52 protein-coding genes (2 of these 52 cut by a window edge) are annotated in these 55,151 nt (G+C 66.9%); 19 read left to right on the top strand and 33 right to left on the bottom strand.

Annotation, left to right across the window (positions count from 1 at the left end; genetic code table 11):
* On the top strand, positions 1 to 535 hold the 3' portion of the coding sequence (locus AC5P6X_RS13770; protein ID WP_049449746.1) for a methylglyoxal synthase. 332 nt of this gene lie to the left of the window's left edge; 535 of the gene's 867 nt are visible here — the last part of the coding sequence; the start codon falls outside the window, past its left edge; its stop codon occupies positions 533 to 535.
* A gap of 495 nt (positions 536 to 1,030) precedes the next feature.
* Here AC5P6X_RS13770 and AC5P6X_RS13775 read toward each other — a convergent pair whose 3' ends face one another.
* Genes AC5P6X_RS13775 through ttcA form a run of 3 tightly spaced genes read right to left on the bottom strand, consistent with a single transcriptional unit; the run spans position 1,031 to position 3,732 of the window.
* Entirely contained in the window at positions 1,031 to 1,810 is a 780-nt protein-coding gene (locus AC5P6X_RS13775) for a M48 family metallopeptidase (protein ID WP_049449745.1), read from the bottom strand.
* A gap of 59 nt (positions 1,811 to 1,869) precedes the next feature.
* Complete coding sequence (locus AC5P6X_RS13780; protein ID WP_005411825.1) at positions 1,870 to 2,775, bottom strand: recombination-associated protein RdgC; 906 nt, start codon at positions 2,773 to 2,775, stop codon at positions 1,870 to 1,872.
* 36 nt (positions 2,776 to 2,811) lie between these two features.
* Positions 2,812 to 3,732 (bottom strand): tRNA 2-thiocytidine(32) synthetase TtcA, encoded by a 921-nt coding sequence (gene ttcA / locus AC5P6X_RS13785; RefSeq protein WP_180843176.1) that lies wholly within the window; start codon positions 3,730 to 3,732, stop codon positions 2,812 to 2,814.
* A 90-nt stretch (positions 3,733 to 3,822) separates the two neighbouring features.
* Between ttcA and AC5P6X_RS13790 the strand changes: the two genes are divergently transcribed.
* Positions 3,823 to 4,026: a YdcH family protein gene (locus tag AC5P6X_RS13790; protein ID WP_005407501.1), complete on the top strand. Its 204-nt coding sequence runs from the start codon at positions 3,823 to 3,825 to the stop codon at positions 4,024 to 4,026.
* Positions 4,027 to 4,114: 88 nt separating this feature from the next.
* Here AC5P6X_RS13790 and plsB read toward each other — a convergent pair whose 3' ends face one another.
* The 4 genes from plsB to AC5P6X_RS13810 all read right to left on the bottom strand — a co-directional run bounded on the left by plsB (position 4,115) and on the right by AC5P6X_RS13810 (position 9,774).
* Positions 4,115 to 6,751 (bottom strand): glycerol-3-phosphate 1-O-acyltransferase PlsB, encoded by a 2,637-nt coding sequence (gene plsB / locus AC5P6X_RS13795; RefSeq protein ID WP_005407500.1) that lies wholly within the window; start codon positions 6,749 to 6,751, stop codon positions 4,115 to 4,117.
* A complete protein-coding gene (locus AC5P6X_RS13800; RefSeq protein ID WP_005407499.1) occupies positions 6,751 to 7,704 on the bottom strand; it encodes a hypothetical protein in 954 nt (317 codons plus the stop codon). The genes plsB and AC5P6X_RS13800 overlap by 1 nt, the downstream gene beginning before the upstream one ends.
* A 424-nt stretch (positions 7,705 to 8,128) precedes the next feature.
* Positions 8,129 to 8,854, bottom strand: a complete 726-nt coding sequence (gene pyrF / locus AC5P6X_RS13805; RefSeq protein ID WP_049449742.1) for an orotidine-5'-phosphate decarboxylase — start codon at positions 8,852 to 8,854, stop codon at positions 8,129 to 8,131.
* Positions 8,851 to 9,774, bottom strand: a complete 924-nt coding sequence (locus AC5P6X_RS13810; protein ID WP_021202272.1) for a 5'-nucleotidase, lipoprotein e(P4) family — start codon at positions 9,772 to 9,774, stop codon at positions 8,851 to 8,853. The genes pyrF and AC5P6X_RS13810 overlap by 4 nt, the downstream gene beginning before the upstream one ends.
* Positions 9,775 to 9,875: 101 nt before the next feature.
* Here AC5P6X_RS13810 and AC5P6X_RS13815 point away from each other — a divergent pair, with 101 nt between their 5' ends.
* Positions 9,876 to 10,529: a YceH family protein gene (locus tag AC5P6X_RS13815; protein ID WP_005411818.1), complete on the top strand. Its 654-nt coding sequence runs from the start codon at positions 9,876 to 9,878 to the stop codon at positions 10,527 to 10,529.
* 78 nt (positions 10,530 to 10,607) lie between these two features.
* Here AC5P6X_RS13815 and AC5P6X_RS13820 read toward each other — a convergent pair whose 3' ends face one another.
* Both AC5P6X_RS13820 and AC5P6X_RS13825 read right to left on the bottom strand, forming a co-directional pair.
* Complete coding sequence (locus tag AC5P6X_RS13820) at positions 10,608 to 11,132, bottom strand: GNAT family N-acetyltransferase (RefSeq protein WP_033834574.1); 525 nt, start codon at positions 11,130 to 11,132, stop codon at positions 10,608 to 10,610.
* Between the two features lie 260 nt (positions 11,133 to 11,392).
* Positions 11,393 to 13,369 (bottom strand): UvrD-helicase domain-containing protein, encoded by a 1,977-nt coding sequence (locus AC5P6X_RS13825; RefSeq protein ID WP_012478687.1) that lies wholly within the window; start codon positions 13,367 to 13,369, stop codon positions 11,393 to 11,395.
* 99 nt (positions 13,370 to 13,468) lie between these two features.
* Between AC5P6X_RS13825 and AC5P6X_RS13830 the strand changes: the two genes are divergently transcribed.
* The 3 genes from AC5P6X_RS13830 to AC5P6X_RS13840 are packed head-to-tail and all read left to right on the top strand — an operon-like array spanning position 13,469 to position 15,598.
* Positions 13,469 to 14,197, top strand: a complete 729-nt coding sequence (locus tag AC5P6X_RS13830) for an SEL1-like repeat protein (protein WP_005411816.1) — start codon at positions 13,469 to 13,471, stop codon at positions 14,195 to 14,197.
* A gap of 39 nt (positions 14,198 to 14,236) precedes the next feature.
* The gene (locus AC5P6X_RS13835) at positions 14,237 to 14,968 is read left to right on the top strand and encodes an SEL1-like repeat protein (RefSeq protein ID WP_088437007.1); all 732 of its coding nucleotides are present in this window, start codon (positions 14,237 to 14,239) and stop codon (positions 14,966 to 14,968) included.
* Between the two features lie 9 nt (positions 14,969 to 14,977).
* Positions 14,978 to 15,598, top strand: a complete 621-nt coding sequence (locus tag AC5P6X_RS13840; protein ID WP_005407490.1) for a thymidine kinase — start codon at positions 14,978 to 14,980, stop codon at positions 15,596 to 15,598.
* A gap of 546 nt (positions 15,599 to 16,144) precedes the next feature.
* On the opposite strand, the gene AC5P6X_RS13845 is transcribed toward AC5P6X_RS13840, so the two are convergent.
* From AC5P6X_RS13845 to AC5P6X_RS13860, 4 genes are all read right to left on the bottom strand, one after another.
* Complete coding sequence (locus AC5P6X_RS13845; protein ID WP_012478684.1) at positions 16,145 to 17,749, bottom strand: OpgD/OpgG family glucan biosynthesis protein; 1,605 nt, start codon at positions 17,747 to 17,749, stop codon at positions 16,145 to 16,147.
* Positions 17,750 to 17,855: 106 nt separating this feature from the next.
* The gene (mutM, locus tag AC5P6X_RS13850; protein ID WP_005407488.1) at positions 17,856 to 18,668 is read right to left on the bottom strand and encodes a bifunctional DNA-formamidopyrimidine glycosylase/DNA-(apurinic or apyrimidinic site) lyase; all 813 of its coding nucleotides are present in this window, start codon (positions 18,666 to 18,668) and stop codon (positions 17,856 to 17,858) included.
* A 19-nt stretch (positions 18,669 to 18,687) separates the two neighbouring features.
* Positions 18,688 to 19,020 (bottom strand): EF-hand domain-containing protein, encoded by a 333-nt coding sequence (locus tag AC5P6X_RS13855; protein WP_005407487.1) that lies wholly within the window; start codon positions 19,018 to 19,020, stop codon positions 18,688 to 18,690.
* Positions 19,017 to 20,219 carry a DesA family fatty acid desaturase gene (locus tag AC5P6X_RS13860; protein ID WP_049449737.1) on the bottom strand — a complete coding sequence of 401 codons (1,203 nt, stop codon included), beginning with the start codon at positions 20,217 to 20,219 and terminating at the stop codon, positions 19,017 to 19,019. Before AC5P6X_RS13860 ends, AC5P6X_RS13855 begins: the two co-directional genes overlap by 4 nt.
* A 151-nt stretch (positions 20,220 to 20,370) precedes the next feature.
* Here AC5P6X_RS13860 and AC5P6X_RS13865 point away from each other — a divergent pair, with 151 nt between their 5' ends.
* Positions 20,371 to 21,192, top strand: a complete 822-nt coding sequence (locus AC5P6X_RS13865; protein WP_033833536.1) for an ABC transporter ATP-binding protein — start codon at positions 20,371 to 20,373, stop codon at positions 21,190 to 21,192.
* Between the two features lie 166 nt (positions 21,193 to 21,358).
* Here AC5P6X_RS13865 and AC5P6X_RS13870 read toward each other — a convergent pair whose 3' ends face one another.
* Both AC5P6X_RS13870 and AC5P6X_RS13875 read right to left on the bottom strand, forming a co-directional pair.
* Positions 21,359 to 22,561: a DUF4785 domain-containing protein gene (locus AC5P6X_RS13870; protein WP_329755817.1), complete on the bottom strand. Its 1,203-nt coding sequence runs from the start codon at positions 22,559 to 22,561 to the stop codon at positions 21,359 to 21,361.
* 11 nt (positions 22,562 to 22,572) lie between these two features.
* The gene (locus AC5P6X_RS13875; RefSeq protein ID WP_005407483.1) at positions 22,573 to 23,451 is read right to left on the bottom strand and encodes a lipase family protein; all 879 of its coding nucleotides are present in this window, start codon (positions 23,449 to 23,451) and stop codon (positions 22,573 to 22,575) included.
* A gap of 262 nt (positions 23,452 to 23,713) precedes the next feature.
* Between AC5P6X_RS13875 and AC5P6X_RS13880 the strand changes: the two genes are divergently transcribed.
* Positions 23,714 to 24,553 (top strand): acid phosphatase, encoded by an 840-nt coding sequence (locus AC5P6X_RS13880; RefSeq protein ID WP_285310132.1) that lies wholly within the window; start codon positions 23,714 to 23,716, stop codon positions 24,551 to 24,553.
* Positions 24,554 to 24,665: 112 nt separating this feature from the next.
* Here the strand turns inward: AC5P6X_RS13880 and AC5P6X_RS13885 are convergent, their stop codons facing one another.
* Positions 24,666 to 26,936: a TonB-dependent receptor gene (locus AC5P6X_RS13885; protein WP_043035292.1), complete on the bottom strand. Its 2,271-nt coding sequence runs from the start codon at positions 26,934 to 26,936 to the stop codon at positions 24,666 to 24,668.
* A 158-nt stretch (positions 26,937 to 27,094) separates the two neighbouring features.
* On the opposite strand from AC5P6X_RS13885, the gene AC5P6X_RS13890 reads away from it, so the two are divergent.
* Positions 27,095 to 28,111 carry a TIGR00266 family protein gene (locus tag AC5P6X_RS13890; protein WP_329755816.1) on the top strand — a complete coding sequence of 339 codons (1,017 nt, stop codon included), beginning with the start codon at positions 27,095 to 27,097 and terminating at the stop codon, positions 28,109 to 28,111.
* A 184-nt stretch (positions 28,112 to 28,295) separates the two neighbouring features.
* Positions 28,296 to 29,282: a patatin-like phospholipase family protein gene (locus AC5P6X_RS13895; RefSeq protein ID WP_329755815.1), complete on the top strand. Its 987-nt coding sequence runs from the start codon at positions 28,296 to 28,298 to the stop codon at positions 29,280 to 29,282.
* 39 nt (positions 29,283 to 29,321) lie between these two features.
* On the opposite strand, the gene AC5P6X_RS13900 is transcribed toward AC5P6X_RS13895, so the two are convergent.
* Entirely contained in the window at positions 29,322 to 29,807 is a 486-nt protein-coding gene (locus tag AC5P6X_RS13900) for an Lrp/AsnC family transcriptional regulator (protein ID WP_005411782.1), read from the bottom strand.
* 125 nt (positions 29,808 to 29,932) lie between these two features.
* On the opposite strand from AC5P6X_RS13900, the gene phhA reads away from it, so the two are divergent.
* A complete protein-coding gene (phhA, locus tag AC5P6X_RS13905; RefSeq protein WP_049450085.1) occupies positions 29,933 to 30,826 on the top strand; it encodes a phenylalanine 4-monooxygenase in 894 nt (297 codons plus the stop codon).
* 110 nt (positions 30,827 to 30,936) lie between these two features.
* Here phhA and AC5P6X_RS13910 read toward each other — a convergent pair whose 3' ends face one another.
* Positions 30,937 to 31,992: a LacI family DNA-binding transcriptional regulator gene (locus AC5P6X_RS13910; protein WP_049450083.1), complete on the bottom strand. Its 1,056-nt coding sequence runs from the start codon at positions 31,990 to 31,992 to the stop codon at positions 30,937 to 30,939.
* A gap of 238 nt (positions 31,993 to 32,230) precedes the next feature.
* On the opposite strand from AC5P6X_RS13910, the gene AC5P6X_RS13915 reads away from it, so the two are divergent.
* From AC5P6X_RS13915 to AC5P6X_RS13930, 4 genes are all read left to right on the top strand, one after another.
* Entirely contained in the window at positions 32,231 to 32,821 is a 591-nt protein-coding gene (locus AC5P6X_RS13915; RefSeq protein WP_005411799.1) for a cysteine dioxygenase family protein, read from the top strand.
* Between the two features lie 113 nt (positions 32,822 to 32,934).
* Positions 32,935 to 33,573: a bifunctional 4-hydroxy-2-oxoglutarate aldolase/2-dehydro-3-deoxy-phosphogluconate aldolase gene (gene eda, locus AC5P6X_RS13920; protein WP_049450082.1), complete on the top strand. Its 639-nt coding sequence runs from the start codon at positions 32,935 to 32,937 to the stop codon at positions 33,571 to 33,573.
* 96 nt (positions 33,574 to 33,669) lie between these two features.
* On the top strand, positions 33,670 to 34,698 hold the full coding sequence (adhP, locus tag AC5P6X_RS13925) for an alcohol dehydrogenase AdhP (protein ID WP_043035289.1): 1,029 nt from the start codon (positions 33,670 to 33,672) through the stop codon (positions 34,696 to 34,698).
* Between the two features lie 167 nt (positions 34,699 to 34,865).
* Complete coding sequence (locus AC5P6X_RS13930; protein WP_005411776.1) at positions 34,866 to 35,258, top strand: hypothetical protein; 393 nt, start codon at positions 34,866 to 34,868, stop codon at positions 35,256 to 35,258.
* 71 nt (positions 35,259 to 35,329) lie between these two features.
* Here the strand turns inward: AC5P6X_RS13930 and ligD are convergent, their stop codons facing one another.
* From ligD to AC5P6X_RS13945, 3 genes are all read right to left on the bottom strand, one after another.
* Positions 35,330 to 37,816 (bottom strand): DNA ligase D, encoded by a 2,487-nt coding sequence (gene ligD / locus AC5P6X_RS13935; protein WP_322533717.1) that lies wholly within the window; start codon positions 37,814 to 37,816, stop codon positions 35,330 to 35,332.
* A 3-nt stretch (positions 37,817 to 37,819) separates the two neighbouring features.
* Entirely contained in the window at positions 37,820 to 38,740 is a 921-nt protein-coding gene (gene ku / locus AC5P6X_RS13940) for a non-homologous end joining protein Ku (RefSeq protein WP_005411774.1), read from the bottom strand.
* A 164-nt stretch (positions 38,741 to 38,904) separates the two neighbouring features.
* Entirely contained in the window at positions 38,905 to 39,303 is a 399-nt protein-coding gene (locus tag AC5P6X_RS13945) for a hypothetical protein (protein WP_012478657.1), read from the bottom strand.
* A gap of 147 nt (positions 39,304 to 39,450) precedes the next feature.
* Between AC5P6X_RS13945 and AC5P6X_RS13950 the strand changes: the two genes are divergently transcribed.
* Complete coding sequence (locus AC5P6X_RS13950) at positions 39,451 to 39,789, top strand: hypothetical protein (RefSeq protein ID WP_043035286.1); 339 nt, start codon at positions 39,451 to 39,453, stop codon at positions 39,787 to 39,789.
* Between the two features lie 79 nt (positions 39,790 to 39,868).
* Here the strand turns inward: AC5P6X_RS13950 and AC5P6X_RS13955 are convergent, their stop codons facing one another.
* Positions 39,869 to 41,962 carry a TonB-dependent receptor family protein gene (locus tag AC5P6X_RS13955; RefSeq protein WP_049450079.1) on the bottom strand — a complete coding sequence of 698 codons (2,094 nt, stop codon included), beginning with the start codon at positions 41,960 to 41,962 and terminating at the stop codon, positions 39,869 to 39,871.
* A 171-nt stretch (positions 41,963 to 42,133) separates the two neighbouring features.
* Here AC5P6X_RS13955 and AC5P6X_RS13960 point away from each other — a divergent pair, with 171 nt between their 5' ends.
* From AC5P6X_RS13960 to AC5P6X_RS13970, 3 genes are all read left to right on the top strand, one after another.
* Positions 42,134 to 43,336, top strand: a complete 1,203-nt coding sequence (locus AC5P6X_RS13960; protein WP_049450078.1) for an amino acid aminotransferase — start codon at positions 42,134 to 42,136, stop codon at positions 43,334 to 43,336.
* Between the two features lie 233 nt (positions 43,337 to 43,569).
* Positions 43,570 to 44,586 (top strand): class 1 fructose-bisphosphatase, encoded by a 1,017-nt coding sequence (locus tag AC5P6X_RS13965; RefSeq protein ID WP_012478654.1) that lies wholly within the window; start codon positions 43,570 to 43,572, stop codon positions 44,584 to 44,586.
* A 108-nt stretch (positions 44,587 to 44,694) separates the two neighbouring features.
* The gene (locus tag AC5P6X_RS13970) at positions 44,695 to 45,405 is read left to right on the top strand and encodes a 2OG-Fe(II) oxygenase (RefSeq protein ID WP_049450077.1); all 711 of its coding nucleotides are present in this window, start codon (positions 44,695 to 44,697) and stop codon (positions 45,403 to 45,405) included.
* Positions 45,406 to 45,984: 579 nt separating this feature from the next.
* Here the strand turns inward: AC5P6X_RS13970 and AC5P6X_RS13975 are convergent.
* The 11 genes from AC5P6X_RS13975 to AC5P6X_RS14025 form a co-directional block, all read right to left on the bottom strand.
* The gene (locus AC5P6X_RS13975; protein WP_088435812.1) at positions 45,985 to 47,076 is read right to left on the bottom strand and encodes a PA0069 family radical SAM protein; all 1,092 of its coding nucleotides are present in this window, start codon (positions 47,074 to 47,076) and stop codon (positions 45,985 to 45,987) included.
* 101 nt (positions 47,077 to 47,177) lie between these two features.
* Complete coding sequence (locus AC5P6X_RS13980; RefSeq protein WP_329755814.1) at positions 47,178 to 47,921, bottom strand: pyridoxine 5'-phosphate synthase; 744 nt, start codon at positions 47,919 to 47,921, stop codon at positions 47,178 to 47,180.
* Positions 47,922 to 47,930: 9 nt separating this feature from the next.
* Positions 47,931 to 48,200, bottom strand: a complete 270-nt coding sequence (locus tag AC5P6X_RS13985) for a hypothetical protein (RefSeq protein WP_005411742.1) — start codon at positions 48,198 to 48,200, stop codon at positions 47,931 to 47,933.
* Positions 48,201 to 48,240: 40 nt separating this feature from the next.
* Positions 48,241 to 49,701, bottom strand: coding sequence for a cardiolipin synthase (gene cls / locus AC5P6X_RS13990; protein WP_329755813.1), 1,461 nt, complete (start codon positions 49,699 to 49,701; stop codon positions 48,241 to 48,243).
* Positions 49,702 to 49,803: 102 nt separating this feature from the next.
* Entirely contained in the window at positions 49,804 to 50,217 is a 414-nt protein-coding gene (locus tag AC5P6X_RS13995; protein WP_005411740.1) for an ExbD/TolR family protein, read from the bottom strand.
* Between the two features lie 3 nt (positions 50,218 to 50,220).
* Complete coding sequence (locus tag AC5P6X_RS14000) at positions 50,221 to 50,646, bottom strand: ExbD/TolR family protein (protein WP_005411739.1); 426 nt, start codon at positions 50,644 to 50,646, stop codon at positions 50,221 to 50,223.
* 62 nt (positions 50,647 to 50,708) lie between these two features.
* Positions 50,709 to 51,470 (bottom strand): TonB-system energizer ExbB, encoded by a 762-nt coding sequence (gene exbB / locus AC5P6X_RS14005; protein ID WP_005411738.1) that lies wholly within the window; start codon positions 51,468 to 51,470, stop codon positions 50,709 to 50,711.
* A 94-nt stretch (positions 51,471 to 51,564) separates the two neighbouring features.
* Complete coding sequence (locus AC5P6X_RS14010; RefSeq protein ID WP_005411737.1) at positions 51,565 to 52,233, bottom strand: energy transducer TonB; 669 nt, start codon at positions 52,231 to 52,233, stop codon at positions 51,565 to 51,567.
* A gap of 143 nt (positions 52,234 to 52,376) precedes the next feature.
* The gene (locus tag AC5P6X_RS14015; RefSeq protein ID WP_005411736.1) at positions 52,377 to 53,564 is read right to left on the bottom strand and encodes a tetratricopeptide repeat protein; all 1,188 of its coding nucleotides are present in this window, start codon (positions 53,562 to 53,564) and stop codon (positions 52,377 to 52,379) included.
* A 132-nt stretch (positions 53,565 to 53,696) separates the two neighbouring features.
* The gene (locus tag AC5P6X_RS14020; protein WP_005411735.1) at positions 53,697 to 54,503 is read right to left on the bottom strand and encodes a M48 family metallopeptidase; all 807 of its coding nucleotides are present in this window, start codon (positions 54,501 to 54,503) and stop codon (positions 53,697 to 53,699) included.
* 71 nt (positions 54,504 to 54,574) lie between these two features.
* Positions 54,575 to 55,151: the 3' portion of a CPBP family intramembrane glutamic endopeptidase gene (locus tag AC5P6X_RS14025; protein ID WP_033833516.1), read on the bottom strand. The gene runs 269 nt beyond the window's last position; only the last 577 of its 846 coding nucleotides appear in the window; its start codon lies beyond the right edge, outside the window; the stop codon is at positions 54,575 to 54,577.

Here is a 55,151-nt window from a genome sequence, read left to right on the forward strand (position 1 = left end):
GTGCGTGATCCACGGCAAGCCTTTCATTTCCACCGTGGCCACCGCGCGCGACTGGATCGAGGTGGAACGCATCCATGCCGGACTGGCTGCCGATGCTGGCGCCGACGACCTGCATGCGTTCGAAGGACAGACGCTGGCGCTGATCGCGCACGACGCGATGAAGCCGGCGATGCTGGCCTTCGCCGATGAGCACTTCGATGTGCTGGCGCGGTTCGGTGAGCGGGTGGCAACCGGAACCACCGGCCAGCGCTTGAACGAGCTGGCGTGGAGCCGTGGCTGGCCCAGCGATACGCCCTGGGTGACGCGCTACCAGAGCGGCCCGATGGGCGGCGATGCGCAGATTGCCGACCGGGTACTGGAAGGGCGCTGCCAGCGCGCGATCTTCTTCGAGGATCCGCACGTGGCGCGCCAGCATGAGGCGGATATCCAGCTGCTGGAGCGCGCGGTGACGACGGTGACCGACCAGGCGGTGTGCATTACGGCGCCGCGGGTGGCGGCGCGCTGGGCGGCGGCGGCGGCGTTGCGGGCGAGGTGAGGATTTCGGCCAACGGCTGAGTCCCTCGTGGTGGGTGGTATCCGAAGGCAAAGCCGTGCTTGGCCGGGCGGGGTGGATTGCGCAGGGATCGCTGCAAGTACCCCTCCGGGGCCCGGCCCAGCCGCTGGCGGCTGTGCGTTCAGGCGCTTGCGAAGCAGTGCTTCGCAAGCAAAGCGCCTTCACCCCTGTAAGCTCGGTCGCCGCATCCATGCGGCTCACGCCCCTGCGCAACCCACCCCGCCCGGCCACGGACCGATTCCGGTGTGCCCACCACGGAAGAAAGAAAAGAAGAGCAGGCGCGGGTCGCGCGCTGCGCGCGCTCCATGGCGCGTTGCCAGGGCGGGGAATGCTCATCCTCTGCGCAGACTCTGTGCAGCGTCGAGCCTGCCCGACTGCCCAGCCCACTCTCTGGAGGAAAGCCCCTTCTGTTGAAGGGGCGCGCCGAAGGCGGGGGTAGAGGAAGAATGCGCGGGCAACTGCTGTAGCGCCCGCGCGCTATAGCAGTTGCCGCAGCATCGCCTTCAGTCGGCGCCCTTCGAGCTGGAAGTAATCGCGCTGTTCGCGCCAGGCGGGGAAGCGTTGTTCCACTTCGTGCCAGAACGCGGGCGAGTGGTTGGGCTGGATCAGGTGGCAGAGCTCGTGCACCAGCACGTACTCGAACGCTTCCGAACGACCGAGCACGAGGGCCAGGTCCAGTGCCATGCTGCCATCGGGGGCGAGCGAGCCCCATTGCGAGGACATCACCTTCAATCGCAGGCGGCTGGGTGCGCGCGGCAGTGTGGGCAGGTACTTCGGCAGCCAGCGGCCGACATCGGCGCGGGTCTGTGCTTCGTAGAACTCGCGCAGCAGGCGACGCAGGGTGGCGTCACCACCACGTGTCGGCCACTGCACGCAGGCACCATGCGCGTCGATCTCCAGGCGCGCGTAGCGGCCTTCCTGCCAGCGCAGCGGCAACAGTTCGCCGCGCAGGGGCAGCACGCCGTCTTCGCCCGGCTGCAGCGGTGACGGCAGGCCCTGGCCCTGGTACTGGCGCAGCTGCAGTGCCAGCCAGTCGCGGTGCTGTTCCAGGAAGCGTTCGCCCATCACCAGGCTTGCGCGCGGCGGCAGGGTCAGGCGCGCGCCGCGTTCGTCCACGCTCAGCTTGATGCGGCGCGCACGCGGATCGCGCACGCGCAGTACCTCGATCTCGGCATCCTCCAGGCGCAGGCGAACGGTGTCGCGCTGTACGGTGGCGGGAGGGGTCGGGCTGATCAGGCGGCGCAGCAGACGGCTCATGCGCCCAGCATAGCGCCGCTTCGGGCCGCCGGATGACCGGCGGCCGTCGGGCTGCCTGTTCAGTCAGCCTTGCTGAGCTTGAAGGCTTCTTCCAGCAACAGGAACAGACGGCGGATCTCGGCGCTCTGCAGGGCGAAGCGGGCGTCGAACTCGGCGCGGCGGCCGTCTTCGTCGGCATGCTCCAGCTGGTCCAGGGCGCCGTCGAGGAACTTCAGCTTGCGCACGATCAGGTCGTCGCCGATGACGAAGGACAGGTTGTCCTCGAAGATCAGCGCCAGCTTGGTCACCTGCTTGCCGGCATCCAGGTGCTTGTCGATCTCATCGCAGCGCAGTTCCTGGTGCTGGCACTTGACCACCGCGCCGCCTTCCACCGGGTCCTTCATCTCGCACTCTTCGCCCAGGCTCAGCCCGGTCGGCAGCGGCTCGCCGGCGATCCAGCCGGTCAGGATCGAACGCGGCGCGACTTCGGCGTTCAGCGGCATCGCCGGGAAGCTGCCGAGCAGGCCGCGGATGTCGGACATGAAGTACTCGCCGGTCTTGCGGCTGGAGGTATCCACCGCCACGTAACCGTGCTGCAGGTCGATGAAGGCGTCGTTGCGCGAGGACTTCACGAAGGCGCGCGGCAGCAGTTCATGCAGCAGGTCGTCCTTCATGCGCTTGCGCTCGCGGCCACCCGGGCGGCGGCCTTCCTTCTCCTCGATCTCCTCCAGCTTGCGCTCGAGCAGGTCGTTGACCACCGCCGCCGGCAGGATCTTGTCCTCGCCGCCCACGGTCAGCCACAGGTGTTCGGCGATGCGGTGGGAGAGCAGTTCCTTCTCCTCGCGGCCGAACGGCGAGATGAAGCCGCGCGAGTTCATTTCCAGTGCGCCGACCGGCTTCAGCAGGGCGTGCGGCAGCAGCGTGTCGACTTCGGAAAAATCGGTGGTGGTCGGGAAACGGAAGAACGTCAGGTTGCGAAAGAACATGGAATTCCGGATGGCAAAGAGGAAGGGCGACCGACCTTAAACGGTGGGCGTCTCGGGATCTGCGTCGGCGTCGGCCGGGGAACCGGCCAGCCAGGCATGGGCGTCGGGCAGCGGCGCGTCGTCGCGACGGCCCAGCGCCATGAAGTCGAACAGGGTGGTGTCGGCCAGCTGCGAGGGCCGGACTTCGCCCATGGCGCGCGCGATCTGCTCGATGCGGCCCGGGTGGTCCTTCTCCCACTGCTTCAGCATCAGGCCGACCTGGCGGCGCTGCAGGTTCTCCTGGCTGCCGCACAGGTTGCAGGGAATGATCGGGAACTGGCGTGCCTGCGCGTACTCGACGATGTCGCTCTCGCGCACGTAGGCCAGCGGCCGGATCACCACGTGCTTGCCGTCATCGCTGCGCAGCTTCGGCGGCATGCCCGACAGCTTGGCGTGGTGGAACAGGTTCATGAAGAACGTGGCCACCATGTCGTCGCGGTGGTGGCCCAGCGCGATCTTGGTGAAGCCGTGGGTCTCGGCGTAGTTGTACAGCGCACCACGACGCAGGCGCGAGCACAGCGAACACATGGTCTTGCCTTCCGGGATGACCCGGCTGACCACCGAATAGGTGTCCTGCTCGATGATGTGGTATGGCACGCCCAGCCCGGCCAGGTACTCCGGCAGCACGTGCTCGGGGAAGTCCGGCTGTTTCTGGTCCAGGTTCACCGCCACCAGCTCGAACGGCACCGGCGCCTTCTTCTGCAGCTGCAGCAGCACGTCCAGCAGGGTGTAGCTGTCCTTGCCGCCGGACAGGCAGACCATCACCTTGTCGCCGGCCTCGATCATGCCGAAGTCGGCAATCGCCTCGCCGACCTGGCGGCGCAGGCGCTTGGCCAGCTTGTGCTGCTCGCGCTCGGCCACGCGCGGATCGCGGGCGGCGCGCGGCTGGGGATCGGGGAGGGAAATCACGGCACTCATGGGCTCCATTCTAACGGCTCGGAGCGGCCACGGCCGGGGGTCGGGATTCCCCTCTCCCGGCGGTCATCATCGCTGTGTATCCTCGAAGCCGTGGATACCTACGACCCCGCCGAGATTGTCGAACGCCTCGCCGCCCTGCGCGCCGAGCACCGCCTGCTGGATGAACAGATCACCCGCATGGCCGCCAACGGCGAGGACGAGCTGGAAGCCAAGCGCCTGAAGCGGCGCAAGCTGCAGTTGAAGGACTGCATTGCCAGGCTGGAAAGCCTGCAGATTCCCGACGAACCGGCCTAAAGACCGTCCTGGTGGGTGCCAACCCTGGTTGGCACGGCTGGAAGGTGTGGACCAAGGTCCACACCCACCGCAGGACCCGGCGCTGCCTTCAATCCTGCGGCGCCGGCTCGTCCGGGCGTGCCGCTTCCGGGCTGACCCGTTCGATGGTGTGGCGCAGTTCGCGGCCAAGGATGAACTTGGCGTCCTTGGCCCAGGCATCCAGGCGCTCGTCGAACAGCAGCTTGCTGTTCTCGTCCGGCCACACCAGGCGCAGTTCGCGCAGCTTCTGGATGAAGCCGCGGAACAGGGTTCGGTCGAAGAACTCCGGCGCGGCCGGTGCATAGAGCAGGCTCAGACGCTGCGCCGCCTGCTGGCACAGGCTTTCCAGCTCGGCCGCACCCAGCACGCCCGGGCCGTTCTTCACCAGCACCGAAATGGCGATGTAGTAGCGCTCGAAGGCCTGCTGCAGCGAGTGGCCGATCGCACGCAGGCGGAACACCTCGTCGGTCTGCCCGGTGTTGCGCGCCAGGATGCCGCCGTCGTCGTCATTGACGTTCTGCAGCAGGCCCTCACGCACGAACACGTTGATGGTCTGGTCGATGCGCTGTGCGAATTCGTCCTCGCTCCACGGCAGGAACAGCTCGGCCTGCAGGAACGGGTACACCGTGCGGCCCAGCTGGACCAGGCCGGTACGGCTCATGCGGCGGTTGTTCTGGAAGCAGCAGGCCACCCACGACGAGGCGGTGAACAGGTGCAGCACGTTGTTGCGGAAGTAGCTCAGCAGCACCGCGGTATCGCCGCTGACGCTGAGCACGTCGCCCAGCGGGTGCTTGATGCGGGTGAGGACGTTGATTTCCTCGGCGTGGGCGATGATCCGCTCCGGCGAGTGCGGGGTCACCGTCACCCGGTCCGAATACGGCATCTCGACCAGCAGCGTCTTGCACAGCTCGATCTGCGCGATCAGGTCGGCCTCGCCCATCGCGTGCTTCGGCGTGGACAGCAGCGCCAGCGCCAGCAGGTTGATCGGATTGACGTCGGCGGCGCCGTTGATGCGCACCTGGATGCGTTCGGCCAGCGTGTCCACCGTGGTCGACAGCCACGCCGGTTTTTCGTCCTCGGAGACCGCCTCGCCCTTCCACTCCGGCGCCTTCTCGGCCAGTACGTCGTTCAGTGCGATCGGTTCGCCGAAGTTCACCACCACCTGGCCGTAGTTCTGCTTGAGCACCTTGGGGATGCCCCACAGCAGCGACCAGATCGATTCCTTTTCCTTCGGCCGGCCGGACAGTTCGTCCAGGTAGCTGCCGCCCTCCATCAGCTTCTCGTAGCCGATGTAGATGGGCTGGAACAGCACCGGCTTGCGCGGCTGGCGCAGGAACGCACGCAGCGTCATCGAGATCATGCCGCCCTTGGGCTGCAGCAGTCGGCCGGTACGCGAGCGGCCGCCTTCGACGAAGTACTCCAGCGAGTAGCCGCCGGCCACCAGCTGCGCGACGTACTCACTGAGCACGGCCGAGTACAGCGCGTTGCCACGGATCGAGCGGCGGATGAAGAACGCACCGCCCTTGCGCAGCAGGGTGCCGACCACCGGCAGGTTCAGGTTGATGCCGGCCACGATGTGCGGCGGCACGATGCCACGGTCGTACAGCAGGTAGGACAGCAGCAGGTAGTCCATGTGGCTGCGGTGGCTGGGCACGTAGACCACTTCGTGGCCCGGCGCGGCGGCCTTGAACTTGTCCAGGTGGTGCACCAGCACGCCCGCATAGATGCGGTTCCACACGTGGCTGAGCATGAAGCTGGCCGAGCGCACCACCGGGCTGGAATAGTCCGCGGCGATTTCCCAGGCGTAGGCGTGTGCCTTCTTCCAGGCATCGGCCGTCTTCGAATTGTCGCGCTTGGCCTGCGCGGCGATCGCTTCGCGCACCGGTTCGGCGGCCAGCACCTGGTCCACCAGCAGGCGACGGGTCGACAGGTCGGGGCCGATCACCGATTCACGGATGCGGCGGAAATGGGTGCGCAGCACGCGCTGCAGCTTGCGTACCGTGCGTTCCGGCTCCAGGCCTTCGTCGATGATGGAACGCAGCGAGATCGGCGGCGCGAAGCGGACGATGGTGCTGCGGCCATTGAGCAGCACCGCCAGCAGGCGGCGGAAGCGGCCGACCAGCGCCCAGTTTTCCGAGAACAGCACCGCGAACCAGCCGCTCTGCTTGTCCGGCGCGCGGCCGACGAAGATCGACACCGGCACCAGGTGCACGTCCAGGTCATCGCGCACGCGATGTGCCTGCAGGACCTTGGCCAGCGAATCGGAATGGGTCTTGGCACCGCGCTGCTCGGGGATCAGCGAATTGCTGGAGCTGCGCCGCGACAGCGCCAGGTAGGCGCGCTTGCGCCCGGTCGGGTCACCGGCCAGCGGCACCAGCGGCGACGGCAGGCCGGCCTGGCGGCAGGCCTTGTCCAGGATCAGCGCGTTGGACAGGCCGTAGTCTTCCAGCACGTACATGACCGGGCGGCCATCGTTGTACTGGCCCGGGTCTTCCGGCTCGATCTTCAGCGACAGCCACGGCTCGACCAGGCGGCCCAGCAACCGTGCCCACAGTGGGCGTCGGCCGGCCGGACGCGCGTGCGCGGGCGGCGGTACCGGGTTCGGGCCGGTACCGGTCGAGGGGGACGCCGGCACCGTATCGGCGGGCGTCGACTGGGATTCTTCGCCGGGGAACGGCAGCGGGTTCTGTTTCGACATCGGCGCCATTATGGCTTAGGCGGCGGCGTTGCCGCTTCCCCACCCTCGGCGGGGGCTTCAGCCGGTGACGGCGACGCAGCGGCGCGGGCCGCATCGGCCTTGCGCAGCAGGGCGTCGGTATCGGCCAGGGTGCGGGTCAGGTACCAATGGCCTTCGCGGCGGCTCAGCGGCAGCTGCAGGCTCATCTCGCGACCGGCGAGGTCGTAGCGCAGGCGTACCAGGGCGTTGTCACCTTCCACCGACAGCAGTTCGCCGCGCACGCTGCGCAACGCGTCGTCCACGCCCAGCCCGTAGCTGCCCAGCACCGCCTTGAGGGTGTGGATGAACGGCGCCAGCTGCGCCAGGCTGCCTTCCATGCCCGCGGCCTGCAGGCCGGCTTCGTCGTCGAAGCCGACCTTGTTGGCGGCGCCGACCAGCGCGGCGATGGTGCTGCGTGCGCGGGCCCGGTCACTGATCGGGGCACCCTGCGCCCAGCTGGCCAGGGTTTCGACCAGGGCGATGTAATGCGCCTGTTGGCCAGGCGTATAGCCCTTCTGGTGGCGCAGGTACTGCACACCGAAGTTGCCCATCGATTGCGCGGCCTGGCGAACCGCGCCGGCCTGTCCGGCCAGCTGGCGATCGAAGCTGCGCTGCAGTTCGGCGCTGGCGTTGGGCTTGCGCAGTGCGGCCAGCATCGGCAGCAGCTGGTCGCCCAGCGGCAGTTCGGTCAGCGGCCACTGGCTGTGGCCTTCGGTCCAGGCCTGTTGCAGGCGCTGGTACTGGCTGGGCGGCACCGACAGCTTTGCATAGCCGACCAGATCGTCCTCGGCCAGGCGCAGCGCCATGGCCTGCACCGCCGCGACCGGCTCGGCCGCCGGCTTGGCCGGGTCCTGGGCCGATTCACGACACGCCGCCACGGCCAGCAGCAGCATGGCTGCCAGCCCCCATCCACGCGCAGACCTTCCTCGCACTGCCACGCTCATGCACTCGGACTCCCCGGACCGGTCCGCATCTTGCGGCCTGTGACGTGACAGCGGCAAGCCGGGACGTCACGGTTTCCGCTGTTGCTTGTGCAAGTCACTGATGGGAATAAAAAAAGAGCCGGGATCACGGGGATCACAGGCTCTTCAAACCGGCGCAGGGCCGGTGGACAGTGTTGTGGCACATGTCCGGTCCGAGGACCGGATGGCGGCGATCCTACGCTGGCGTTCAAGTTAAGGCAACACTTCACGTAGTGCGGCCTAAATTATTGATTTTATTGATCGTCCTGATGCCTGGCATGGAGACCATGAAATCTACGGCAGGTTTTGCGGCGATTCGGGCACAACCGCTTGCTGGACGGATGCAGAAACGCCATCCCGCGCGGGTCGGGATGGCGTTCGGGCCTGCAGCCTGCGCAACGGAATCTCAGCGCGCAGCCAGCGCCGACGCGATTTCCTGCTGGATGGCCCGGGCCGCGGCCTGCGGATCGGTGGCCAGGCGGATCGGACGGCCAACCACGATGGCATCGGCGCCATCGGCAAAGGCCTGGGCCACGCCAACGGTACGCTTCTGGTCATCGCCGACCGGGCCACCGGGGCGGATGCCCGGGCAGACGATCGAGAACCCGGCGCCGGTAGCGGCGCGGATCGGGCCGGCTTCCTGGCCTGAGGCGATCACGCCAGCGATACCGGCCGCCTGCGCGGCCAGCGCGCGTTCGACCACTACGTCCACCGGTTCACGGTCGATGCCCATCTGCGCCAGGTCCGGGCGGCCCATCGAGGTCAGCACGGTCACCGCCAGCAGGCGCATGTCGCTGCTGTTGGCGGCGGCGCAGGCTTCCATCATCGCCGGGTGCCAGCCGTGGATGGTGGCGTAGCTGACCGGCCACTGCGACAGGCGCTTGATCACCGCCGCGGCAGTGGCCGGGATATCGAAGAACTTCAGGTCGACGAACACGCGCTTGTCGCGGCGGGCCAGCTCGTCCAGCACCTGGAAGTACTCGCCCGACGCCAGCAGTTCCATGCCGATCTTGTAGAACGCCACGCTGTCGCCAAGGCGGTCGACCCACTCCAGCGCCTGCGCGCGGTCAGGCACGTCCAGCGCGAAGATCAGGCGCTCGTCATCGCGCAGCGGCAGCGGCGCGCGGCTCACGGCGCGTAGTCCAGGGCTGCGCGCTTGGCGTCGTGGCGGGCCTGGCGCGACTGGCTGTAGTCATTGTTGAACTGCGCCGGCTCGAAACCGCCGTAGGTCGGGTTCGGCAGCATCCACCAGCGCTCGCCGAACCAGTCGTGGTACTGCTGCAGCAGGGCGTCACGGCCTTCGTTGGTGTTGGCGGTCACTTCCACGAAGTCGCCCAGCTGGTCGCCGAACTGCATCAGCACGCGGTACTTCTGCCCGGCCAGGCGGCGGCGGCAGTTCTTCTCGCTGCCGGCCTGCTCGCAGCCTTCGACCACGGTGCCCAGGCCCAGGAACACGCTGTCATCGGCCACCGGCAGCCCCTGCTCGCGCAGGTTGGCCAGGGTCGCGTCCTTCAGGTGCACGGCGCGGTTGGAGATGTACAGCAGGGTTACGCCCTTGGCGTTGGCGGCCTTGGCGAAATCGACCACGCCCGGAATGGCCTTGGCCTTCTTTTCGGCCACCCACTGGTCCCAGCTCAGCTCGTCGTATTCCTTGCCGTCGCGTACCAGGCGCGCCTGGTAGGGCGAGTTGTCCAGCACGGTCTCATCCACGTCCAGCACCACGGCCGGCTTCAGGCCCTTGGCCTCGTTGCCGCGTTCCTCCGGCACCAGCGCATCCCAGTGCGCTTCCTTCAGCGCGGCGTCCAGGTGGTCGGCGGCGGCGCGGTAGGTCTGCTCGGTGATTGCCTTGTACTCCTGCGCGCGCTGCATCCACAGCACGGCGTTGAGATTGTCGTTGGCGGTCGCATCAAGCGCGCCATCAGCCTTGGCAGCGGCGGCCGGGGCCTCCGGGGCAGCGGCTTCGGCAGCAGGCGCATCCACGCGCTTGCAGGCGGACAGGCCCAGCGCCGCAGTGGCGAGCAGGGTCAGGGACAGGGAAACGGGACGACGCATGGATTCACCGGCAATCAGATATACCGGCGCATTTTACCGGCAAAGGCGGCCCCGGGACGGCTATGCTTGGCGGTTGACCCGTTGCCCTTCCGGAGGCCGCCATGACCGATTCCGTCCAGACCCCCGACGTCCCCCTGCTCGACGCCGTGCAGGCCCGCCTGCTGGGCTGCCTGGTGGAAAAGGAGGCGACCACGCCGGACACCTATCCACTGACGGTCAATGCCGCCCAGTCGGCTGCCAACCAGAAGACTGCTCGTGAGCCGGTGATGAACATCGATGCCGGCAGCGTGCAGCACGCGCTGCGCCAGCTGGAGGCGTTGGGCCTGGCCCGCCAGCACTTCTCCTCGCGCGCGGACCGCTACGAGCACCGCCTGCAGGCCGCTCTGGACCTGACCCGGCAGCAGACCGTGCTGCTGGCGCTGCTGCTGCTGCGTGGGCCGCAGACCCTGGGCGAACTGATCACGCGCAGCGAGCGCCTGCACCGCTTCGCCGACGCCGACGAAGCCCGCCACGCCATCGAGCGCCTGCAGCAGCGCGCGCTGCTGGTGGTGCTGCCGCGCGCCAGTGGGCAGCGCGAAGACCGCTACATGCACCTGCTGTGCGGTGAAGTGGACGGTGCGGCGCTGGCGGCCAGGTACGCCAGCAGCGGCGGTGGCAGCAGCGATGCAGCCGACCCGGGCCTGGCCGAGCGCGTGGCGCAGCTGGAAGCGGCCGTGGCCGAACTGCAGGCACAGCTGGCCGAACTGCGCGGTTGAAGGGGTGGGTGCCGACCGTTGGTCGGCACTGCATCTGAATCGTGCCGACCAACGGTCGGCACCTACCAACATCAGGGGTCAGACCTGCGCCGCACCCGGCGTGGCATACAACCGGCTCGGGCTGTCCACGCCCGGCAGCTGGATCACCCCGCGCTCCTGCATGCCCAACCCCAGCAGGATCTTCCCGGACACCACGTTGTCCAGATCGGTGATGCCATACAGATCGTGCAGGCCCAGCCCAGCGCGCGCATGCGCGAACACTGCCCGCGCCGCCTCACCGGCATAGCCCTGCCCGGCGAATTCCGACAGCACCGCATAGCCGATGTCCGGACCCGGCAGCCCATCACGCCGTACCAGTCCGGCATTGCCCAGCCAGGCACCGTCGGACAGCCGCTCGATGGCGTACATGCCGAACCCGTTCAACGCATAGCTGTGCAGCACACGCAGCGCGATGTAGTCCCGCGCCTGCTCCTCACTGCGCACATTGCGGTCGCCAATGAAGCGCACGAAGCCCGGATCATTCAACAGCGCCAGCATTGGCGCCGCATCGCGATCAGGCTCGATCGCACGCAGGCGCAGGCGTTCACTCTCGATCGGTTGCACAGGTGGACCTCCAGCCGAAACCCCGATTCTGCCTCAACCCCGGCTGCTGCTTTTGATTTTCTTTGCATTGCCGTGGAAGGAAGCGCCCGGCATCTGTCAGAGGCCGATCGGGGTGGGTTCGCGGGGGTATCCGCGCCATGGATGGCGCGGCTAAGCCCCCAGGGACGGGTTCACGGCGTCCCCCGCGAACCCACCCCGATCGGGCACACTGCGGAACCAACGCGTGCCCCACCACGGAGGGGCGGCGCCGTTGGAGCGCCCTAGTCGAACAATGCCTCGATCGCCGCCAACCCCGCACTCGCCCGTTCCTTCTTGCGCGCCGCATCGGCCACCGGATCAGCGCCATCACGCTGGATCTCCTCGGCCGGGATCTCATCGAAGAACCGGCTCGGCTTCAGCCGCACATGCTCACCGAACTTGCGCGTCAGCTTGCTGTAACTCATCCACAGCTGGATCTTGGCGCGGGTGATGCCCACGTACAGCAGCCGCCGCTCTTCCTGCAGGTTGCCCTCGTCCAGGCTGACCTGGTGGGGCAGCACGCCATCCTCGCAGCCAACGATGAACACGTACGGGAATTCCAGGCCCTTGGAGGCGTGCATGGTCATCATGCGCACCTGGTTGCCGCCCTCGTCCTTGTCGCTGCGTGACAGCAGCGCCAGCTGGCCGGCCAGGTCGGCGGCGGTGGCACCGCGCGGGCCGCCCTCGAACCACTGCGCCAGCTCCTCGATGTTGTTGGCACGGCGCTGGTAGCTGGCCTCTTCCTTGGCCTGCTGGCGCAGTTCGCTGAGCAGGCCCGATTCCTTGGCGACCTTGCGGATCATGTCGCCCGAGGTGACCTGGCGCATCTGCGCGCGCAGGTCGCGCAGGATGTCGGTGAAGCGGGCCAGGCTGTTGGCGGCGCGAGGCGGCAGCTGCTGCAGGGCGCCGATCGCCTCGGCAGCCTGCGCCATCGGCATGTCCTTTTCCTGCGCCAGCTCGGCCAGCCTGGCCAGCGTGCCGGCACCGACGTCGCGCTTGGGCGACTGCACCGCACGCATGAACGCGGTGTCGTCGTCTGGATTGACCAGCAGCCGCAACCAGGCCAGCGTGTCCTTCACTTCCTGGCGCTCCAGGAACATGGTGCCGCCGGTCAGGTGGTAAGGGATGCGCAGCAGCTGCATCGCCTTTTCCAGCGGGCGCGACTGGAAGTTGCCGCGGAACAGGATGCAGAAATCACTCCATGGCACGTTGCGCGACTGCGCCACGAAGGCGATCTCGGCCGCGACCTTTTCCGCCTCGTGTTCGCTGTTGCGGCATTCCCATACGCGGATGCGTTCGCCGTCGGCCTGGTCGCTCCACAGCTTCTTCAGGTGCTCATGCGGGTTGTTGGCGATCAGCGCATTGGCGGCGCGCAGCACGCGGTTGGAGCAGCGGTAGTTCTGCTCCAGCTTGATGATTTCCAGCGCAGGGTAGTCGCGCCCCATCTGCTGCAGGTTTTCCGGGTTGGCACCGCGCCAGGCGTAGATCGACTGGTCATCGTCACCCACGCAGGTGAAGTTGCCCTTGTCACCGGCCAGCTGCTTGAGCAGGCGGTACTGCGCGTCGTTGGTATCCTGGCATTCGTCCACCAGCAGGTAGCCGATGCGCTCGCGCCAGGCCAGCGCGATCTCCGGATTTTCCTCCAGGATCTGCACCGGCAAACGGATCAGGTCATCGAAGTCGACCGCGTTGAACGCCGTCAGGCGCAGCTGGTAGCGCTCGTAGACGCTGGCCGCTTCCTTCTCGCGGTTGCTGCGCGCGGCGGCCATCGCCTGCTCGGGCGACAGGCCGGCGTTCTTGGCGCGCGACACCAGGTTCTTCATGTCCTCGATGTCGTCGGGCTTGGCCCCGTACATCAGGTCCTTGATCTGCGCAGCGGCATCATCGGCATCGAAGATCGAGAAGCCACGCTTCAGGCCCACGGCCGCGTGTTCGATCTGCAGGAACTTCAGGCCCAGCGCATGGAAGGTGCAGATGGTCACCTCGTCGGCGTCCTGCTCGCGCAGGCGCTTGGCCACACGCTCGCGCATTTCCTTGGCCGACTTGTTGGTGAAGGTGATCGCTGCGATGCGGCGTGCCGGATAGCGGCCGCTGCCGATCAGGTGGGCGATCTTTTCCACGATCACGCGCGTCTTGCCGCTGCCCGCGCCGGCGAGCACCAGCAACGGACCTTCGATATGCAGGACGGCGGCGGCTTGAGGGGGATTGAGACCGTGCATGGGAATGGGATTGTAGCGGGGCCGCAGCGGGCGGACCTGACTTGCATGCACGCCGTTCCTAAGCTATTGATTCGCCACCGGAGCACTGGAGCCAGGTGCATGCGCCCGACCGCCCCTGCCGCCCTGCTGGGCACCCTGCTGTTGCTGCTGGCGCCGTTGGCTGCCCGCAGTGCGGACTGCGCGCCCGATGCTGGCGCATCGTTGCGGTCGGCGCTGATGACCCCGGGCTTCCTGCAGGCTCATCCTGACCTGCACTGGCGCGAGCTGGGCCTGCAGTCGTGGCGCCAGGGCCGGCCCGATCATGCGCTGGTGCGTTTCAAGCGGGCGGCCGCGCACGCCGACAAGCTGTCGCAGTCGCTGGTCGCGCGCATGTACCAGGAAGGCACGGGTACCGCCCCTGATCCGGTGCTGGCCTACATCTGGATGGACCTCGCCGCCGAACGCGGCTACCGCGACCTGCTGCTGGAGCGCGAGCGCTACTGGAACCGCCTGGATGCCGCGCAGCGGCAACGGGTGCTCGCCGAAGGACCGGCGCTGTATGCGGCCTACGGCGATGCCACGGCCAAGCCGCGCATGGAGGCTGCCATGCGCGTGGACCGCAGCCGCATGACCGGCAGCCGTACCGGCTGGGTCAGCTCGATGCTGCAGGTGGAACTGTCCGACGGTCCGGAAGCCGGCTGGCCCACCCGTGGCGATGACTACTATCGCGATGCCTACTGGGACCCTGCGGCGTACTGGTGCATGCAGGACCGCATCTGGGAACAGGAATTCCGCGGCCGCAGCGTCGAGGTCGGCCCACTCAGCCCCGTGGAAGGCGCGGGGCGCTGACGTTCGTATTCCATGGTCATTGCCAGGAGGGCGAATCATATGAAAGCGAAGCAAGCTCCACTCTTCTGCCTGCTGCTGGGCCTGTCGATGGCCGCTGCCGTGACCGCCAGGGAATGCCCGGTGGAGGCCCCGCGGCAGATCCCGCCAACCGTCCTGACCGGAGGCTTCTTCGATGCCCATCCGGACCTGTTCTGGCGCAGCATGGCCCAGCGGGCCGAACGGGACAGACAGCCCGCCAGGGCGCTGGACTACTACAAGCGTTCGGCGCGCTACGCCGACAAGTTCTCCCAGGCCATGGTGGCGCGGCTGTACCAGGAGGGCGTCGGTACCCGGGCCGATCCGGTGATGGCCTACATCTGGATGGACCTGGCCGCCGAGCGCATGTATCACGACTTCCTGGTGCTGCGGGAGCACTACTGGGCACGCCTGGACGCACTGCAGCAGGCACAGGCGATCGAGCGCGGCCAGCAGGTCTATGCCGACTATGGCGACCGCGTGGCCAAGCCTCGCATGGAGCGCGCCCTCAGGGACGGCCGCCAGCAGATCACCGGCAGCCGCCTCGGTTACGTGAGCTCCGGCCTGATCGTCGTCCAGCGCCGCGGCAACGAGCAGGGCATCGTGACGCCGGGCAGCATCGTCTACGACAACGACTACTGGCGCGCCGCCGACTACTGGTGCCTGCAGGACAACTACTGGCGCCCCGCGCTGACCCCCAGCGTCGAGATAGGACGGCCGGACAAGGTCCGCGACGACAAGGCGGTGGACGACTAGAATTGGGCGATGGCCAAGCTCTATTTCTACTATTCGGCGATGAACGCCGGCAAGACCACGACCCTGCTGCAGAGTGCGCACAACTACCGCGAACGCGGCATGCGGGTGGCGATCCTGACCCCGCGCCTGGATGATCGTGCCGGCGCCGGCGTGGTGGCCTCGCGTATCGGCCTGCGTGCGGACGGCATGGCCTTCGACCGTGACACCGACCTGCAGCACTGGGTCGAACAGGACCTAGCCGCCAACGGCCCGATGGGCTGCGTGCTGGTGGATGAAGCGCAGTTCCTCACGCGCGCCCAGGTCTGGCAGCTCAGCGAGGTGGTCGACCAGCTGCGCATTCCGGTGCTGTGCTACGGCCTGCGCACCGATTTCCGCGGCGAGCTGTTCGAGGGCAGCCAGTACCTGCTGGCCTGGGCCGACGAGATGCAGGAGATCAAGACCATCTGCCACAGCGGGAAGAAGGCGACGATGACCGTGCGCGTGGACGAACATGGCCATGCGGTGAAGGATGGCCCGCAGGTGGAGATCGGTGGCAACGACCGCTACGTGTCGGTCAGCCGTGCCGAGTTCAAGAAGATCACCCGCGGTGAAGGGCGGATCGATCCGGCGCAGGCGCCCCTGCCGCTGTAGAGCGGTGTTCGGCAGGGCTGCGCCCTGCACCCGCGGTAGTGCCGGCCGCTGGCCGGCAACAGCAACAGCAAGAGCTGGCATTGCGTGTGATGGCGGGGCGGTGTCGGACTGCGGGGACGCTGCAAGTACGTCCTTGTAAGCTTGGCAGCCGCATCCATGCGGCTGACACCCCGCACTCCGACACCGCCCCACCTCTGACAGTTTCACGCGGCTGTTGGTGGGTGCCGACCGTTGGTCGGCACATCTGTCAGATATCGAAATTCATCTATCGAAATTCATCTGGGGTCAGAGCCCGTTGCGCAGCAACGGGATCCGACCCCGTGCTCCGACAGATCGCGGAGGTCTGTCGAAGGCGGGGTGGGTCCGGTGGCGGGAGTGTCCGCGGCATGGATGCCGCGGCCAAGCCCCCATGGACGGGTTTACGGCGTCTCCCGCCACCGGACCCACCCCACCTACCCTCAGGAAACCAGCTTCTGCTTCGGCCGTTGCTGTTGCTTTGACCTCGGCAGGTGCAGGGCTGCAAGCCCTGCAAACCCAACACCCCTCTCAGTACAGCGTGCGCTCCGGCGCACCGGCCGGCGGCGGGGTGTACTGGTACAGCCAGGTCTCGGTCAGGGTCTTGCCGCCACTGCGCAGGAACAGGCGGATGTCGATCTGCTCGGTACTGCCCTCCGGCGGCACCAGGTCGAACATCGCGCGGTAGCCGTTGATCTCGCGCAGCGGACGCGCCGACACGATCTCGACCCGGCCGCGGCTGGCTTCCACCACCGCCTCGACCTCGCCCTTGTCGATCAGCCTGGCCAGCTCGCCACCTTCGAAGTCCACCGCGAAGCGCCAGCTGAAGTACTCGCGCTTCTTGCCGACCACGCCGCCCAGGCCGGTGCGGCTGGCCACGCAGTGCGCCAGCGGCGGCCGTGCCGGCGGTTCGGCACCCCAGTACAGGCGGTAGCCGACCAGCAGTTCCTGGCCCGGCTGCGGTTTTTCCTTCGGGTTCCAGAACGCCACGATGTTGTCGAAGGTCTCGTCCACGGTGGGGATCTCCACCAGCTGCACCGAGCCCTCGCCCCATTCGCCCTTCGGCTCCACCCACAGGCACGGGCGCTTCTCGTAGAACACGCCGTCATCCTGGTAGTGGTCGAAGTTGCGGTCCCGCTGCAGCAGGCCGAAGCCGCGCGGGTTGCGGTCCACGAACATGTTGAAGCGCAGGTTGCGCGGGTTCAGCAGCGGCCTCCAGATCCATTCGCCGGCACCGGTCCACAGCGACAGGCCGTCGGTGTCGTGGATCTCCGGGCGCCAGTCCCAGGCCATGCGGCGGTCGTTCTCGCCCACCTGGTACATGCTGGTGCACGGGGCGATGCCCAACCGCTCGATCGCCTTGCGCGGGTACAGCGCGCTGTCGATGTCCATCAGCAGCACGTCGCCATTGGTGATCGCGAAGCGATAGGCGCCGGCCACGCTGGGCGAATCCAGCAGGCCGTAGACCACGATCGTGTCCGAATCAGCCGAGGGTTGTTCCAGGTAATAGGCGATGAAGTCCGGGAATTCCTCCGGCTTGCCCATGCCGGTATCGATTGCCAGGCCACGCGCGGACTGGCCGTACTGGCCTTCCTTGCCGACCGCGCGGAAGTAGCTGGCGCCGAGGAAGGCGGCGAAATCGCGATCGGTGTCCTTGCGGGTGTTCAGGCGGAAACCGGCGAAGCCGAGATCGGCCGGCAGCTCGCCGTCCTTGATGCCGCTCTTGCCGTAGTTGAAGGCCGCGCCGTCATAGGCCAGCTCCTGCGCCTTGCCGTCGACCACGTCGAACATGCGCACCGGCGAATGGAAGTACAGGCCCAGGTGGAAGAACTTGGCCTGGAACTTGCCCGGCTGGTCGGCCCACAGCGCATGGTCCTGGCGGTAACCGATCGACTGGTACTGGTCCCAGTCCAGCCCTTCCAGGCGGCCCGGCAGCACCCGCTTGTGGCTCTTGTAGGGCGCCTGTGCCAGCGCGCGGGCCTGGCCCTTCAGGGTGGCGAAGTCGAACGGCTGCGGTTGGCCGAGGCGGCGCAGGCCCATCTGGCCGCTCCTGCTGGCCGCGCACGCGGGCAGGGACGGCAGGCCGAATGCAGCCAGGGCGAGGGAGGCATTGCGGATGAAGTCGCGTCGTTGCATGCAGGCGCGTCAGGCACAGAGGGGAAGGTCGGCCATCATAGGCAGACAAACGTTAACGGGCAGCGGAGACGTGCCCTGCCCGTTCAGCTGCCGCTGGCCGCCCGCCTCAGCGCTGGCAGTGGCTGCACCAGACGCTGGCGCGCTGGCCGATGGTGGCGTGCTTCAGCGCGCGGCCACAGTTCGGGCACGGCAGCCCGTCACGGCCGTACACCAGCAGTTCCTGCTCGAAGTAACCCGGCGCGCCATCGGGGCTGATGAAGTCACGCAGGGTGGTGCCACCACGGGTGATGGCGTAGCCGAGGATCTCCTTCACCGCATCGGCCAGCCGCTGGTAGCGCTCGCGCGAGATTTTCCCAGCCTCGCGCAGCGGACTGATGCCGGCCTTGAACAGGCTCTCGGCGGCGTAGATGTTGCCCACGCCCACCACCACCGCCTGGTCCATCAGGAAGGTCTTCACCGGCGCGCTGCGGCCACGGCTGCGGGCGAACAGGTAGTCCCCGTCGAAGGCATCGTCCAGCGGCTCCGGGCCCAGCCCCTGCAGCAGCGGGTGGACTTCGCCGGCCGGCTGCCACAGCAGGCTGCCGAAGCGGCGCGGGTCGTTGAAGCGCAACAGGCGGCCGTTGTCCAGGCTGATATCCACATGGTCGTGCGCGCGCAGCGGGGTATCGCCGGGCAGCACACGCAGGCTGCCGGACATGCCCAGGTGCAGCACGGCGCTGCCGATGGCGGTGTCCAGCAGCAGGTACTTGGCGCGACGGCGGATGTCCTCGATGCGCTGCCCCGGCAGCAGCTCGGCCACTTCCGGCGGAATCGGCCAGCGCAGGTCGGCGCGGCGCAGGATCACGCCGTGCACGCGGCGGCCCTGCAGGTGCGGCGCCAGGCCGCGGCGGGTGGTTTCGACTTCGGGCAGTTCAGGCATGAACCGATTCTACGCCCGCTCAGCGTGGCGGCGCCGCCAGTTCACGGGCATCCAGGACACCATCACCGTTGGCATCCTGCTTATGGAAGCGCTGCACGATCACCTGCCGCTGCTGCTCGCGGCGGATCGCCCTGCCCTTGCCACCGGGCAGCTCCTCGGCGCTCAGCACGCCATCGCCATTGCGGTCCATGCGGTCGAAGGCATACAGCATCCACTGCACGTACTCGGCCTCGCTGACCTTGCCGTCGCCATCGCTGTCCATCCGCTGCAGGTAGCTGGCGGTATCGGTGACCTGGGCCAGCGCCGCACCCGGCAGCAGCACCGCCAGCAGAACGCCGTACCCTGCCCTCACGCGCCCACCAGGCTGTAGCCCTTCAATCGCGCAGCGTAGGCCTGCAGCGCCGCGATTCCGCTTTCCTCGGCCTCGCGGCACCAGGCCTGCAGCTGGTGCAGGCGCTCGGCGGCATCGTGGCCGCGGGCCTCGAGCAGCGCCGCCAACCGCGCGCGGTACTCGACCAGGGTGCGGATGCGCGGGCGCTGTGCCACCCATTCGCTGAGCTGGGCACGACTGTCCGGCTTCAGCCAGCGGCCATCGTTGACCAGGCCACGGCGCAGCCGGCGCGGCAGCAGGCGCCGCAGCTTGGCCCCAGCGTGGGCGGCTTCCTCGCGCAGGGCCGGCATGAACACGTTGCGCTGGTAGTCGGTCATCGCCTGGAAGCGGTGCGAGAGCAGCGCCTTCAGGGTCTCGGCATCGGGCACGGCGATGTTCGGGCGTACGTCCATGGCCGGTGCAACGCGAAGCACCTTGGCCAGACGCAGCGCCTGCAGCAGGCGGATCGCACTCCAGCCGATGTCGAACTCCCAGCGCCGCATCGCGAAGCGCGCCGAGCTGGGGAAGGCATGATGGTTGTTGTGCAGCTCCTCACCACCGATCCAGAACCCCCACGGCGTCAGGTTCGTGGAGGTATCGGCCGATTCGTAGTTGCGGTAGCCCCACCAGTGGCCCAGGCCATTGACCACGCCGGCCGCCCAGAACGGGATCCACGCCATCTGGATCGCCCACAGGGCCACGCCGGGCAGGCCGAACAGCACGCTGTTGATCGCCAGCAGCAGCACCGGGCCCAGCGTGGCGTGCGGGGTATACAAATGGCGCTCGATCGCATCATCCGGGGTACCGCGCCCGTACTGATCGATGTCCGCGCGCATGCCGCGTGCCTCCCGGTACAGCTCCACGCCGTGCCAGAACACCTTGCCGATGCCGCGGGTGACCGGGCTGTGCGGGTCGTCCTCGGTCTCCACCTTGGCGTGGTGCTTGCGGTGGATGGCCACCCACTCGCGGGTGATCATCGAGGTGGTCAGCCACAGCCAGAAACGGAACACGTGGGCCAGCGCCGGGTGGAAATCGACGCCGCGATGGGCCTGGCTGCGGTGCAGGTACAGGGTCACCGAGAAGATGGTGATCTGGGTGAAGACCAGCAGCACGCCCAGCATGGCCCACCAGCCGAGGCCGAGCACACCACCGGTCAACAGGGACATCAGGGCATCGGGCATGGCGGCTCTCCGTATCGACGCGGGGATGGCAGACATCATGGGCGCTTGCGTTGCAAACTGCATCCCTGCGGCGGTGATTGCCACCGTCATCCGTGGCACCGTTCACAGTTGGGGACCTGAGTTGTCGAGCCTTGATCCACGCGCCAGCACCATGACCGCCGCCCCGCCCCTGGCGGAGCTGCCCCCCTTGATCGAACTGGACCGCGCCACCGTGGTGCGCGGCCAGGTGAAGGTGCTGCACGGGCTCAGCCTGCGCATTGCGCAGGGCCAGCACACCGCCCTGCTCGGCCCCAACGGCTGCGGCAAGTCGACCTTCATCAAGCTGATCACCCGCGAACTGTATCCCCTTGCACAGGGAGACGGCTCGGTGGCGGTGAAGGTGCTGGGCCAGAACCGCTGGCAGGTGGACCGGCTGCGTTCGCAGCTGGGCATCGTCACCGGCGACCTCAGCAGCAACCTGGCCGACATGCCCGGGCTGACCGTGGAACAGGCGGTGCTGTCCGGCTTCTTCGCCAGCTACGTGGTGCCGGCCTTCCGCGAAGTGACCGCCGACATGCGCACGCGCGTCGGCGAGACACTGGCGATGACCGGCGCCCTGTCCCTGCGCGAACGCGCCTATGCCGAGCTGTCGGCCGGCGAGACCCGCCGCGTGCTGATCGCCCGCGCGCTGGTCAATCGGCCGCAGGCACTGCTGCTGGACGAACCCTCCACCGGGCTGGACCTGGTCGCCCGCGAGCAGCTGGTGGCGACCATGCGGGTGCTCGCCCAGCAGGGCATCACCCTGGTGCTGGTGACCCACCACATCGAAGAGATCATTCCCGAGATCGAACGCGTAGTGCTGCTGCGCGACGGCCGTGTGCTGGCTGATGGCACCCGTGCCGAACTGCTGCGCAGCGCGCCGCTGTCGGCGGTGTTCGGTGGCGCGATCACCGTATGCGAGCAGGAAGGCCGGCTGACCGCGTACGCGGGGTGAGGCGGAGCCCTCGGGGGAAACAAGGGGCCTGGAAACCGACAGGCCTAGGAGACCGACTCTACCCCGTCGTGATGTCATTCCCGCCGTCACGCCATTCCCGTCGCGATGCCATTCCGTCGCCATGCCGGTGCAGCGGGCCGGATGTTCCGGCCCGCCACCGCCTTGCTCAGAACCTCAACGCCAGCGCGCGTGACTCGATCGGTGCCATCCGGCTCTGATCCTGCAGCTGCAGGTCGCGCAACTCGTACGGCGCACCGAACCCAACCGGCAACGCGGCCTGGTCGAACGGCAGCACCAGCTGGCCCGCGCCCGGTCCATCGAACCACGCGGCCGCGTGCGCCTGCGCCACCGGCTTCAGCTGGCCATCGCGGCCGGTGGCATACAACGTGCCACGCGCCTCGTAACGACCGGCGGCGGCCACCTGCAGCGGCAGCGCTACCTGGCGGCTGGCCGGGTCCGGTGCCGCCTGGCCACTGAAGCGCGCAGTGGGCCGCGCCACCGCGAAGGCCACCTTGCCATCGCGCAGCACACCATCGGCCTGGGCGAACACCTGCAGTTCCCACAGCCCCTGCACGTTGCCGACATCAGCCGGAATCCGCACCTGCGCACGCAGGGCACCGTCGGTGGTGCGCAGCAACCGCTGCGGCCAGCTGCGGCCATCGGGCGCGACCAGCAGGGCTTCACCGCCCAGGCCGCCACGACGCGAGGCCAGCTGCGCGGTGGTGGCGCCGTCTTCCAGCAGGCGTGCCTGCAACTGCACGTTGCCACCGGCCAGCACCTGCGCCTGGTTGGCCTGCACTTCCAGCCGCAGCGGGCTGTTCGGCTCCAGCACCTGCACCACGTAGCGGCCCTGTGCCTGCGCGCTCTGCAGCGTGTACGCACCGGCGGCACTGGTCGCGCCGGTGCGCAGCATGCTGCTGCCATCCCTCACCGGCATGCCGGCCTGCTGCAGCGCGCGCGCGTCGACACTGCGGGCCACGCTGCTGCGGCCCGCCGGATCGCGCACTTGCAACGCATTTGCCGGCACTGCCCGCGCGCCTTCGGCCGGGCTCAGCTGGATCACCGCGTCGGGCGCCGTCAGCGGCAACTCCAGGCCGCGTTGCAGCTGCGCGCCATCGACCTGCTGCCAGTAGCTGCGGCTGACCGAGGCATACGGCATGGCCGCCTGCAGCGATTGCGCCGGGTCCAAGGCCCAGGCGAAGGACAGCGGTGCGCGTTCGCTGTCATCGGCGGGCAACGGCGCGGCAACCAGCGCCGCGGGCACCTGGTCGCCTGCGCGGGCGGCCTGCAGCGGCTGCGCGGCCTGCGCTGCGGAAAGGGACAATACTGCCAGCACGGCGCCGGCCAGCAGGGTGGATTGAATCGTCATGGTCGTCTCCCTCACTGGGTCAGGTCGTTGCGCAGCAGGGTGCCGAGGCCGAAGCACTCGCGGCGGCTCTGGTTGTGGCTGAGCGGTTCTGCGCCCTGGGTACGCGCCTTGTCGGTGAACCAGGTGGTGCCGGCGGCCTTCTGGCTGCTGCACTCCAGGAAGCCATCGGAGCAGGACGACAGCCAGTTCTGGGTGAACTCCAGGCCGACGTTGGCGGCATAGCCGCCGCAGTAACTGTTGCTGTCCCACACCGCCGATTCCACGTCGCTGCCGACCACCGCGCGGAACGGCTTGGGCAGCGCCGGGCGACCGGCCGTGCCATACAGGTTCTGCGCGTTGTAGGTGGCCATGCTCGCCACCTGCTGCTGGCGCACCGCGTCGTTCTTGTAGCCCAGCAGCCAGCCCAGCGAGGTTTCAAAGGTGTTGCCGTTGAGTACCGCATCGGCCAACGGCGTACCCGCCGAGGAAGGTGCCAGCGCGGTGACCTTGCGCACCGTGCGGATGATCTTCGGATAGCGGCTGTCGTAGGTCGGGTTGGACAGGATCCAGCGCACCACGTTGCCGCCGTTGGAATGGGTGATCACCACCAGCTGGGTGATGCCACGGCTGTCGATGAAGCTGGTCAGCTGGTTGGCCAGGCAACCGGCAGCTTCGGGCTTCCACATGTACTGGGTGAAGTCACAGTTGATGACCACGTAGTTGCTGCTGTTCGGCAGGCCCTGGCGCACGGTGTCGATGATCGCCGGCTGCCAGTAGTCCTGGGTGGCGTTGGTCTGCGCGCCGGTGCCATGCACGAAGGCCACGCCGACCACGTCGGCGGCCTGCGCCGGCGCTGTTGCAAGCCCGAGGAGCAGGGCCAGGACGGTACTTCCTGTTGCGGTGCTGCGCATCGCTTCTCTCCCTCTGTCTTCGGATCCCCCCGACCCGGCTGGAACTGGACGGCCCTGGCGCTTGCCGTTGTGCCGATGCTCGCGGTGCAGCGGCGTGAAAGTCCGTGCGCTGCGCCCGGAATCAGGAGACTGACGTCAAACGATGACGCTTTTCATATCGCGACAATGACCATGCCGGGTCTGGCCGTATGACCGATGGCCACTGCAGTGTCGTATGGGGGCTGCGATCATGGCGCGTTGTTTTCTCTCCCGGAGCCTGTCCATGTCGCTGATTTCCCACCCTGCCCGCCCGCTGCTCGGCCTTGCCGTCGTCGCGGCCCTGGCCGGTTGTGCCGCCACCGCCACCAAGCCGACCGCCGTCGAAGCCAACATCACCACCAAGGCGGTGGGCTATCTGGACAAGAGCGCGGTTCCGGCCAGCCTCGACCTGGTACCGGCACCACCGGTGGCCGGTTCGGCCGCGCTCGCCCTGGACGAGCAGGTCAGCCGCGAAGCCCGCGCGCTGCGTGGCAGCCCGCGCTTCGCCCAGGCCGGTGTCGATGCGGAACTCGGTTTCCCCGAAGGCGCCAACCACTTCTCCTGCGCCGCCGACATCGACGTCGATGCGGTGAAGACCCCGGCGCTGTATCGCCTGCTGGAGCGCAGCCGGATCGACGCCAGTGCGGCGACCAAGGCGGCCAAGAACCACTACCAGCGCCCGCGCCCGTTCATGGTCAATGGTGAACCGACCTGCTCGCCGAAGGACGAGGAAGGCCTGCGCAAGAACGGTTCCTACCCGTCCGGCCACACCTCGATCGGTTGGGCCTGGGCACTGATCCTGTCCGAGATCGCGCCGGACCGCGCCGATGCCATCCAGGCCCGTGGCCGCAACTACGGCGAGAGCCGCCTGGTCTGCAACGTGCACTGGCAGAGCGACATCCTCGAAGGCCGCTTCATGGGCGCCGCCGCCGTGGCCCGCCTGCACGACAACGCCGCGTTCAACAAGGATCTGCTGGCCGCGCGCAAGGAGATCGCTGCCGCGCGCAGGGCCGGCCTGCATTCGAGCCGCGACTGCGCGACCGAGAATGCGGTGCTGAAGGTGCGCCCGCAGAGCGCGCTGTAAGCGCGCGCCGGATCACTCGTTGCCGGCCAGCGGCCGGCACTACCAATGGGCGTAAGGAAGAAGGGCCGGCATTGCGCCGGCCCTTCTTCATTGCATCAACGCAGCCACCGCATCAGAACTTCGCGGTGAACTCCACGCCCCAGGTACGCGGCTCGTTGAGGAAACCGGTCAGGTTGTTGAAGTCGATCGCACCGACCACGCGGGTCTGGTTGGTCAGGTTGCGGCCGAACACGGCTACGTCGTACTGGCCGTAATCCCAGTTGTAGCCCAGGCGCAGGCCGCCTTCGAGCGAACTACGGCCGCGGAATTCCGGCGACTCGTAGATGAAGAAGTTCACCGCGCTGCGGTAGGCCCAGTCCGTGTAGGCGTACAGCTCGCTGCCATCGCTGAGCGGGAAGCCCACGCGCAGGGTCGCGTTGTGGATCCACTTCGGCGCCTGCGGCAGCGGGTTGCCGTTCACCAGCGCATAGGTCTGGCCGTTGATCACCGTGGTCGGGTCGTTGATGGTGCAGCCACCGCCGCAGATCGCAACCGCCAGATCCTTGTCCTTGATCTCGGTGTCGTTGTAGCTGCTGCCGAAGGTCAGCAGGACGTTGTCGGCCAGGTAGGCTTCCAGGTCCAGTTCCACGCCCTGGCCGATGGTCTTGTCGGCGTTGAGCAGGGTGGCGGTGTTGTTGCTGCCACCCACCGCGATCAGCTGCTGGCCATCGACGTTGTAGCGGAACACGCTCAGGCCCAGGCGCGCGCGGCGCTCGAACAGGTCGGCCTTGATGCCGGCTTCATACGAGATGACCTTCTCCGAGTCGGCCTGCGACAGGCCCGGCGCGAAGGCCAGGCGGCCCTGGATCGACGGTGCGCGGAAACCCTTGGCCACGCGGGCGTAGGCGTTGATGTCGTCGGTCAGCTTGTAGACGCCGCTGACATCCCAGCTGACGTCGTTGACGTCGGTGTTGGCCAGGTACGGGCCGCTGACCGGGGTGCCGAACGGAACGGCCTGCAGCACGCTGGCGCTGAAGTCCTTCTTGTCCTGGGTGTAGCGCACGCCGGCGCGCAGCTTGAAGCGATCGGTGACATCGAAGTCGCCCGAAGCGAATACCGCCCACGCCTTGTTGCGCTGGTTCTGCACCACGTGGCCGGTCTGTGGATTGCCCGGGGTCAGCGAGTCGTAGTTGAAGTTGTTGATGGTCACGTCTTCATCGAAGTAGAAGACGCCGGCCTGCCAGTCGAAGCGGCCCCACTCGTTGGACTCGATCCGCACTTCCTGCGTCCACTGGCGGTGGTGCGGCAGGCCGTCGGCCGACTCCGACGAGAATGGAATCAGGCCCGGGCCGTAGTTGCCGGCACCGAGGAAGGCCGCACCGTAGCCGCCGTCGATGTCGCCACGGTTGAGCGATTCGGCGGTCTCGTAGCCGGTGATCGAATGCAACGTCACCGAGCCGAGGTTCCACTGCAGGCGCGCGCTGCCGCCCCAGGTTTCCAGGTCGGAGAAGTTGACGCCGTCGTTGGCCACCTTGTCGCGGTCGAAGTTCTCGACCAGCGAATTGCCACCCTTCTGGATGATGTTGGCGCGGAACAGGCGGGCGGTGCCGTTGAGCTTGCGCTTGTGCAGGTTGAACAGCGCTTCGAAGTCGTCGCCTTCGTACAGGAACTGCACGCGGCCGGCGGCTTCGTCATAGCCTTCGAAACCACTGTTGGGGGCACCGGCGCGGGTGTTGTCGACCCAGTCATCGCGGCGCTGGTAGATCGCCGAGACACGTGCCGACCAGCGGTCGGTCAGCGGGCCGCCGTAGGCGCCCTGAACGTTCCAGCTGTTGTAGCTGCCGTAGCCCACGCGCACGTAGCCGTCGGCATCCTGCGACGGTCGCGCCGAATCGAACTTGACCACGCCGGCCGGGGTGTTGCGGCCGAACAGCGTGCCCTGCGGGCCACGCAGCACTTCCACGTTGGCCAGGTCGAACAGCGGGAAGCCCTTCAGCAGCGGGCTTTCCTGCACCACGTCGTCATACACCAGCGACACCGGCTGCGAGGCATTGAGGTCGAAATCGGTGTTGCCCAGGCCACGGATGTAGAAGCGCGGGAAGGCACGGCCGTAGGACGACTCGATGTTGAGGCTGGGCACGCGCGCGGCCAGGAAGCGGATGTCATCGCCGGCCGAGCCGAGCACATCCAGCTTCTCGCCCTGGATCGCGCTCAGTGCGACCGGTACGTCCTTGGCGTTCTCGACGCGGCGCTGCGCGGTCACCTGCAGGGCATCGAGGGCAACCGGATCCTTGGCGGCGGGGGTTTCCTGAGCGGCTGCTACCAGCGGCAGCAGGGCGGAAAGAGCGGCAACGAGGGGGCGCGCGACCGGAAGGCGGCCACGGGAAGTACGGGTCGGGGACATGGCGGTAGGCTGTGTTTGGAGGGGTGGTAAAACGGCGCTACCAGATAATTGGTGCAATACAGCACCTACGCCGCAAATGCCCGCCGTTCATGGCCCCGTCGCCGGCGCCCCCGGGCGCTCGCTAGACTCGGGGTTTCCAACGCGACGGACCCGCCGCCATGACCCAGTGGTACTTCCATGCCTCCGCCCAGGCCGAGCGCATCGGCCCGCTTGATGACGAGGCCGCGCGCCGCTACGCGCAGGCCAATCCGCGCGCGCTGGCCTGGTGCCAGGGCATGAGCGGGTGGACGCCGATCGCCGAGGTGGCCGAGCTGCAGGCGCCGGCCCCGGGCATGCCCAACACCCCACCGCCGGTCCCCGCCGGCGTCAGCGGCCGCGCCGACGACATCGAGTTCCGCATCGTCGGCCATGAAATGCAGTTCGTGGAGATCGAGCTCGACCCCGGCGAGAGCGCCATCGCCGAGGCCGGCGCATTGATGTTCAAGGACGCCACGGTACAGATGGACACGGTGTTCGGCGCCGCCAACGGCGACCAGGGCGGCGGCTTCATGGGCAAGGTGATGGCCGCCGGCAAGCGCGTGCTGACCGGCGAGAGCCTGTTCGCCACCGTCTACACGCAGAGCGGGCACGGCAAGGGCAAGGTCGCCTTCGCTGCGCCCTACCCGGGCACGGTGCTGGCGATGAAACTGGACCAGCACGGCGGCCGCCTGATCTGCCAGAAGGACAGCTTCCTGGCCGGTGCGCGCGGCGTGCAGATCGGCGTGCAGTTCCAGCGCAAGATCATGACCGGCCTGTTCGGTGGTGAGGGTTTCATCATGCAGAAGCTGGAAGGCGACGGCTGGGTGTTCATCCACGCCGGCGGCTGCGTGGTGGAACGCGAGCTGGCTGCCGGCGAGCGCCTGGACGTGGATACCGGCTGCGTGGTGGCCTACCACCCGACCGTGGACATGGACGTGCGCCGTGTTGCGGGCATCAAGAGCATGCTGTTCGGCGGCGAGGGCGTGTTCCTGGCCACGCTGACCGGCCCAGGCAAGGTCTGGCTGCAGTCGCTGCCGTTCTCGCGCCTGGCCGGCCGCATGTGGATGGCCGCGCCGCAGGGCGGTGGCCAGAACCGCGGCGAGGGTTCGGTACTGGGCGGCCTGGGCCGGATACTGGACGGCGACAACCGCTTCTGACCGCCTCCGGTCGTGCCGGCCGCTGGCCGGCAGCCCCATGGACCGTTGCCAGTTTCCCTATGGTTGCCGGCCAGCGGCCGGCACTACCTTTATGAATGGGCGATATTTCCCACCCTGCCCGCCCCGCCACGGCTTCGGTATGCTGGCGCCCTTTCCTGAATCCGGCGCCGCGAGCGCACTGCCGATGAGCCTGTTCCGCCCCCGCATGCTGCTGTCCGTCGCCCTGATCGGCCTGCTGGCCGGCTGCGGTGGCGATCCGGTCCGCCCTACGCCGCCGCCGGCGCCGACCGTGGTGCCACAGGCCAAGCCGGTGAAGATCGGCATCGCACTCGGCGGTGGCGCGGCCAAGGGCTTTGCCCACATCGGCGTGATCAAGATGCTGGAGGCCAATGGCTTCGAACCGGCGGTGGTGTCCGGCACCAGTGCCGGCAGCGTGGTCGGCGCGCTGTACGCCAGCGGCATGGACGCGTTCCAGATGCAGAGCAAGGCGGTGGCGCTGGATGAAGCCAGCATCCGCGACGTGCGGCTGTTCTCCGGTGGCCTGGTGCAGGGCCAGAAGCTGCAGGACTACGTCAACGAACAGGTTGCCAACCGTCCGGCCGAACGCCTGAAGAAGCCGTTCGCCGCCGTCGCCACCCAGCTGGAAACCGGCGAGCGCGCGATCTTCGTGCGCGGCAACGTCGGCCAGGCGGTGCGTGCGTCGAGCAGCATTCCCGGCGTGTTCGAACCGGTGAAGATCGGTGGTCGCAACTACATCGATGGCGGCGTGGTCAGCCCGGTACCGGTGGATGCCGCGCGCCAGCTCGGCGCCGACTTCGTGATCGCCGTGGACATCTCCAGCAAGGCCAGCGGCAAGGCGCCGACCGACATGCTGGGCATCGTCAACCAGTCCATCTCGATCATGGGCCAGCGCCTGGGCGAACAGGAACTGGCACGCGCCGACATCGTCATCCGGCCGAAGGTGCTGGACATCGGCGCTGCCGATTTCAGCCAGCGCGGCACGGCGATCCTGGAAGGCGAAAAGGCCGCGATGGCCGCGATGCCGCAGATCCGCGCCAGGATCCAGCAGCTGCAGCGCGCACGCGCCGCCGCAGCGGCACCGGTAGCTGCCCCCAAGTGCGAGGAAGCCTCGCGCCTGGGCAAGCTGATGGGCCGCAAGGACAAGTGCTGATCCCTTGATGCCTGGCCACCGGGCATGCCCGGTGGCCGCTCAGGACTCCAGCTGCGAAAGCGGCAGTGCCTGGAAGCCCTTCACCGTGCGCAGCACGAAGCTGGAATTGGCATCGGCCACGCCACCGGCGTTGAGCAACCGGTCCAGCAGGAAGCGCGAGAAGTGCTCCAGGTCGCGCACGTAGACGTGCAGCAGGTAGTCCATGTCGCCGGTCAGCGCATGGCAGGCCACCACCTCGTCCCACGCTTGCACGCTGTCCACGAAGTGGCCGATGGCGGCCTGGTCGTGCTTTTCCAGCTGCACGCGCACGAAGGCCTGCAGGCCCAGCCGCAGCTGCCGCGGCTCCAGCCGCGCGCCATAGCCGACGATCACACCCTCGCTTTCCAGCCGCTGCAACCGCCGCAGGCAGGCCGAAGGCGAAAGATTCACCCGCGCCGCCAGTTCGGCGTTGGTGGCGCGCCCATCCCGCTGGATTTCAGCCAGCAGGCGTATATCCGTGCGATCAAACTGGACTTCTCCGGCCATTGTTGCCCCGCAACATGGTGAGTACGCAAGGATATTGCGCCAACAGGGCCAACGGGCGCAACTTTTGCAACCCTGTTGCGCGCGCTCTGCCCTAGCATCGTAGGCATCCCGTCAAGGAGTGCCCCATGGACCTCGCCCAGCCCCGCCGCGTCGAACACCAGCAGACCGACAAGGGCTACGTGCCGGTGTACACCACCGCGCTCGTCGAGCAGCCGTGGGACACCTATACCGCCGACGACCACGCCACCTGGAGCACGCTGTACCAGCGCCAGCGTGAGCTGCTGGTCGGCCGCGCCTGCCAGGAGTTCCTGGATGCACAGGACGAGATGGGCATGAGCGCGCACATGATTCCGCGCTTCGACCAGCTCAACGAAGTACTGGGCGCCGCCACCGGCTGGACCCTGGTCGGCGTTGAAGGCCTGCTGCCGGAACTGGATTTCTTCGACCACCTGGCCAATCGCCGTTTTCCGGTGACCTGGTGGATCCGTCGCCCGGACCAGATTGATTACATCGCAGAGCCGGACCTGTTCCACGATCTGTTCGGCCACGTGCCGCTGCTGATGAACCCGGTGTTCGCCGACTACATGGAGGCGTACGGCCGTGGCGGCGTCAAAGCCCATGCGATCGGCCCGGACGCGCTGCAGAACCTCACGCGCCTGTACTGGTACACGGTGGAATTCGGCCTGATCGACACGCCCGAGGGCCTGCGCATTTACGGCGCCGGCATCGTGTCGTCGAAGGGCGAGTCGCTGTACTCGCTGGAATCGGCCGCGCCCAACCGCATCGGCTTCGACCTGCAGCGGATCATGCGCACGAAGTACCGCATCGACACCTTCCAGAAGACCTACTTCGTCATCGACAGCTTCGAACAGCTGATGCAGGCGACGTCGCCGGACTTCACCCCGATCTACGCGGCACTGTCTGATCAGGCGCATCTGCCGGCAGGCGATGTGCAGGGCGATGACCGCGTGTTCCAGAAGGGCACCGGTGAAGGCTGGGCCGACGGCGGCGACGTGTAAGCACACGGCGTACAGCGCTTCGCATTGAAGGGAAAACGGCGCACCTGGATGCGCCGTTTTCGTTGTTGCCTGCCTGCGCCATTGCAGCGGCGCAGGCGAGGGCAGGGCACTCAGGCGTCCACGGCACGGCAGGAACCACGCACCATCAACTGCGGATGCACGCTGGCTGCGGTCGGCGCATCCGGCAGATCGGTCTGCACCAGCATCGCTGCGGCCATGCGGCCGATGTCGGACACGTGGCGGCGCACCGAGGTCAGCGGCGGCCACAGCCGCGAGGCCAGCGGGCTGTCGTCGTAGCTGACGATCGACAGCTGCTGTGGCACGGCAATACCCGCACGCAGCGCGACCTGGTAGACACCGGCCGCCATCTCGTCGTTGCCGGCGAAGATCGCACTGGGGCGTTGTCCGCCCAGCAGCAACCGTTCGGCGGCATGCACGCCGGATTCGAAGGTGTCGCCCGCTTCCAGCACGCGCTCGCCCGGCAAGGTCAGCCCCACCTGGGCCAACCGGTCAAGGAAGCCATGGGTACGCTCACGCGCCGCGCGCCGGTCACCCGGTCCGGCGATCACCGCGATGTCGCGGTGGCCGAGCGAGAGCAGGTAGCCCGCTGCTGCTGCCGCGCCATCGCGATCGTGGGTGACCACCGCCTGCACGTCTTCTTCCGACGCATGCGCGTTGATCCGCACGTAGCGGCAGTCGATGTCGTCCAGCATCTGCGCGAGTGCAACCGATTCGGATGCACGCGGGCCGAGGATCACCCCATGCAGCTTCTGCTGCTGCACGAAGCGGCGCACGCCCTGCGCGCACTCCGGGTCCTGGCTGTCGCAGGGATGCACCACCAGCTCATAGCCGGTGCCGCGCAGCGCTTCCAGCGCGCCGTGCTGCAGGTCGACAATGCATTGGGCGCCGGGGTCGTCGTACACCAGCCCGATCAGGAAGGAACGGCGGAACGCGAGTCCGCGCGCCAGGGGGTCGGGCACGTAACCGACCTCGCGCATCAACGCCTCGACCTTGTCGCGGGTGTCTTTGCGCACCAGCGGCGAGTTGTTGATGATTCTTGAAACCGTTTTCTTGGAAACTCCCGACAGTCGTGCGATGTCGTTGATCGTGGCAGCCTTGCCTTTCGATGCCGGCAACGCGGCATCGCTCATATTTCGCACTGACATGTATAGAACCAGGTAAGTCGGAGAATTCTAGCCTTGCGCCCGTTGGGCGCGAAGTTGCGGAATGTCGCAGCTGGAGCGGCACAGATCGCGTTCGACACGTTCCACCGCGTGAGGTTCCATTGTGATCGCTCTACTGCGTTTGCATCTGAACCGTTTTTCACGCGTGCTTGCCATGAATGCGGGTGCCACGCGCGCGAACACCAACATTCCCTTAACCATGCTCCGCTACAGTCGGGGCATGGACCTGCAGACTTCTCCGTTTCCGGCGTTCCGTGGCCGCGACCGGTTGATCGCCGCAGTCGACGCGGCGATGACCTCCGGTGACGCCGGGCGCATCACCGCCGACCTGCAGCTGGCGCTGCAGGAAGCCATCGCGGACAGCCGCATCGAGCTACCCGAATGCGTGCACCGTCCGGTCAGTGATCATTACGCGCGACGCCCGCTGTACCACAGCCAGGAACACGGCTACAGCGTGATTGCCATGAGCTGGGGCCCAGGGCAGGGCACGCCGCTGCACGACCACGATGCCATGTGGTGTGTGGAGGGCGTGTGGTTGGGGGAACTGGAGATCACCCGTTACGAGCTGCTGGAGTGCGCCGGCGAACGCTGGCGCTTCCGACGCCACGCCGCGCTGCGCGGCGGCTGCGGCAGCGCCGGCAGCCTCATTCCACCTCACGAATACCACACCCTGCGCAATGCCAGCGATGAAGCCCTGGCCATTTCGGTGCATGTATACGAAGCGCCGATGGAGCGTTCCGCGGTGTTCGACCCGCTTGGGGGTGACTGGTACCAGCGCCGCATCCAGGCACTGCAGGCCGACGCAGTCTGAATCCGCCGCAGGGCAGGGTACCAGCACCTTCGCAGCGCGCATGGCATCATGCGCCGCTGCGCTGCCGGACCCGGCGGCGATCCGCGATGCCCCATCGGGCAAGGAGCAAGACCATGTCCAGCGCTGATCCGCGCCTGCGCGCGCTGTTGAAGCTGGCACCGGTGATTCCGGTGTACACCCCCGAAGATGTGAATGAGGCGGTCGAAGTGGCCCAGGCGCTGTTCCGCGGCGGCCTGCCGGTGATCGAAGTGACGCTGCGCACGCCGCAGGCGCTGGATGCGATCAAGGCCATGGTCGAAGCCGTGCCCGATGCTGTCATCGGCGCCGGCACCGTGCTCAACGTCACGCAGATGCAGGCGGCGAAGCAGGCCGGCGCGCGCTTCGCGGTGTCGCCGGGTGCAACGCCGGCGCTGTATGCCGCCGCACGCGATGCCGACCTGCCGTACCTGCCCGGTGCCGCCACCGCCTCGGACCTGATCCTGGGCCTGGAGCAGGGCACGGACACCTTCAAATTCTTCCCGGCGGTGCAGGCCGGTGGCGCTGCGTTGCTGGCGGCCTGGCACGGCCCGTTTGCCGACGTGCGCTTCTGCCCGACCGGTGGCATCAGCGCGCAGACCGCGCCGCAGTTCCTGCACCTGCCCAACGTGCTGTGCGTGGGCGGCTCGTGGCTGACCACCCCGGCGCTGCTGCAGACCCGTGACTGGGACGCCATCGAACGACTGGCGCGCGAAGCATCGGTGCTGGCCAGCTGAACCTGCTGCACGGATCTTCAAAGGTTTGATCGTGATCAAAGCGCCGGCCTCGAGCCGGCGTCATTCTGTGGGCAAGCGCACTGCGGAGATCCGAACATGCAATCCACCATGAAGGCCGCCGTCGTGCGCGAGTTCGGCAAGCCGCTGGTCATCGAGGAAGTCTCGGTACCGCGCCCGGGGGCGGGCGAGGTGCTGGTCAGGATCGAGGCCTGTGGCGTCTGCCACACCGACCTGCACGCCGCCGAGGGCGACTGGCCGGTGAAACCGAACCCGCCATTCATCCCCGGCCACGAGGGCGTGGGGCACGTCGTGGCCGTGGGAGGCGGGGTAGGGCACGTCAAGGAAGGCGACAGGGTCGGCATCCCCTGGTTGTACTCGGCGTGTGGCCATTGCGAACACTGCCTGGGTGGCTGGGAAACGCTGTGCGAGACGCAGCGCAACACCGGTTACTCGGTCAACGGCGGCTTCGCCGAGTACGCACTGGCCGATGCCAACTATGTCGGCCTGCTTCCGAAGGAAGTGGGCTTCGTCGAGATCGCGCCGGTGTTGTGCGCCGGCGTGACCGTCTACAAGGGCCTGAAGGTGACCGACACCAAGCCCGGGGACTGGGTGGTGATTTCCGGCATCGGTGGCCTGGGCCACATGGCGGTGCAGTACGCCCGTGCGATGGGCCTGAATGTGGCTGCGGTGGACGTGGACGACAACAAGCTGGCATTGGCCCGGCAGCTCGGCGCGCAGATCACCGTGAACGCGCGTACCACCGATCCGGCCGCATTCCTGAAGAAGGAGATCGGCGGTGCGCACGGCGCTCTGGTCACCGCAGTGTCGCCCAAGGCGTTCGAACAGGCTCTGGGCATGGTCCGCCGCGGTGGCACCGTGTCGCTCAATGGCCTGCCGCCCGGCAACTTCCCGCTGGACATCTTCGGCATGGTGCTCAACGGCATCACCGTGCGCGGCTCGATCGTCGGCACCCGGCTGGATCTGCAGGAGTCACTGCAGTTCGCCGCCGAAGGCAAGGTCGCAGCCACGGTCAGCACCGACCGCCTGGAGAACATCAACGACGTGTTCGCGCGCATGCACGCGGGCACCATCGAAGGCCGCGTGGTGCTCGACTTCGCCGCCTGACTGCCTGTGCATGGCCGCCGCTGCTCCGTACCCCTCTCCCACGGGCACGGCGGCCATGCCGATCCATCGGTAGTGCCGGCCGCCGGCCGGCAAAACCCCAGTCGGTTCGGTAGTGCCGGCCGCTGGCCGGCAACGCGGGCACTCTGTGGCAGCCGTACAATACGCGCATGCCTGGCCTGCTCAAGACCCTGTTCCTGTCCATCGTCGCCCTGATCGGCGGCGTGCTGTCGCTTGCGCTGGTCAGCAGCGTCGCCGGCTGGCTGCCGCCGTTGCTGGGCCTGTCGCCGGACAGCAACAGCGTGCAGCTGGGGTGGGACCTGGCCTTCAGCGTACTCGGTGGCGTCGCCGGCATTTCCTTCGCCACCTATTACGCGCCGTGCTGGCCGCGTTCACATGGCTTCTCGATCTGGTCGCTGATCGCGCTGGGCTGTGGCTACGCGATGTGGACGGCGGGTGCGGACTTCCCGTTCTGGTTCGTCATTTCGCTGTTGGCATCGCTGCCGTTGCAGCTGCTGGTGGGCTGGTGGTTCGGCCGCCGCCCCTCGCGCGATCTGCGCTGAGCGCATGCAGGTAGTGCCGGCCGCAGGCCGGCAACTGCAGGATGGCCGAGGTTGCCGGCCAGCGGCCGGCACTACCGCTTCAGCGACGGCAGCCTCTGCTTCAACCGCGCGATGCCCTGCCATGGGTCACCCTTCAGCCGCTTGGCGCGCGCCAGCGCCTTGGCCATCGGAAACGCGTCGGCCGCGCTCACCCGGGCCAGTTCTTCCCAGCGCAGCGGCACCGCCACGCCGGCAGCATCGCGCGCGCGCAGCGACCACGAACACACGCTGGTGGCACCGCGTGTGTTGCGCAGCCAATCGATGAAGATCACGCCGCCGCGCTTGGCCTTGCTCATCGTCGCCACGTAGCGATCAGGCTGCTCCAGCGCCATTGCCTGCGCGAACGCCTCGCAGAACGCCTTGGCCTCGTCCCAGCCAGCCTTGGGCTGCAGCGGCACCACCACGTGCACGCCCTTGCCACCGGACAGCCGCACGAAGCTCTGCAGGCCCACCTCCTGCAGGCGGTCACGGACATCGCGCGCAGCGGCCTTCACCTGTGGCCAGCTCACCCCTTCGCCTGGGTCGAGATCGAACACCAGACGATCCGGGTGCTCGGGATCGGCCACGGTTGCGCCCCACGGATGCAGTTCCAGGGTGTTCATCTGCACCAGCTGCAGCAGGCCCCGCGCATCGTCGACGTAGACGTAATCCTCGCGGCCGCTCTTCTGCTGCAGGGGTACCGCATGTACCGCGTCCCCCAGGCCGGGGCCATGGTGCTTCTGGAAGAAGCAGGCCTTGCCCACGCCGTCCGGGCAGCGCAGCAGTGACAGCGGACGTCCGGCAATCTCGGGCAGAATCCAGCGCGCCATGCGCTGGTAGTAGTCGGCCACGTCACCCTTGCGCAGTTTCTGCCTTGGAAACACCACCCGCTCCGGATGAGTGATCTCGACCTCGCCTCCGGTTTCGGCATCTGCGGTGCTCATTCCCAGGTCCTCCTTCTGCTTGTCGCTGCGCAGTCGCTTGAAACTGGCCTGGCGCAGCAGGCCTTCCTTGCCCCAGCCACGGAAGGCCACCTCGGCAACCGCCACCGGCTTCACCCAGCGTACGCTGGCAGCGCGGAACGGCACATGCGCCGGCAGCTGCAGCACGGGCGTCTTCACCGCCAACGGCTGCAGTGCCTTGAGCAGCGCGCGCAGGCTTTGGTCGTCGAAACCGGTGCCAACGCGGCCCACATAGCGCAAGCCGCCCTTGTCCGGCGTCGCCAGCAGCAGCGAGCCGAACCCCACCCGTGAACCCTTGGGTGCCGTGTAGCCGACGATCAGGAACTCATCGGTGTCTTCGTGCTTCACCTTCACCCAGCTGCGCGCGCGGGTGTTCACGTACGGGGCATCCACCTGCTTGCTGACGATGCCTTCGAATCCGGCCTTGCCACTGGCATCGAACACCTGCGGGCCACGGTCGATCACGTGCTCGCTGAAGGCCAGGGTGCCAGGCGCGGGCCCAATGAGCTCTTTCAGGAGTGCTTTGCGCTCCAGCAACGGCGCACGACTGATATCCGCTCCAGCCATGCCCGGAAGATCGAACACGATGTAGCGCAGCGGTTGCTTCGAACTGCCGTCGATCACCCGCTGCAACGCTGCGAAGTCACTGCGTCCTTCCTTGTCCAGCACCACCAGTTCGCCGTCCAGGCGTGCATCGCGCACCGGCAGCGCCTGCACGGCCTGCACCACTTCGGGAAAATCATCGGTCCAATCCAGACCATTGCGGGAGCGCAGCTTGACCTCGCCATTGTGCAGATCCGCCAGCAGGCGATAGCCATCCCACTTGATCTCGTGAAGCCAGCGGTCGCCGTCCGGCGCACTGTCGCGATGATCGGTCAACTGCGGTTTGAATGCATGCGGGTAGGGTGCGTCACGTGCGCCGTGCAGTTGCAGCGCGCGTGCATGCCAGCGCACATCGGCCTTGCGTGTGGTCGTGCGTGCGACGGGTGCAGCTCGCGCCGTCTTGTCCGCGGAACGCTTCTTCGCCGCAGGTGTTCGTTTCGGCATCGGTGCCGTCAGCAGGTCATCCGCCTCCGCGTCGCGCGCTTCCCCGTCACCGCGCTTGATCAACAGCCACTGCACCTGGCGTCCTTTCATCGCGGTCCGCACCAGCTTCCAACCACCGGCCAGGCGTTGTCCATGCAGCACGAAGTCGATCCTGCCCGCCGCCAGTGCCTGCAGTGGATCGCCTTCACAGGCCCAGGTGCCGTGATCGAAGACTTCCACGTGGCCCGCACCATAGTGGCCTTCAGGAATGTCTCCCTCGAAACCGGCGTAGGAGAGCGGATGGTCTTCCACTTCCACGGCCAGCCGCTTTTCACCGACGCGCAGGGAAGGCCCCTTGGGCACCGCCCAGCTCTTCAGTACGCCGTCCATTTCCAGGCGGAAGTCATAGTGACGCGAGCTGGCATGGTGCAGCTGGATGACAAAGGTCGGCCGCCGCTTCGGGTCGCCCGGTGCGGGCGTGTCGTCGGGCTCCGTTGTCTGCCCGGCGCCACCGCCAAGCCGGCGTTTGCGCCGATACTGGTGCAACGACATGGCTCACCCCGCCTTGCGTCGGGGTGCGGTCTTCTTTGCAGCCTTCTTCGTTGTCTTCTTTGCGGCCTTCTTCACTGGCGACTTGGCGGCTGCTTTGCGCGTTGCGGCCTTCTTCGCTGGCGTTCGCTTGTTCGCATCCAGGCTCTTCTGCAGCAGCGCCATGAAGTCGACCACATTGGTACTGGCGTCCTCGCGCGGTGCCGGCTCATCGTCCACCCGCGTGGTGCCGCCCTTGGACTTGATGCGCTTGTTCAACACCTGCTGCAGGCGCTCGCGGAATTCATCGTGGTACTGCGACGGATCCCAATCGCCGGCCATCGACTCGATCAACTGCTCGGCCATCGCCGTTTCCTTGCTGGTGATGCGATAGTCGGACAGTTTGCCGGTGGGCAGCTTGTAGTCCTCGGGATCCACCAGTTCCTGCGGATAGCGCAGGATCATCAGCACCAGCGCGTCCTCATGCGGCATCACCGCACACAGGTATTCGCGCGTACGCACCACCACCCGCGCGATGCCCACCTTGCCGGTGCTGCGCAACGTTTCGCGCAGCAGCACGTAGCCCTTCTCGGCCTTCTTGCCGGGCACCAGCAGATACGGTTTCTCGTAATAGCGCGGGTCGATCTGCGCCGCATCCACGAATGATTCCACCTCCACCGCTTCGTGGCTTTCCGGCGCAGCCGAGCGGATATCACCTTCCTCCAGCACGACATAACTGCCCTTGTCGTACTCATAGGCTTTGACGATGTCCTTCCAGGGCACTTCCTCGCCAGTGTCGGCGTTGACCCGTTCGAAACGGATCGGCTTGCGGTCGCGGGAATCGAGCATGCGGAACTGCAGGTCGACCTTGCGTTCGCCGGACATCAGCGACACCGGCACGTTGAGCAGGCCAAACGACAGCGTGCCGGTCCAGATCGGGCGGGCCATGGGCGTACCTTTGGCGGGGCAGGGCATCCAGCTTCGGATGGGCGGTGTAAACCACCCGTGTCGATACCGTGCAGGTGGGTTCTACGCAGATGCGGTAGTGCCGGCCGCTGGCCGGCAGAGCTCGCGGCCTGAAGTTTCCTGGGGTTGCCGGCCAGCGGCCGGCACTACTGCAGCAACGGCCTCACCGCCGCCGCCGGAATATGGTCCAGCGCGCGCCAGGCGTCTTCCACCACCGGCCGCGCCTGCGACCAGCCCAAGCGTGACTGCCCGCGCATCTGTTCCCAGTGCTCGGCCAGTTCCTCGCAGGTATCGGCGGCATCACCGCGTGGCCAATCCGCAGCATGCGTGGTCAACGCGAAGGCATACACCGGGCACAGGTCGCGCCAGTTCCGGTGGCTCTGCCCGCGGCGCTCCTCGTAGTCGCTGAGCATGTACTGCAGGTAGTCCTGCGCCACCGCCTGGGGGTCTTCATGGCGACGCGTACGGCGCTGCGCGCTGCGCTGGCCGAGCGGATCGAGCAGGGCGTTGAACACGGACGGTGCGGGTCGTTCAAGACGGGGCATGGCCGGCTCCTGCAGCGGGGGCGGGTGGGCAGGAATACGCGCGGTGCCGTTACCGGGGGGTGAGCGAGATGTTCATGACGCCAGGTTCGCAACGGCTTTACCTGCGGGGCGGTGTAGTGGAATCCCCCCAAGGGCAGGTACCAGACCATGAGCCGAGAGACCTCGCGAGACCCGCTGCGGGTGAACCACCCGCCCATTCCCGGCGAGCAGCGCGGCAAGCGCGATGCCGACAACGCCGACTACCGCGGCACCGGCGCGCCGTTCTTCGATGCCGAGCACGACCACCTGCCGGTGAAGCACGAGGCTGAACAGGCGGCCCAGGACCGCAAGGATGGCGGCGACCGCCATCGCGGTGGCCAGGAGAGCCCGCTCAAGCGCCGTGAACGCAAGCAGCGCGCGAGCGACAACCAGGACGAGGCGCTGGAGGAGACCTTCCCGGCGAGCGACCCGACCTCGCCGTTCGTGCCAGCCAAGGCCCCCGACTGACCGGTAGTGCCGGCCGCTGGCCGGCAACCTCCTGACGTCGTGCACGGCGCGGTGCCGGCCAGCGGCCGGCACTACCAACTCAGCGCCACGACCATTGCAGGCCGACGTTGGCTCGCCGTCCCGGTCCCGGCTCGTAGAAGCGACCATTGCCGTCATTGACGATCACCGAGCCGATGTAGGCTTGGTCCAGCACGTTCTCCAGCCGGGCGAAGGCGCGCAGCTCGCCGCCCGGCAGCGTCCATCGACGGCCGGCTTCCAGGTGCAGCAGGGCGTAGCCCGGCGCGCGCTCGGTGGCCAGGTCGTTGACCACGGTATCGCTGCTGGCCGTTGCCTCCAGCGCCCACTGCCAATCGGCAGGGCTCCACTGCAGCCGCGCGAAGGCCTGCTGGCGCGGCACGCCGGGCAGACGGCTGCCTGCAGCGACCAGGGTGTTCGAGGTCAGGTACGGCGAGCGCACCTGCGCCTGCAGCCAGGTCCACGCCAGCTGCAGTTCCAGGTGCTCGGCCAGCGGCTGTCGGTACTGCAGTTCCACACCCTGGCGACGGGTTCGGCCGATGTTGCGATAGGTGCTGCGCCCACCAGAGTTGCTGGCAACTGCCAGCTCATCGTCGGTATCTGCACGGAACAGGCTGATATCAAGCTGGGTTCCGTCCTGCTCACGCCATTTGCTGCCTACCTCCAGATTGCGGCTGCGCGCAGCGGCCAGATCCAGCGCCAGCCCGGCCAGGCCATCGGCGCGATACCCCAGCTCGTTGAAGGTTGGGGTCTCGAAACCCCGGCCCACGGCGGCGTGCAGCCGCCACTGCGGGTTGGCTTCGAAGCTGATCCCGGCCACCGGCGTGGTCGCCTGGTAGCGGCGGTGGCCACTGTCGTCGGGGTTGGCGCCGACGATGTAGCGGTCATTCGATTCGAATCGCACGGCGCTGTGGCGGAGCCCGGCCAGCAACGACCAGCGCGGGCTCCAATGCCACCAGGCCTGGGCGAACTGGTCCACGTTCTGCACCGTGTCGATCTGGTCGCGGCGCAGGCGCCCGCGCACGCCGAGGGCGCTGCCGATGAAGTTCTCGTAGCCGGTGCGATGCTGGCGCTGGCGGTCGGCGCTGAGCCCGGCTACCAGGTCCAGCGGTCGCCCGGCCAGATCACCGTGCCAGCCCCAGCGCGCGTCCAGCCCGCCATAGCCGCCCTGCAGATCGATCACGCCGCCGGCATGCAGCGGGCTGTTGGTCTGGGGTGCCGGCGGAATCGGCAGGTACTGGCGTACCGCGCGCTGGCCGGCATAGCCCATCAATTGCCAGCGCTGCGCTCCCGTTTCACGGGTCCAGCGCAGGCCGGCCTGCTGCTGGCGCACGGTTTTGCGGGTGTTGTACTGGTGCGCGACTGCCGTGGCCTGGCGCGGATCAGCCGCCACCTGGGCACGGGTCAGGCCCAGCGGATCCTGCGCATCGGGGGCGTCAAGCGCATTGAGCAGCAGCTCCAGCCGCCCACCGCCCAGATCACCACCGATGCGTGCGTTGAGCGATTCACGGCGCGCGCGGCTATGGTCCCGCCAGCCATCGGTGCGGAAGTGATTGGCGGCGATGTTGTAGTCCAGCACTTGACCGGCACCCTTCAGCTGCGCACCGACACTGAGCGTGTTGTCGGCGCCGGCATTCACGCGCAACCGCCACGGGTCGCCGGCCTGGCCCTGCGCGCTCCAGACCTGCAGCACGCCGCCGGAGGAATTGCCGTACAACGCCGAGAACGGCCCGCGCAGCACCTCGATGCGCTCGGCGCCCAACAGGCTGGCATGCGACAGCTGGCCCTGGCCATCGGGCATGGTCGCGGGCACCCCGTCGATCAACACCCGCACCCCGCGCACCCCGAAGGTCGAGCGCGCGCCGAAGCCACGGATCGACAGCTGCGTGTCCTGGGCAAAGTTCTGCCGGTCACGTGCCAGCAGTCCGGGGACCCCGGCCAAGGCCTCAGACAGCTGCGCGCCGGTGCCCGCGCGGCTGGCGTCGATCCAGACCGTGTCCTGGCTGGCCGGCAGCGCGAACGGATCGATGCCCGGCACCCGGGCGGCCTGTACCTGCACCGCAGGCAGGGCGGTGGGCGCAGGCTCGGCCACCGCCGCCCAGGGCGACAGCAGCAGGGCGGACAGCGGCAGGCAATGGCGTCGTGCGGCGGGATTCATGATTCAGGTTGATGGATCGGGCGGCAACGCACGCCATGGTACGGGGCCGCGGATGACGATGGCGGCGGCCAGCCCCTGCAGGCTTTGTTACGATGGGCTGTTTCCGGCTGAAAAGCCGCAGACCGCGTAGCGCACTTCCTCCCCCTTTCCGTCTACCGAACGAGTACCGCCGTGTCCTTCTTTGCAAACGTGGAACTGGTCCCAGGCGACCCGATCCTGGGCCTGACCGAGGCGTACAACGCCGACAGCCGCCCGACCAAGGTCAACCTGGGTGTGGGCATCTACTACGACGAGAGCGGCCGCATTCCGCTGCTGCGCGCCGTCAAGCAGATCGAGCAGCAGCTCGCCGCTGAAGCCAAACCGCGCGGCTACCTGCCGATCGATGGCCTGCCGGCGTACACGCAGGCCACGCGCGAGTTGGTGTTCGGCAAGGATTCGCCGCTGCTGGCCGCCGGCCGCGTCACTACCGCACAGACCGTCGGCGGCAGCGGTGCGCTGCGCGTCGGCGCCGACGTGCTGAAGAAGCTGCTGCCGCACGCCACCGTTGCGCTGAGCAACCCGAGCTGGGAAAACCACCGTGCGGTGTTCAGCGCCGCCGGTTTCGACGTGCTGGATTACACCTACTTCGACCCGGCCACCCATGGCGTCGATTTCAACGGCATGCTGGCCGACCTGGGCAAGCTGGAAGCCGGCACCGTGGTACTGCTGCATGCCTGCTGCCACAACCCCACCGGTGCCGACCTCACGGTCACCCAGTGGAAGCAGGTCGCGCAGCTGCTGAAGGAAAAGCAGCTGTTCCCCTTCATCGACATGGCCTACCAGGGCTTCGACAAGGGCATCGAGCAGGACGGCGCCGCCGTGCGCATCATCGCCGAAGCCGGCATCGACAGCTTCATCGTCGCCAACTCGTACTCCAAGTCGTTCTCGCTGTACGGCGAGCGCGTGGGTGCGCTGTCGATGGTGGCACCGACCGCCGCTGACGCCAAGGCGGTGCAGTCGCAGGTCAAGCGCGTGATCCGCACCATCTACTCCAGCCCGTCCACCCACGGTGCCGCGCTGGTGGCCGGCGTGCTGACCAACCCGGAACTGCGTGCGATGTGGGAGCAGGAGCTGACCGAGATGCGCGAGCGCATCCACGCCCTGCGCCAAGGCCTGGTCGAGAAGCTGGCCGCTGCCGGCGCGCCGCAGTTCGGTTTCATCAACGAACAGGCCGGCATGTTCTCCTACTCCGGCCTGAGCCGCGAGCAGGTCGAGCGTCTGCGCGACGAGTTCGGCATCTACGCCGTCGGCACCGGCCGCATCTGCGTGGCCGCGTTGAACCAGAACAACCTGGAATACGTCGCCAAGGCCGTGGCCACCGTCGCCAAGGGCTGAAACAACGCTCCAGTAGCTTGAAGACAAAGGCGCCGAAAGGCGCCTTTGTTTTTTTGCTTTTGCTCTTGCCTTTGCCATCCCCACCGCGCTCGCGGCGAACCCTGAAGCGCGTGGGAGGGGGAGGCGCCACGAGTGCAACGCATCTGGAAACGATTACGCCTTCCCGCGCTCACGCACGGCCCCGCCATACGGGCGACAATAGGCGTTTTCCCGCTGCCGAGACCTGCCCGCTCATGTCCCGTACTTCGTTGACCCGCTTCCTGATCCAGGAACAGCACGCCGGCCGCATCAACGCCGACCTGCGCCAGCTGATCGCGGTCGTCGCCCGCGCCTGCACCAGCATCTCCATCGCCGTCAGCAAGGGCGCCCTCGGTGGCGTGCTGGGCGATGCCGGTACCGGTAACGTGCAGGGCGAGGCGCAGAAGAAGCTGGACGTCATCAGCAACGAGATCCTGCTTGAAGCGAACGCCTGGGGTGGCCACCTCGCCGCGTGCGCCTCGGAGGAAATGGACCACAGCCAGCCGGTGCCGGACATCTACCCGCGCGGTGATTTCCTGCTGCTGTTCGATCCCCTCGACGGCAGCTCCAACATCGACGTCAACGTCTCCGTCGGCACCATCTTCTCGGTGCTGCGCTGCCCGACCAATGTCGAACTGCCGGGCGACGACGCCTTCCTGCAGCCGGGCAGCAAGCAGATCGCCGCCGGCTACTGCATCTACGGGCCCAGCACCCAGCTGGTGCTGACCGTCGGCCATGGCACCCACGCCTTCACCCTGGACCGTGAGAAGGGCGAGTTCGTGCTGACCACCGAGAACATGCAGATTCCGGCGGCTACCCAGGAGTTCGCCATCAACATGTCCAACCAGCGCCACTGGGAAGCACCGATGCAGGCCTATGTCGGCGATCTGCTGGCGGGCAAGGAAGGCACGCGCGGCAAGAACTTCAACATGCGCTGGATCGCCAGCATGGTCGCCGACGTGCACCGCATCCTGACCCGCGGCGGCATCTTCATCTACCCGTGGGACAAGAAGGATCCGTCCAAGGCCGGCAAGCTGCGCCTGATGTACGAGGCCAACCCGATGGGCCTGCTGGTCGAACAGGCCGGCGGCGCCGCCTGGACCGGCCGCGAGCGCATCCTCGACATCCAGCCCGACCAGCTGCACCAGCGCGTGCCGGTGTTCCTGGGTTCGCGCGAGGAAGTGGCCGAAGCCGTGCGCTACCACCACGCACACGACAACGCACAGGGCTGACGGCCTATCGCCTGACAGCGGTCATGGCAGAACGATGACATGACCGTGGGGTGACACCGAGGGCGGCAAACGGCACCATCAAGCCGTTGCCGCCTAAGGAATGCACGCATGCACGAGCAGGGCCCGGTCGATTTCATCGAGGTCATCCACAACGCGGTCCCCAGCGAGGTCTGCGCGGCGATCGTCGAGCGCATGCGGGCGGCGCGTGGCCTGCAGCCCGGTGCCGTGGGCAGTGGCGTGTTCCCGGAACTCAAGCACAGCAAGGATCTGCGCATCAGCGGCCTTGATGGCTGGCAGGATGTGGACCATCAGCTGCAGCACGCGGTGTTCAACGGCCTGCTGACTTATCTACGCCGTTATCCACAGGCGTTGATCGCCCCGCTGATGTTGCAGATCCAGGACAGCAACGGCCAACCGCGACGCCTGTCTGCCGAGGACTTTCCTGACATGCCGCAGCAGCAGCTGGCCGACCTGGCCCGCACCTGCCTGCGCCCGGGCGCCATCAACCTGCAGTGGTATGCGGCGGGCGAGGGCGGTTATCCGTACTGGCACTGCGAGCTGTACCCCAAGGATGCGCAGGCCGAGACCCTGCACCGGCACGTGCTGTGGACGCTGTACCTCAACGACGAATTCGAAGAGGGCGAAACCGAGTTCCTGTTCCAGGGGCGGAAGATCGCACCACGCACCGGCAGCCTGCTGATTGCGCCGACGGCGTTTACGCATACCCATCGTGGCAACAGGCCGCAGGGTGGGGACAAGTTCATCGCGACGAGTTGGATTCTGTTCCAGAGCGCGCAGAAGTTGTTTGGGGGAGGGTGAGAGGCCCTTGAGGTATGCGCGTTCCTACATGAAAAAAATCGCGTTCTCACCTCAGTCGACGTGACCCTCTAAACTGAGAATTGGAAATCTCATATGTCCCTGAGGAATTCCATGCTCGTTGAACGTCCTATTAGAATATCTAGATCTAAGCCATGAATTCAGCTCGTCCGCATGAAGGACGTGCTTCAACTCATACACAAAAGACCCATTGCGTTCCCTCCATTCCCGTGAATGGACCTGTAGTGTTGGATCGCAAAAGAAGGATCTGTGTTCGAGATCGCAGATCAACCACGCATGTGGAACTCGCTCACCTCGATCTGCAAGTAAGAATCCAAGCGCATATCTTATGCGTTTGATGTCACCCATCGCTCTTGAAAAATCGTTCTCACATTCAGAGAGAATCGTCGCAACTCCGCTATTTGAATAGCACTGTCGCTTTTCTATCGGGTAAATGTCGCTCAATGCCCAAAGAAATGTATCGCCAACTCTGGTTGAAAGCACGCCCTTACCTACTCTGCCAAGCAAGTCGGTAATATTAGCTCTTCCAACGACATGCTTTGTAACCGCGCCGAAAGCACCTTAGAACAACGACCTCTGCGGCGATTCTTTGCGCGGCGGCAACGGCTTCACGAACCGGCTGCAATCCAGCTTCGGCCAATGGCTGTTCTGCGCGTTGAAGCCGAGACGCTTTCGCGCCAGCTTGAAGCGGTTGTTCAACAGATCGGCATACACGCCCTGGCCACGCATGCGGGTGCCGAACTGGCTGTCGTAATCCTTGCCGCCGCGCAGCTGCTGGATGGTGCTCATCACGTGCGCAGCGCGATCGGGATGATGGGTGTCCAACCAATCGCGGAACAGCGGGGCCACTTCCAGCGGCAGGCGCAGCAGCACGTAGCCTGCGGTGCTGGCGCCAGCATCGTGCGCGGCCTCCAGCACGGCTTCCAGTTCGCTGTCGTTGATCCACGGGATCACCGGCGCCACCATCACACCCACCGGAATGCCCGCTGCATGCAGGCGCTTCATCGCACGCAGCCGTGCATGCGGCGCCGACGCGCGTGGCTCCAGCTTTGCGGAGAGATGCGGGTCCAGCGAGGTCACCGAGAAATGCACGCTGACCAGGTTCTCCGCCGCCAGCGGTGCGAGCAGATCGATGTCACGCTCGACCAGTGCGTTCTTGGTGATCAGCGAGAACGGATGCTTGGTTTCCAGCATCACTTCGATCAGCTGGCGGGTGAGCTTGAACTTGCGTTCGATCGGCTGGTACGCATCGGTGTTGATGCCCAGCGCGATCGGTTGCGGAACGTAACCCGGCTTCGACAACTCCTTGCGCAGCAGCTGCGGCGCATTGGTCTTGGCGAACAGCTTGGTCTCGAAGTCCAGGCCTGGCGACAGGTTCAGATAGGCGTGCGAGGGGCGCGCGAAGCAGTAGGAGCAGCCATGCTCACAACCGCGGTACGGATTCACCGATTGGCTGAAGCCGACGTCCGGTGAGGTGTTGCGGCTGATGATGCTGCGTGCGGTCTCGGCACGTACTTCAGTGCGCAGACGTGGGGCGAGGAATTCCTCGCTCTCATCGACTGCCCAGCCGTCGTCCACCGCCTCGCTGACGGTGCTTTCAAAGCGCCCGGCAAGGTGGGACGTGGAACCTCGGCCCTTGATCGCGATACCCATTGCGGCAGGTTACGCCGCAGCCGTCTCAATGGCTGCGACGGCTGCCTGAAGGGTTCAGCGCGGTGCTGCGTCGAGCATGGCTCAACGCTACAGGGGAGCGGTCAGAGCAACGCCAGGTACCCGCGCACCGTGGCGTCCAGGCCATCGTACAGCGCCTCACCGATCAGCGCGTGACCGATCGACACCTCCAGCACGTCCGGCACGTGGGCCAGGAAATCGCGCAGGTTGTCCTGTGACAGGTCGTGCCCGGCGTTGACGCCCAGGCCCACCGCCTGCGCCCGCCGCGCCGCAGTGGCGAACAGTTCCAGCATCGCCGCAGCGTCTCCGGCCGCGTGTGCTTCGGCGTAGGGGCCGGTATACAGCTCGACACGATCTGCACCAACATCGGCCGCCTGCTCCAGCAGTGGGTTGCCAGCATCGACGAACAGGCTGACCCGGCAGCCCATCGCCTTCAGTTCGGCGATCAGTGGTCGCAGCCGCTCGGCATCCCGCTCGAAGTCGAAGCCATGGTCGGAGGTGATCTGTCCATCGCCATCCGGCACCAGCGTCGCCTGCGCCGGGCGGGTCTGCGCGCACAGCGGCAGCAGGCCTGGGTAGCCCTCGCGCGGCGGTGCGAACGGGTTGCCTTCGATGTTGAATTCCACGCCACGCGCGCCGGTCAGCGTGGACAGCGCCAGCACGTCCTCGGCGGTGATATGGCGGCGGTCCGGCCGCGGGTGCACGGTGATGCCATGTGCACCGGCATCCAGGCAGGCCTGGGCGGCGCGCACCACGTCCGGTTCGGCGCCGCCGCGCGAATTGCGCAGGACGGCGATCTTGTTGACGTTGACGCTGAGCTGGGTCATGGAACGGAACTACTTGGAAAGAGGGGACGGATCGTGGTCGTTGGCGTCGACATTGCGGCGGGCCTGGGCCTGCTCGCGCAGGCGGCGCAGCTCCTCGGCATCGACAAGGGTGGCAGGGTCCCGCTGAAGGTCGCCGAAGCGGGCTACATAGCGACCGCGCACCCAGGCCAGCAGGAAGGCGAGGGCGGCCAGCAGGCACAGGGTCATCAATGCGGCGCTGGGGGTCTTCAAGGCGAAGGCGAAACAGCCCAGCGCCAGCAGCAGGTACAACCAGTACATAGTCGGGCTCCCCGGATGATCGCCGCAGTGTAGCGCTGCGTCAGAGCAGCGGCGAGGCCAGCCGGGCGAAAGCCTCGGGCAGGCGGTGCAGCCACAGCGAACGGCCGGCCTGGTCGTGCACGCGGGTGGCGCGGTCGAACTCTCCCTGCAGCAGCCCGGCCAGAGCGGCGACACGGTCACGGTCGTTGATCATCATCGACAGCTCGAAGTTCAGGCGGAAGCTGCGGTGGTCGAAGTTGGCGCTGCCGACGATGCAGACATCGTCGTCGGCGATGAAAGCCTTGGTATGCAGCATGCGCGGGCCGTACTCGTAGATCTTCACCCCGGCGTGCAGCAGTTCGTCGAAATAGGAGCGCGCGGCCTGGGTGACAAACCAGGAGTCGCTCATCTTCGGCACCAGCAGGCGCACGTCCAGTCCACCCAGTGCCGCCGAAGTCAGCGCCATCCGCGCCGCTTCGCCCGGCACGAAGTAGGGCGTTACCAGCCACACGCGCTCGTGTGCTTCCTGGATGGCCGCCACGTGCAGGCGGTGGATCGTTTCCCAGCCCGAGTCCGGGCCGGAGACCAGCACCTGGGCGTTGATCGCACCATCGCCGCGCAGCGGCATGTCGGCCGGCCACAGACGGGCAATGTCCATGCGCGAGGGATCCTGGCCACTGGCATAGAGCCAGTCCTCGGCGAACACCAGCTGCAGGCTGCGCACGACGTGGCCGCGGATGCGCATGTGCAGGTCGCGGTAGGCGTTCGGCTTGCGGCTCTCGTCTTCATCGTCGGTGATATTGATGCCACCGGTGAAGGCCAGCCGGCCATCGACGATCACCAGCTTGCGGTGCGTACGCAGGTTCAACCACGGCCGCTTGAACGGCTTCAGCAGCTGCCGCGGATGGAACCAGACCGCCTCGCCACCGGCATCGATCAGCGGCTGCAGGAAGCGGCGAGGCAGGGCGGAAGAACCCACTGCATCCAGCAGCAGGCGCACCTGCACGCCGGCACGGGCGCGCTCGACCAGGGCGTCGCGCAGGGCGGTGCCGGCATGGTCCGGATTGAAGATGTAGTACTCCAGGTGCACGTGATCGCGAGCCTGCGCCACCGCTTCCAACAGAGCGGCGTAGGTAGCGGCACCATCCACCAGCCAGGTCACCTCGGTCGCGCTGCTCGGCGCCAGGCCCGTGGTGGCCTGCGCGATCTTGGCCAGCTCGGTGCAGTCGGCATCCGGTGGGCAGACATCGCTGTAGTGCTCCATGCCCGAACGTGCGCGTCCGCGGCGCAGCCGTTGCCGCTTCACCTTCTGCGGGCCCAGCAGGTAGTAGATGAACAAGCCGAGGTAGGGCAGCAGCGCCAACGACAGGATCCAGCTCAGCGTGGCGACCGGCTCACGCTTCTGCAGCATGATCCAGCCCGCCAGCGCGAACAGATACAGCAGGTAGGCCACCGCCAGGATCGAGCCAAGGTGGGCGATGCCGTCGAGCCAATGACGCAGGGAGTCGAAGAGGGCGAGCATCCGCCGATCATAGCGGTCCAGGCCGGCAGGCATAAAAAAAAACGCCCCTGTCTCCAGGGGCGTCTGCAGTCGCGTCATGACTGTTGTGTTGCGGTGTAGCTATTACTGCTGCACAAAACCGATCTTCTTCATCTGAGCATTCTTCGCGGCGGCCAGAACCTTGGCCATCACGTCGTACTCGGAATCCGGGCTGGCGTCGATGCGCAGTTCCGGCTGGTTGGTCGGGTCACGCTGGACCTCCTGCTCCATCCGCTGCTGCAGCTCGCTGGTATTGATCGGGCTGTTGTTCCACGAGACCTGGTTGCTGGCGTCGATCTTCAGTTCGATCGGCGGCGGCGGTTCGACCAGCTGCGGCGGTGGGTTGAGCACGCGCTGCGGCAGGTCGACGGCGATCGGGTACGTCATGATCGGCGCGGTCACGATGAAGATGATCAGCAGAACCAGCATCACGTCCACGAGGGGCGTGACGTTGATGTCTGCCATGGGGCCCTTGCCACCACCACTACTGAATGCCATGGCTTATTGCCCCTTTTCTTTGGTCGCGACGAAGCCGACGTCCAGCATGCCCTGCTCCTGCGCGACCTTGGTCAGGTCGTTGATGACGCGCATCTTGGTGGTGCGGTCACCACGCAGGTTCAGCGGCGGCTGCGGGGTCTGCTGGGCGGCGGTCGCCAAGCGCGACTCGAGAGTCTGCTTGTTGATTTCTTCGTCGTTCCAGTAGATCGAGCCGTCTTCCTTGACTGCCAGGGTGATCGGTCCGGAACGCTTTTCAGCGTCTTCCGGCTTCTGGATCAGGTTGGCTTCCGGCAGATCCACCTTGACCTTGTGGGACATCAGGGGCGCCGTGATGATGAAGATGATCAGCAGCACCAGCATCACGTCCACGAGGGGCGTAACGTTGATGTCGGCCATGGGGCCGCCGCTGTTACCACTACTGAAAGCCATAACGGGCTCCGTCTAGATCTTGGTGACTACTTACGTTCGTCGCTGGGTGAAGCGCGCCGCAATTAGCGGACGCGCGAGCCGGTGGCGAAGAAGTCGTGCAGGTCGTGCGCGAAGGTATCGAACTTGCTGATGGTCGCGCTGTTGATCTTGCTGAAGAAGTTGAAGGCGAACACGGCCGGGATCGCGACGAACAGACCGATCGCGGTCATGATCAGCGCTTCACCCACCGGGCCTGCAACGGCGTCGATCGAAGCGGAGCCGGTGGCACCGATCTTGATCAGGGCGCCGTAGATGCCCCACACGGTACCCAGCAGACCGACGAACGGAGCGGTCGCGCCGACGGTGGCCAGCAGGGTCATGCCCGACTGCAGCTTGTTGCTTTCGCGGGTGACGGCCTGACGCAGGGCGCGGTCGACGAACTCCGAACGGCTCAGGTTCTCACCCACGCCGCCGGTAGCGCCGCCTTCAGCGCGCTGGTGGTGCGCAGCAGCCTGGGCGGCGTCCAGAGCGATCTTCGAGAACGGCTCCGAAGCCGGCTGCTCTTCCATGGCACGGATGGCGTCCTGCGCGTTCGGGGTATCCCAGAACAGGCTGACGACGCGATCAGCAGCGCTCTTCAGGCGGGTCGCACGGAAGATGTTGATGACGGTCCAGTACCAGGACATGGCCGACATGGCGATCAGGGTCAGCAGCACGACCCAGGAAACCGCGAAATCACCCGGCTTGGTGGTCATTTCGTGGATCAGGTGCTCGAAGCCCATCTGCGACAGGGCGTTGGACGGATTGCCCCCGGCAGCAGCGGCGATGAAAATTTCCTGCAGCATGACGCTTACCTTTGTTGTGTGTGGTGATAAAGGGTGTAGCTAAGCTAAACAATCGAACCGGGAGCGGGGGTGGCCATGCGGCCACCCGGGCGCATCAGTTCAGCGCAAAGTTGACCGGGACGCGAACGCGACCTGCCGCCTTCTTACCGCCAGATTCAGCGGCGTTGAAGCGCCACTTGCGAGCCGCTTCCATCGCGGCACGGTCCAGGTCGCGGTTACGGCTGGACTTTTCCACCGTGACATTGGTGACGTTGCCGTTGGCATCGACATCAATGATCAGGATCACTTCGCCCTGGATACCCGCGCGGAAGGCGGCCGGCGGGTAGCGCGGCGGATTCATGGCCTTCGACGAGATGTCCACGCTGGCCTCGATCGAGGTCGCAGGTGCCGGCGGCGCGGGGGGCGACGGCGGGGTGACGATATCGCTCGGGCGCGGCTCCGGCACGTCCACGACCGGCGCCTGCGGCGGCGGCGGGACCGGCGACGGCTTCGGCGGCGACAGATTCTTCACCGGCGGCGGCGGAGTATCGGTCGGCGGCGGCGGCGGCGGCGGCGGGGGCGGCGGCGGCGGCGCATCGACGATGGTCACCATGACGTTGCGCTCCTTCTCAGCCACGGCCTTGGGAGCCACGGCGGGAATGAGGAGCATCATGAAGGCGGCCAGATGCAGGGCAATTACAAACGCGATGCCGACGATGCGAGGCCAGCTCAGCCCCTTGTCATCGGGTTGTTCGTACCGGTGAACGACTAGTTGTTCCGTCATGCGCCAAGAGCTCAATAGTGGGGCCGGGATGCCGGGGGCGGAATCCCTGATCAGCGGTGCATGACACCGCAGGAACCTCCAAGCTTATACCAATCCTGAGCGCCTGCGCATCAACTGGGCAGGCATTCAGGCGTTATTCCTACTTACTTCAGGTTGATGATTTTCTTGGCATCAGCCTGGTTCTTCACACCCTTCGCCAGCGCCTGCTGGGCGGCCTGCTTGGCCTCCGGGATGCGACCTTCGGCATGCAGGACGCGTGCCAGGTTCAGGTAGGTCTCACCGTCCTTGGACAGCGGGGCAGCCTTCTGCCACGCATCGATCGCCTGCGGCACCTGGTCGGAGTAGTAGTAGGACTGGGCCAGCGCCAGGTAAACCTGGTAGTCCGGCTTCAGGATGCCCTTCTGCAACCCTTCGTTGATGACCGCGATGACGTCCTTTTCCTTTTTGTCGGTGTTGGCATAGATGGAGTACAGCTGCTTGTACTCGCGCTCTTCGGTGAGCTGGCCGCTGCTGCGCAGCTTGTCCATCACCGCGGCCGCCTTGTCCATCTGGTCGGCCTGCATGTACATGCTGGCCAGGTTCAGCTGGGCCTTCTTGTCGTTCGGGTTCTTGGCGGCCAGCGCCTCGGCTTCCTTGACCGCTTCGCCGGACTGGCCTGCTTCGGACAGCGCCGCCATCAGCAGCTGGTTCCAGTTGTCCTTCGGTTCGGCGGAGCCGGCGATGGCCTGCTTCAGCACCGGAATCGCTTCCTGGTAGCGCTCCAGCTGGTACAGCGCCTGGCCCTTGGCGATCAGTTCTTCCGGCTTGGTCGACTTGCTCTCGGCGAAGTACTTGTCGAGGGTTGCCAGGCCTTCGGCTGTCTGGTCTTCCTGCAGCTGCAACTGGCCCAGCATCAGCATCGACTGGAAGTGGCCGTTGTTGTCCAGGCCGTTGAACTGCAGGACCTGCTTCAGGTAGGCGATGGCAGCCGGGGCGTCATCGGTCTGGTAGGCAGCCTGCGAGGCCAGCTGCGCGGCCAGCGACTTGTCGTACTCGTTCGCGGCGCTGTCAGCCAGGATGGCGTCGGCCTGGGTGCGGGTTTCCGGGAACTTTTCCTTGTTGTAGCTGTCGATCATTTTCTGCAGCTTGCTGCCCATCTTGGCCGAAGCCTTGACCGTCGGCTCCTGGCGGGTCGCGTTCGGGTACAGCGCCTCGGCCTTGGCCTGCTTGCCGCCACGGTTGCCGCGCTCGGAGGAACGCGAGGACTGCGCGAAGGCATCGGTGACCACGGCGCCGGTCAGGGCGGTCGCGACGAGGACGGAAAGCACAGCTTTGTGGTTACGGAAAATCATCGTTCACCTCGATCGAACCGCCGGTTAGCGGCAAAGTCGGACTGTCAGAAAAATCTGAGCCGCCAAACGTATCAGAAACAGATGGCGTGAGAAATCGTTTTATGTGCTGCAATACAGCATAGAACTGCGCACTCATCCGCACTTTGGCCGTAGCCCGGCCGCCTGCGCCTGCTGATAGACCGGCGTCAGGCCCGGGGCATCACGTCGCAGTTCCTGGATCCGGTTGGCCGGATCCGGGTGGGTGGACAGCCATTGCGGGCTGCGACCGCCGCTGGCGGCCATCATGTTCTGCCACAAGTCGACCGCCTGCGCCGGATTGAATCCGGCCTGGGCCATCAGCCGCTGGCCGATCACGTCAGCCTCGCTTTCCTGCGTCCGCGAGCCCGGCAGCAGGAAGGCAGTCTGCGCGCCCATGCCGCCGAGCTGGTTGACGGTGCTGGCAGCACCTTCGCCGTAGGCTGCACCAGCCAGCGCGCCGAGCACGGCCAGCCCGGTCTGCGCACCCATCTGGCGGGTGATGCGCTCTTCGTGGTGGCGGGCGATGACATGGCCGATTTCATGGCCGATCACGGCAGCCAGCTGATCCTGGTTCTTGGCCACGGTGAAGATGCCGGTGTTCACGCCGACCTTGCCGCCGGGCAGGGCGAAGGCGTTGGGCTCCTTGTCGACGAATACCGCCGTCTCCCACCGTACGCCACGGTATTGAGCTGGCAGCTGCGCGACCAGGGCGTTGACCACGCACTGCACGTAACCGTTCTGGCGGCCGTCGGTGCTGATCTTTTCCTTCTGCTTGGTTTCGGCGAACGCCTGTGCGCCGAGCTGGTCCAGCTGCGCCTGCGAGACGCCGCCCACCATCTGCCGGCGACCGGTAGGGGAGGTGGTGGTCGCGCAGGCGCTGACCAGGGTGGTGATGACAAGGGCCAGCAGCAGTTGTTTCATGGAAACTCCCCCGTGTTCATATGCGGAGTGTGTAGCGTAGCGGCTTAATCTTTCGTCAAGCGGACGCGGCGTTACGTTGACCCCAGGAACACCATCGCCGCAAGGGCGACCGCATTGTTCAGCGCATGGGCGGTGATCGCCGCCCACAACGTGCCGGTGCGCCGGTAGAGCCAGCAGAACGCGGCCCCCATGCCACCATAGACCAGCCACAGCTGTGCGATTTCGGCCGGGCCATTGGCACTCGTGCCAGGGATCTCATGGATCAGGGCAAATGCGAGGCTGCTCAGTACCACGCCCAACCCAGGCCGCCCGGCCTGCCACAGGCGGCCAAACAGCACGCGGCGGAACAGCAGTTCCTCGTAGGCCGGCGCCAGGACCACCGCGAACAGCACCAGGAACAACGGGAAACGTGCGATCGCGCTCTGCATCAGCGCCAGATTGGTGGGGACCGGCTCGACGCCGACCTGCTTGGCCAGGAAGGCGATGCCGTTGCTGCCGAGCACGATCAGGGTCGCCACCAGCAGGGTCCAGCCCCAGGTGGAGGGGCGGCGCAGCGCCTGGCGCGAGGCGTGGCGCTCGGCGGCGTTGGCCGGCCGTCGCCAGAAGTACAGCAGCAACGCGGCGCCACCGGTGGCGAACAGTGCCATG

This window comes from Stenotrophomonas sp. YJH_SMC_40 (assembly GCF_059368615.1).

What these genes read in the sequence shown, in the direction of transcription:
- AC5P6X_RS13775 (WP_049449745.1), bottom strand. Translation starts at nt 1,810, where the DNA reads ATGAGCCGTCTGCTGCGCCGCCTGATCAGCCCGACCCCTCCCGCCACC.
- AC5P6X_RS13780 (WP_005411825.1), bottom strand. Translation starts at nt 2,775, where the DNA reads ATGTTCTTTCGCAACCTGACGTTCTTCCGTTTCCCGACCACCACCGAT.
- ttcA (WP_180843176.1), bottom strand. Translation starts at nt 3,732, where the DNA reads ATGAGTGCCGTGATTTCCCTCCCCGATCCCCAGCCGCGCGCCGCCCGC.
- plsB (WP_005407500.1), bottom strand. Translation starts at nt 6,751, where the DNA reads ATGGCGCCGATGTCGAAACAGAACCCGCTGCCGTTCCCCGGCGAAGAA.
- AC5P6X_RS13800 (WP_005407499.1), bottom strand. Translation starts at nt 7,704, where the DNA reads ATGAGCGTGGCAGTGCGAGGAAGGTCTGCGCGTGGATGGGGGCTGGCA.
- AC5P6X_RS13810 (WP_021202272.1), bottom strand. Translation starts at nt 9,774, where the DNA reads ATGCGTCGTCCCGTTTCCCTGTCCCTGACCCTGCTCGCCACTGCGGCG.
- AC5P6X_RS13815 (WP_005411818.1), top strand. Translation starts at nt 9,876, where the DNA reads ATGACCGATTCCGTCCAGACCCCCGACGTCCCCCTGCTCGACGCCGTG.
- AC5P6X_RS13825 (WP_012478687.1), bottom strand. Translation starts at nt 13,369, where the DNA reads ATGCACGGTCTCAATCCCCCTCAAGCCGCCGCCGTCCTGCATATCGAA.
- AC5P6X_RS13830 (WP_005411816.1), top strand. Translation starts at nt 13,469, where the DNA reads ATGCGCCCGACCGCCCCTGCCGCCCTGCTGGGCACCCTGCTGTTGCTG.
- AC5P6X_RS13835 (WP_088437007.1), top strand. Translation starts at nt 14,237, where the DNA reads ATGAAAGCGAAGCAAGCTCCACTCTTCTGCCTGCTGCTGGGCCTGTCG.
- AC5P6X_RS13840 (WP_005407490.1), top strand. Translation starts at nt 14,978, where the DNA reads ATGGCCAAGCTCTATTTCTACTATTCGGCGATGAACGCCGGCAAGACC.
- AC5P6X_RS13845 (WP_012478684.1), bottom strand. Translation starts at nt 17,749, where the DNA reads ATGCAACGACGCGACTTCATCCGCAATGCCTCCCTCGCCCTGGCTGCA.
- mutM (WP_005407488.1), bottom strand. Translation starts at nt 18,668, where the DNA reads ATGCCTGAACTGCCCGAAGTCGAAACCACCCGCCGCGGCCTGGCGCCG.
- AC5P6X_RS13860 (WP_049449737.1), bottom strand. Translation starts at nt 20,219, where the DNA reads ATGCCCGATGCCCTGATGTCCCTGTTGACCGGTGGTGTGCTCGGCCTC.
- AC5P6X_RS13865 (WP_033833536.1), top strand. Translation starts at nt 20,371, where the DNA reads ATGACCGCCGCCCCGCCCCTGGCGGAGCTGCCCCCCTTGATCGAACTG.
- AC5P6X_RS13870 (WP_329755817.1), bottom strand. Translation starts at nt 22,561, where the DNA reads ATGACGATTCAATCCACCCTGCTGGCCGGCGCCGTGCTGGCAGTATTG.
- AC5P6X_RS13875 (WP_005407483.1), bottom strand. Translation starts at nt 23,451, where the DNA reads ATGCGCAGCACCGCAACAGGAAGTACCGTCCTGGCCCTGCTCCTCGGG.
- AC5P6X_RS13880 (WP_285310132.1), top strand. Translation starts at nt 23,714, where the DNA reads ATGTCGCTGATTTCCCACCCTGCCCGCCCGCTGCTCGGCCTTGCCGTC.
- AC5P6X_RS13885 (WP_043035292.1), bottom strand. Translation starts at nt 26,936, where the DNA reads ATGTCCCCGACCCGTACTTCCCGTGGCCGCCTTCCGGTCGCGCGCCCC.
- AC5P6X_RS13890 (WP_329755816.1), top strand. Translation starts at nt 27,095, where the DNA reads ATGACCCAGTGGTACTTCCATGCCTCCGCCCAGGCCGAGCGCATCGGC.
- AC5P6X_RS13895 (WP_329755815.1), top strand. Translation starts at nt 28,296, where the DNA reads ATGAGCCTGTTCCGCCCCCGCATGCTGCTGTCCGTCGCCCTGATCGGC.
- AC5P6X_RS13900 (WP_005411782.1), bottom strand. Translation starts at nt 29,807, where the DNA reads ATGGCCGGAGAAGTCCAGTTTGATCGCACGGATATACGCCTGCTGGCT.
- phhA (WP_049450085.1), top strand. Translation starts at nt 29,933, where the DNA reads ATGGACCTCGCCCAGCCCCGCCGCGTCGAACACCAGCAGACCGACAAG.
- AC5P6X_RS13910 (WP_049450083.1), bottom strand. Translation starts at nt 31,992, where the DNA reads ATGTCAGTGCGAAATATGAGCGATGCCGCGTTGCCGGCATCGAAAGGC.
- AC5P6X_RS13915 (WP_005411799.1), top strand. Translation starts at nt 32,231, where the DNA reads ATGGACCTGCAGACTTCTCCGTTTCCGGCGTTCCGTGGCCGCGACCGG.
- eda (WP_049450082.1), top strand. Translation starts at nt 32,935, where the DNA reads ATGTCCAGCGCTGATCCGCGCCTGCGCGCGCTGTTGAAGCTGGCACCG.
- adhP (WP_043035289.1), top strand. Translation starts at nt 33,670, where the DNA reads ATGCAATCCACCATGAAGGCCGCCGTCGTGCGCGAGTTCGGCAAGCCG.
- AC5P6X_RS13930 (WP_005411776.1), top strand. Translation starts at nt 34,866, where the DNA reads ATGCCTGGCCTGCTCAAGACCCTGTTCCTGTCCATCGTCGCCCTGATC.
- ligD (WP_322533717.1), bottom strand. Translation starts at nt 37,816, where the DNA reads ATGTCGTTGCACCAGTATCGGCGCAAACGCCGGCTTGGCGGTGGCGCC.
- ku (WP_005411774.1), bottom strand. Translation starts at nt 38,740, where the DNA reads ATGGCCCGCCCGATCTGGACCGGCACGCTGTCGTTTGGCCTGCTCAAC.
- AC5P6X_RS13945 (WP_012478657.1), bottom strand. Translation starts at nt 39,303, where the DNA reads ATGCCCCGTCTTGAACGACCCGCACCGTCCGTGTTCAACGCCCTGCTC.
- AC5P6X_RS13950 (WP_043035286.1), top strand. Translation starts at nt 39,451, where the DNA reads ATGAGCCGAGAGACCTCGCGAGACCCGCTGCGGGTGAACCACCCGCCC.
- AC5P6X_RS13955 (WP_049450079.1), bottom strand. Translation starts at nt 41,962, where the DNA reads ATGAATCCCGCCGCACGACGCCATTGCCTGCCGCTGTCCGCCCTGCTG.
- AC5P6X_RS13965 (WP_012478654.1), top strand. Translation starts at nt 43,570, where the DNA reads ATGTCCCGTACTTCGTTGACCCGCTTCCTGATCCAGGAACAGCACGCC.
- AC5P6X_RS13970 (WP_049450077.1), top strand. Translation starts at nt 44,695, where the DNA reads ATGCACGAGCAGGGCCCGGTCGATTTCATCGAGGTCATCCACAACGCG.
- AC5P6X_RS13975 (WP_088435812.1), bottom strand. Translation starts at nt 47,076, where the DNA reads ATGGGTATCGCGATCAAGGGCCGAGGTTCCACGTCCCACCTTGCCGGG.
- AC5P6X_RS13980 (WP_329755814.1), bottom strand. Translation starts at nt 47,921, where the DNA reads ATGACCCAGCTCAGCGTCAACGTCAACAAGATCGCCGTCCTGCGCAAT.
- AC5P6X_RS13985 (WP_005411742.1), bottom strand. Translation starts at nt 48,200, where the DNA reads ATGTACTGGTTGTACCTGCTGCTGGCGCTGGGCTGTTTCGCCTTCGCC.
- cls (WP_329755813.1), bottom strand. Translation starts at nt 49,701, where the DNA reads ATGCTCGCCCTCTTCGACTCCCTGCGTCATTGGCTCGACGGCATCGCC.
- AC5P6X_RS13995 (WP_005411740.1), bottom strand. Translation starts at nt 50,217, where the DNA reads ATGGCATTCAGTAGTGGTGGTGGCAAGGGCCCCATGGCAGACATCAAC.
- AC5P6X_RS14000 (WP_005411739.1), bottom strand. Translation starts at nt 50,646, where the DNA reads ATGGCTTTCAGTAGTGGTAACAGCGGCGGCCCCATGGCCGACATCAAC.
- exbB (WP_005411738.1), bottom strand. Translation starts at nt 51,470, where the DNA reads ATGCTGCAGGAAATTTTCATCGCCGCTGCTGCCGGGGGCAATCCGTCC.
- AC5P6X_RS14010 (WP_005411737.1), bottom strand. Translation starts at nt 52,233, where the DNA reads ATGACGGAACAACTAGTCGTTCACCGGTACGAACAACCCGATGACAAG.
- AC5P6X_RS14015 (WP_005411736.1), bottom strand. Translation starts at nt 53,564, where the DNA reads ATGATTTTCCGTAACCACAAAGCTGTGCTTTCCGTCCTCGTCGCGACC.
- AC5P6X_RS14020 (WP_005411735.1), bottom strand. Translation starts at nt 54,503, where the DNA reads ATGAAACAACTGCTGCTGGCCCTTGTCATCACCACCCTGGTCAGCGCC.